Genomic DNA, 57,671 nt, shown 5'->3' on the forward strand with positions numbered 1-57,671 from the left:
AAAAATCCCGCGAAATACCATAAGGACTTCGCAGGATATTCATGATTTGAAAACGCGGCTTGCGGTTTCCCGCATGCGATTAGCGTTTGGTACGCTTCACCTTCGCGCCACCCTGACGCACTTTGTAGCGCGGGTTACTTTTACAAATGACGTAAATTCGCCCGCGACGACGGACCACTTGACAGTCGGGGTGACGGTACTTTAACGCACCAATTGACGATACAACCTTCATTTCTGCTCCTCATGCCTAGCCGACTTCATTCAACCGGCATATTTGACAACATTCGAACCTCGGAACTATAGCTTTCCTAGGCCACTGTTCGGAAAATCGATTAGGGCGAGTATCATAGCAACTGAGTTCTATTCCACAATGCCAAAACGCAAAGGTTTATTTCGGCATGCGTATCGCCTATTTTGACTGTTTTAGCGGAGCCAGCGGAGACATGGTCCTGGGAGGACTGCTGGACGCCGGTGCCAGCTTGAAGAATGTCCAGGAGGGCATTCAATCGCTGGGCCTGCCCAACTTGCAAATCGGCTGCAAAAATGTGCTGAAGAATGGATTCCGAGCGAACTATATTTCGATCACGCACCCGCCAGAGCACGCGCACAGGCACCTTTCGGACATCACAGAAATGATCAGCAACGCGGCCATCAGCGATAACGCCAAACAGTTGGCCATCGCGATCTTCACGCGAATTGCGGTGGCAGAAGCCAAGGTCCACGGCAGCGATCTGAACGAAGTCCATTTTCATGAAGTTGGAGCCATCGATTCCATCGCTGACATTGTTGGAACCGCGATTGCCTGGGAAGAGATCGGTGCGCAAGCCGCTTACGCCTCTGCGATTCCGGTCGGCAATGGCCAAGTGAACATCGCTCACGGTTTGGTTTCACTGCCCGCTCCCGCGACGGCCGAAATACTCAAAGGAATTCCGATCGCGCCAACCAACATCGCGGCCGAACTGACCACGCCCACCGGGGCTGCGATTCTTGCGGAACTTGTCCGCGGATTTGGTCCCCTGCCCTCCATGCAAATCGAACGCATCGGTTACGGCGCTGGCACGCGTGACCTACCCCAACGGCCGAATCTGCTCCGCGTCATCGTAGGGGATGCCTTGCGCGTTCGCAGTCGCAATGACCAACGCGACGATGATAACGTCGCTGTGCTTGAAACAAATCTGGACGATGTATCCGGCGAGCAGATAGGTTTCACGATCGAAAGGCTTTGGAAGGCCGGCGCGCTGGACGTGTTTACAACGCCAGTGCAAATGAAGAAAGGACGCCCCGGAGTTCTGCTGACCGTGCTGGCACAACCCAGTGATCGCTCCAGGCTGGAACGCATTCTATTCGAAGAATCGGGCACCCTGGGGGTTCGCTACCGCGAGCAGCAACGCACCATAGCCAAACGTTCGATCGTTCGCGTGGACACTAGATTCGGAAGCGTGCGAGGTAAGGTATCGCACTTGCCCAGCGGCGAAGTCGATTTCTCGCCAGAATACGACGATTGCAAAGCGCTCGCTGAACGTCATGAAGTTCGACTGAGTATCGTGGTGGATGAAGCTAGGTTGGCCTTCTCGGGGCCTTCCGTGTTCGCCCAAAGCGACAAGCAAACCGGCTTGAATGCCGCTCTGCCCCCTGCGCCGCCAGCCATCGACCCTTCGCACAGTCATTCGCATGATCACAGTCATTCGCATGATCACAGTCATTCGCATGATCACGGCCATGGGAGCGAGCAGATGCAGCCAGAACGCTTGAGTGGAAGGCTGCAAGAGGACGAACCCCAGGACACGCTGCGGGCCTTCTATCCGATGAACGATGCGCCCAGCAGCGGGATCTTGGCCGATGAATACATTGGCCCGCAGACGCCGATCCCCGATGAATGGACCGGAGCGTCATTGTCCATCGAGCCGAAGCTACATCAGCCGCCCACGGTGGATCATGATGCGATTGACCAAGCGGAAGATCTCAATGTAACGCACGATGAATTCGAGCAGCATATTCCGCGATCTCATTCGTACCATTCCCCTTCGCATATACGCCGACCGCACTTCTTGGACCGTCCCGGCGACGAAGGTCATGAAGAAACCAAGAAGCAATAGAACAGGCAGTGAGGGTGTCGATGGATCGCAAAAACGTTTTCAATGGTCGACAGTTAATCGGTAGTTTGCGAGATGCTACGCGAGCTTGTGTCATTATGGATGTTCAAGGCAGTGTCGTGTTTGCCAATGACGCTGCTGCGCGATTGATCGGAGTTGAGTTAGATGAACTGCTTGGCTATCAACTGCAACCGGTAAACGCTGTCGAAAATGCATCGGCCAGTCAGGAAGTGCCGTCGCCTTTCATCAGCGAAGTACAGGCTTGGTATGACAGTGATTCGGTTTTGCATGGTGCGGCCAGCGGTTTGATTCGAAGTGCACGGCAGCCGCATCTGTTCTGGCTGGCCACAAGTCTACCGGATCAGCGACAGCGGCGTTTGGTTCAATTGCTTGCGTTGCATCAAGACGAACCTTTGATGCAGTATTTACGATTGCCTAAGGCGTGGCGTTTGGAGCAATCGACGCGGGATTACATCACCGAGCTAAATTCCCAGCAGTATGCTTTGCGACGTTTGCTGTGCCTGGCTGGGCCCGAACCTGCAACCAAGCTGGCGTTGCAACAAACTCAATTGGCTATTGAAAATCGAGTGCCTGTCTTAATCGAAGGGCCGAATGGTGCGGGGAAGCGAAAGCTGGCCGAGGCGATCTTGTTTCAACGTACTCGTAGCGACAAGAATGCTGAACCACCGACGGTCATCAGTTGCCAAGTGGTTGATTTGAGTTTGCTGCGCGAGCTGGCCGAGCTGATTGACCAACGCATCCATTTTGCTAAGCAAAATCAATTGCCAGCCCCAGCGGTGTTATTGGACCAGATCGACGCGCTGCCTGCCGAATGCATGGAAGAAACAATGCGTTTATTGAAACGAGTTCCGGAGGCTATGTTTCTGGCCACCGCCAATACTCCAAATCACCCTGCTAGCGGGCCATGGCATTGCAACGACTTATTCAAAGCGCTCAGCGTGATTCATATCCAGCTATGTCCCATGCGACAACGAGCGGCTGACCATACGGTGTTGATTCGCCAAATCTTGTTGCAAGTGTGCGCGGAGTTAAAGATGGAGACGCCACCGACTGTCAGCGAGACCGTCAAGCAGTGCCTCCTTGCGTATCGGTGGCCGGGGAACCTCGCGGAGTTTGTGACAAGCCTCCGGCATGCCGTCAAGGCAAGTCAGGGAGGCGAAATTGAAATCGAACATCTACCTCTGTGCATTCGGACTTATCCTTCTGCAGCTACGCCAAGCGCCGACCCAGAGCCGATCCAATTGGAAAAAGTGCTGATGGATGTGGAACGACGCTTGATCGAGCAGGCGTTAAGGCAGTTTCCAAGAAACAGGACTGCTGTTGCGAAGCATTTAGGTATCTCGCGAGCGAAGCTATTGCGACGGCTGGAGTTCTTCGGAATCGATATGCCAGTGGACGTGGACACGAAGGACTCGCAAGGAAGTGAACTAGCCGTATCCGATCAACCAAGTCACGAACCGGTGCAGACGCTTGTTCTGGAAGACAGCCGTCCGTCTCGCGGCAAATCGCCGGAGTCCAAAGCAGCCGCGATCCGCCGAAAGCAGGCCCTGACCGACGATCAGTTGGTGGATTTGGCGATGGACGAAGCGGACGAAATGCCCGTCTTCCGCGAAATCATCGAGGACGAATAGGGCCGCAAGCGTATTGCTCGCACGGGGCACGTGCTCCGAAAAAGTGGGGGCCGTTTAAAACACGTAAAAAGCGGATTGTTTTATTGAGGTTTACGGCGAGGCAAATAATCTCGCTCGACCCATTTGGTGTCCACACTGCCATCGATGAATTCTGGTTGGCTCAAGATCTCGCGGTGGAAGTCCGTGGTGGTTCGAATCCCTTCGATACGAAGTTCTGCCAAAGCACGCTGCATCGCAGCAATCGCTTCGGTACGCGTGTTGCGATGCACAATCAATTTACCGATCATCGAATCGTAATAAGGTGGCACGGTATAGCCGGCATGAGCGTGCGAATCGAACCGAATGCCAGGACCACCTGGGACGAACATCTGTTGAATCTTGCCAGGACTTGGTTGGAAATTTTTGTTGGGATCTTCCGCGTTGATACGGCATTCGATCGAAGCGCCTTGGAACTGAATGTCGTCTTGTGTGAATGGTAGTTTCTCACCAGCGGCCACTAAAATTTGCGTCTTAATCAAATCGATTCCGCTGACCTCTTCGGAGACGGGGTGTTCCACTTGGATGCGAGCGTTAACTTCGATGAAGTAAAAGTTTTCATCTTTATCGACGATGAATTCAACAGTCGCAGCGTTGTAGTAGTCTGCGTTGCGAATCATCCGTACGGCCGCTTCGCAGATTCGTTCACGCGTCTTGGCGCTCAGCGTTGAAGAAGGGCTTTCCTCGATCAATTTTTGGTGACGGCGTTGTACGGAGCAATCGCGTTCGCCCAGGTGAACGACGTTGCCATGTTTATCGGCAATGACTTGGACTTCGATATGTCGTGGACGATCGATAAATTTTTCCAGGTAGACGCCTGCGTTGCCGAACGCCGCTTTGGCTTCAGCTTGAGCTTGTTGTAAACCAACTTTCAAAGAAGAATCGTCGGTGGCTACTCGCATGCCTTTACCACCGCCGCCGGCAGTTGCCTTGATCAGCACGGGGTAACCGATTTTGTTGGCGTATTCGACGGCTGCAAGTTCGCTTTCAATCAAGCCATCGCTGCCGGGCACAACCGGGACTTTGGCTGCGATTGCCATGGATCGAGCGGTGCTCTTGTCGCCCAGGCGTTCCATGGCATCGGGAGTTGGTCCGATGAATTCAATATTGCACGAGCGGCAGACTTCGTTGAAATGCGAGTTTTCCGCCAGGAAGCCATAGCCAGGATGGATCGCATCGGCGTTGCCAATTTCGGCTGCAGAGATCAAGCGGTCTATGCGCAGGTAACTGTCGGCGCTTTTGACCGTCCCGATGCAGATGGCTTGGTCAGCCAGTTTGAGATAATGGCAGTCGCGATCAGCCTCGCTATAAACCGCGACACTTTGGATGCCTAAGTCTTTGCAGGCGCGGATGACGCGAAGTGCGATTTCACCGCGATTTGCTATCAGGATACGTTGGAACATTCACAAACCATTCGAGTTCTATTGCATTGAAGCTTGGACGCCAGCCGAGAGTTAGGCTCGCGTATCAACCTTGAACAGCGGTTTCCCGAATTCAACAGATTCCTCGTTTTGGACAAGGATGGCAACAACGCGACCACGAACTTCCGCCGGGATTTCATTGAAAACTTTCATAGCCTCGATAATGCACACGACCGAATCGGCCTGAATCGACGATCCGACCTCAACGAAATTTTTGGCATTTGGGTTGGGACGCGAGTAAAACGTGCCCACCATCGGCGATTTGATAGTGATAATATTAGGGTTGTTGTCGTCGTTGGGCGGCGCTGCGATTGCGGGGGCTGGTGCAGCCATTGCGGGAGCCGCTTGAACGGGAATCGGGGCCTGTGCAATAGTTACCGGAGTGGCGACCGCACGAGCCAATCGAATTTGCTGGGCGTCTTGCCGCAAGTCGATTTCCGTTAAATCGTGTTCCTTCATCAGGTCAATCAGAGACCGAATTCGCTCAACGGAGAACACATCACCTTCGCTAGATTGACCTTCGGCCATCGATTTCCCACCTTCTTTTGTGCATTAAATCCAAGCTACGCAATTATCATCTAGATTCGTCGGCAATTTGGAAAGTACCCGACAGCCATCTTTCGTAACCAAACAGTCATCTTCAATCCGAATTCCGCCCCAACCCGGGATATAAATGCCAGGTTCGACCGTCACGACCATCCCCGGCTCCAATGGCCGAGTCTGACCCTTTGCCAAACGCACCGATTCGTGGACTCGCAAACCGAATCCATGTCCGAGTGAATGCGTGAATCGCTTTCCAAACCCAGCCTCTTCGATGACGCTGCGAGCAATTCGGTCTACTTCTTCCATCGCTACTCCTGGCGCAATCGCTTCGATCGCGGCCTTTTGAGCCCGTTGGACGACCTTGTAAATCTTGGCAAATTTGGCGGGTATCCTATCGACGGACAAAACGCGGGTCAAGTCGCTGACATACCCACCGACCTTGGCTCCCCAGTCAATCAGCAAGAAAGATTCGTCGCCGATCTTCTTTTGGCTAGGGATTCCATGCGGCAAAGCGGCTCTAGGGCCTGCGCCGACGATCGCTTTGAAGCTCGATTCGCTAGCCCCCAGCTTTCGCATCGCATATTCCAAATCGTCAGCTACTTCCTTTTCGCTCATGGAACGCCGCAAACTTGCCTTGACCGAGAGAAACGCGTTTTCAGCGACCAGAATCGCTTGCTCAATCAGCTCAATTTCCAGCGGATCTTTCTTTTCACGCAAGGCTTCCACCAGTCCAGGGGCTGACCATATGGTCTTGGATTTCAAGCTCTCTTCGATTTGCTTGTAGGCTACATGCGTCAGGGAATGCCCTTCCACCGCAATCGAGGCATAGTATTGCTTGTTCAAAAACATCGATGCCGAAGCTGGCAGTGTTTTGGCCATGGGCCGCAAGAATAATTCGATGTCCGGACACTCCTGCTCGATCTGTTCGGAGTATCGTCCATCGCTAAGCAGAGCAGCTTTCCCCGTATCGTCCATGTAAAGGTAGGAATCGCCACCGGTGAAGCCAGTCAGGTAAGTGACGTTCGCTTCATCGCAGATCAGCATCGCCGACGCATCCGCGTCCCACATTCGCTTTAATAGCTTGGCGCGTCGCCCAGGATAGTCAAAGGTCTTCAATGTACATCAAGCTCTTAGGGTGAGAGGCTGGGAAGATAAATAGGGTTTCAGAGTTTGAAGCGATTGTAATTGGATTCGCGATGATCGTTGCGGTATTGAGTTCTATTTTACTAAACAGTTGTTGCCTGCTTGTGGTTTGTACATAGACTTTATCTATCGTGGATCGAAATACAAAGTCGAGTTTGGAGCACAACCGTGAGTTTTATCAAAGAGTTTAAAGAGTTTGCCATGCGTGGCAACGTGGTCGATTTGGCTGTCGGGGTGGTCATCGGAGGGGCGTTTGGGAAAATCGTCAGTTCCTTCGTGAGCAACATTGTCATGCCGCCATTGAACCTTATCACCGCCAAGTACGGAGTAAACTTTTCCGAGCTGGCACTGAGAATTACGACCGAAGCACCTAATGTACTACCCGACGGCAGCAAGGAATTAGCAGCAGATGGTTCGCCGATTATGAAACTGCAAGAGTATCCAATTCTAAATTATGGTCCGTTTATCCAGACCATCGTCGATTTCTTGCTAGTTGCCATTTCGATCTTTTTTGCGATCAAGGTTTTGAACCGCATGAAGAAAAAAGAAGTACCGGCACCGGTGGTTCCAGCGTCTCCGACCGAAGACGTTCTGCTGCTGCGAGAAATCCGCGATTCATTAGCCCGCTCTACGCCGCGCCGCATTGAAGAGTAATCGGGTTCACGCTCGCTGCTGAAAGGGTCCGCACTTTTCATGGAGCGCCCTGACCAACGCTACTCCGCTGGTCTGGGCGTTCTCACCTTCTGAAGTACCGATTATGCAAGACGCCGTTTTGAGCTACAATCAGCCTGAAAGTTTTTGCACCCTCGACTAGGTTTTCGGTACATGGCACATACGGCTGAAATTGTCCAACGCTTGCATCGTGTTTGGCGTCAGCGGACAGATCTTGAATCGCAGCTAGCCCGCGGTCCCAAGCAACTGGCTCACGCACAATCGCAATTGAGCGCCGCTGCCCAGTCGCTGAAGCAACATCGCGATCTGATTAAGAGCAAGCGGATGGAGGCCGACCGAAAACAACTGGAGATGCGCGAGCGGGAAGCCAAACTGTATGACTTGGAAGTCAAAATGAACATGTCCAAGGGGGATCGCGAATACCAAGCGCTGAAGTCTCAGATCGCTGCCGATCAACAAGCCAACAGTGTGCTGGCCGACGAAATCCTCGAGACCCTCGAAGAAATCGACCGCCTGGAAGGCCAAACGCAAGAGTTCTTGGATCGAGAAGCCAAAAGCCAGTTGGATTTGAGCCAAGTTGACTCCAAGGTGGCGGAATCGAAGGCTCGTCTGGAATCGGACCTTCAGCAAGTCATGGCGGAACTGGCCGTGGCCGAAAAAGCTTTGCAGGGCGAACTGCGGACAACCTATGATCGCTTGGTCATCACCATGCGTGACGATGCTCTCGCGGCGTTGGAAGACGGTTCTTCGTGTGGCGGTTGCTACACCCAACTCTCGCCACGTTTTTTAGACCAGTTGCATATGCGTGAAGCAGTCCGCTGCACCAGTTGCGGACGGTTGGTCTACCAAGCCATCTAGCGGTCCGCTGGTCGATAGCTCGAACACTATTTACGTTGCGGGCTAGAAATCTGTGCGTTAAGCCGTCGGCAAGTCGCATTTTGCTAGTTATGATGGCAACCGCTGGCCCTCTCCGGACAAAGCTCCTCTCCCTAGCCCTTTGTACGATGCCAATCCAATTTCTTCTATGAACTCTAGGTGAGAACCGCGTATGCAAGACAAGAAGTACCAGTGGGCAGCCCTTGGTGACATCAACGCTTTTTTTGGTCTACTGCTGGATAACGTTGCCGGATTGTTTTTGATTCTGTCGCTGCTCAACGGCGTCTTTCAAATCCCAGCCGATTTCATTATTAAACATATGATCCCCGGCACCGCCATTGGTGTCTTTATCGGAGACATTTGGTTCTTCTTTATGGCTTTTCGTTTGGCCAAGCGGACCGGCAAGACAACCGTAACCGCAATGCCACTGGGCCTGGATACGCCCAGCGTTTTTGGCATTACGTTTCTGGTGCTCGGGCCAGCTTTCGTGGCGGCCAAAGCTGCCGGACTAAGCGAAACGGAAGCGGCCACCCAAGCGTGGCACGTAGGCATCCTGTGCATGGTGGCCAGCGGTTTTTTCAAGCTGGTGTGTTCATTCTTTTCCGAATGGGTGCGCAGTATCGTGCCTCGAGCAGGCTTGTTGGGTTCATTGACCGCGATCGCGCTGGTCGTCATCAGCTTCCTGCCTTTGCTGGACATCATGTTGGTTCCAGCGGTCGGCATGGTCGCGCTTTCGATCGTCTTGGTTTCGCTGCTTGGCCACATCCCAATGCCGTGGAAGATTCCAGGGTCGGTAGTCGCGCTGGTCGTCAGCGGCTTTATTTACTATGTGATGAAGTGGACTAACTTACTACCCGTCGCGCCACCGCCGCCGACGGAACTGGCATTAGCATCGACCGAGTGGCTTTCAGCCCTGTCATTCCAGTGGCTTAACGATTGGAAGATCGCAGTCAACTATTTGCCGGTCGCATTGCCTTTTGCCTTGGCGACCGTTGTCGGAGGCATTGATTGCACCGAAAGTGCGGCAGCCGTTGGAGATGAATACAAAACCAATCACGTTATTGGAGTCGAAGCGTTCGCTACGATCGCGGCAGGCTGTCTAGGCGGCGTGATCCAAACCACACCGTACATCGGACATCCAGCTTACAAGGCGATGGGTGGTCGAGCGGCCTATTCGCTGGCGACTGCCATCTGCATGATTGTAATTGGCTTGTTAGGTCTGTTCACTTTGTTTTACACGTACATACCCAAAGCTGCTGTGTATCCCCTGTTGGTCTTCGTTGGATTAGAAATTACATCGCAAAGCTTCTTGGCGACGCCGAAGCGTCATTACCCAGCGGTTGCATTTGCGTGTGTCCCCGCGTTGGCTTTCTTGTCGGTCCACTTTGTCAAACAAATGTTGGGGCATCCGCTGCTGGTGGAAGCGGGCGTCACACCCGAGACGTTAGGCGGGGAACTGGGGCACAATATCACAACCGCGATTCTGCTGTCTAATGGCTTTATTATGGTGTCGTTGGTGTGGGCCTCGGGGCTCGCGTTCGCGATTGACCGACGACTGCAAGCTGCGGCGATCGCTTTTGGGATTGGGGCGGTACTCACGCTCTTTGGTGTGATCCATTCACCGCGAGCCGATTCGGGGCTCTTTCTGCCGACGACCAATGCTTCCATTTCTGAATCATGGCGGTTGTCCGCTGAAACCGCCAAGTACATGTGGGGGTTGTTCGCTGGTTACAGTTTAACTGCTGTGGCGTTTCTGGTATGGTCTGTGTTTACCAAGCCGGAAGCTTTGCCCGATGACGGGAATGTTCATGAGCACCCGGCCGAGCCGCTGGGCAGTTAAGTTTCGTGTTGTTCGATAAATCAAAACCCGCTCTCCAGTCTCCTTGGGAACCCTTGCGCAACAAGCTGTTTGCGTCGTTCTGGGTGGCAGGTGGTGTTTCGAACTTAGGCACTTGGATTCACGAGTCGGCCGCCGGCATGCTGATGACTCATCTAGAACCCTCGCCGTTGTGGGTAGCGTCGGTTCGAACCGCTATGTCGCTGCCGATCTTTTGCTGTGCGCTATGGGCAGGGACTCTGGCTGATCGCATGGATCGACGCAGGATGTTGCTGGCGACGCAGATGTACTTGTGCTTTGTCACCGCGATGATGTGCATCCTGACGGCTACTAATTTGATGACCCCCGTGTTGCTATTGGTGTGTACGTTTTGTATTGGACTGGGGATGTGTTTTCATGTCCCAGTTTGGCAGTCCGTCATTCCTGAGATTGTGCCACGCAACCAGATTCCGGCGGCGGTGGGGCTTGGCAGTTTGAGTTTTAATCTTGGACGTTGCTTAGGCCCGGCGGTCAGCGGGCTGGTGATTGGTTTGATTGGTTTCGCGATCGCATTTGGGCTCAATGCGTTGTCCTTTGTGGGAGTGATGCTGGTCCTGTTGACTTGGAAGCGAACCAAGCTGACACATGAGGCAAAGCGGCCCACAGTGAAGGTGTCGCGCTCGATCGTGGAAGGCTTGTACTACCTGCTAGGGCAAAGCGTTTTGAGGAACGTTTATCTGCGATTGATCTTGTTTCTCTTGCCAGCATCAGTTGTTTGGTCATTGATTTATCTGATCGCCAAACAGCAGTATGGGCTGGATACCTTTGGCCAAGGCATGTTGATATCCGCCTTTGGGTTGGGAGCGGTCGTCGGAGCGTTCATTCTTCCATCGCTGCGAGCGCGGTTTAGTTCCAACGCGATCATCACATTTCTTTCGTTGGCTTATGGAGTGGCCTGTGTGGCTATCGCGCAGAGCACCAATGTGTATTTGGCGGCGGTGGCGATGTTCGCGATGGGATTAGGTTGGATGGGCGTTTTAACGACGCTCAACGCCACGATCCAGTTGAACTTGCAGGACAGCTATCGGGCACGTGGCATGAGCTTGTATTTGACGACGATGTCGTTGGGGATCGCCATTGGAGCGGTCGTGTGGGGGTTGGTCGCCAAGCAGTTTGGGACGCCGGCCGCATTTGTGATCGCTGGCATCGCCACACCGATCATCAACGCCGCCACCAGCGGCATTCGACTGAGCAAGCTGGACGACAGCCAATAGTGCAATCGCCGAATTAAAGTGTTATGATGGTAGGCATCTTACTAGAGGTTACTGAATGACGTTTGCGATTGTGGGCGGGAATGCGGTTCGCATTTGGGTTGCCCAGGTTGATCCCGGTGCAGTGCGTGCGACCAATGATGTCGACGTGCTCATTCGCCCCGAGGATTTAGAAAACGTCAAACACGTGATGTCAGAGCATGGCTTTCATTATCGCAAGGCGGCTGGGCTGGATATGTTCCTGGAGGGCGAAGCGGATTCGGTTCGCTATGCTATTCATATTGTTCTGGCAAACCGCATGGTGAAAGTCGACGACTTTGAAGCAAATCCTGACATTGATCCAATTGCATATGGCGATGGTATTCGGACCCTTCCTTTAGAACGTTTGGTGCGAATGAAGCTCAATTCGTTTCGGCTCAAAGATCGTGTGCATATCTTAGACATGATTCACGTTGGCTTGATTGACGAAAGCTGGCTCACGAAGTTTCCCGAACCGCTATCCGAACGGCTCAAGTCGTTGATTGAAAATCCAGAACAGTAACGAAGTCTAATAAGCCGAGACTATGATTTGCCGGCATTGTTCACGCAGAGGCGTCGGGCCAGCGAATAAACTGCTTACGGCTCTACAGCATCAGGTACTCATTCATTCTTCGTTACCGGCGTTGCGCCATCCATTCTCTGTTCACCAATGAAGTACTTGAGTGGAATTCGGCGTTTCTTTGCTAGTGGATCGATGTACCACTGGTAATCTCCATTTTCGGAAGCAAATAGGTAATCCTTGTTTTCCTTCAACCACGTATCCCACACCCCCCTGTCCCAGCTATCGGAAGGTCCGCACGCTACGTATTGCGCAAGAAAATGCTTTGCGTTTGCTACCTCTTGGGAATCGGGAGCGTCAAGTCTTTCAATCCAGTATTCAACTGTTGCAATATCGGAAAACTCCCTTTCAAGGTTCATCAACACCCTGTCTACCTGAATCACATTGCCTTCAGCCTTGCTAAAGTAACGTTTATGATTTTGTATCCAGGTAAGTTTGTCGCTCTTGGTCGGAAGCGAGTTTATGTCCGCTAAGTCGGCTGAATGCAATACAAGCTCAAGCTGCGATGAGGAGCTTTCAACTAGCTGCGATAATTCAAATGCGCTGACCTCGCGACAGTGGACAATGCGCTGTTTGAAGACACTCGGGGTGTGAGCTATTGGGCGATCCTCGGTGAACTGGGAAACATAGCGTATCGAATTGACGAGGAGTTCAATGCCTAGATCGTTTAGTTGATTAGGCAGTTCCGCGAAGCTGAAATGCATCAGATTGCCCTGCCGCCAAATGGCCGCAGATCTGGCTTGTTTGTCATTGATGCCACCTGAAAAAACTTCTACCTCTGGATAATCGTCAAATGTAAGCGAATAGGAACACCATCCTAGACTTGACGAGTCATCGCTGTTGGAGATTCGCAAGCTGGTTGGATTCAGATCGGTTAATTCTTCTTTGTCATCTTCCAGCCTTGAGGTTTGAGCTTTGCTAGTGACTTGTTGAAAGATCGGGTGTTCGGCATCCCAGTTGATGAGGACGGGATGAAGGCATGTGCAGCCGACGCCTCCTAGGGTCTGCCAATCCTTGGCGACATTGAGTCCCGCGCTCCCCAACAGGAGCATCGGTTTGGTCCATTCAGCGCGGGGGCCAAGAAAATTGGAAAAGCGTTGGTAGTCTCTCTGTTGCCAATCTAGGACGACGACATCAAATGCATCGGAAACAGGAACTTTAAATTCGCTGACCCTTTGGGTCGTGACGGACTCAGCGCCGTGTCTTTTGACGCATTCTTCGATTTGCGTTGTGCGAGAAGGATCTTCGCCGATGAGCAATAAGGTCAGACCTTCGAGTTGACTTTGTGCGAAGGTTGTTGAAGCAAGCGAAATCCAGAGGCTGAATGAAGTTATGCATCGAAGGCACAGCTTGTTCATGGGGCTCATTCCTCGTCTGACTTACCTTCGCAGAATTTTTTTAATTCCAGCAAGCTTTGCGTCATCTTTTTGATTTGGTCGGCTGACGGTCGCTGGAACTCTTCTGGATTACATTGAACCCACTTGAGCGTGGTGTTGTTGAAGGTTTCGGTAAACAGAAAATCCTTGCCGTTTGGCAAAAGCGTTTTATCATTCAGCCGGTGTTGCTTGATGCTGATGGGTACCACCAATCCGTTGATGATTCGATGCTCATATTGCGTGTCGATAATGTGTTCACGTTTGCCTCCGTCGACGAGGTAAACTTTTCGACGGGTGGTATGGTTAGTGACTTTATCGATCCAAGACTCTTGATGAAGAATGGACGATTCCGGCTCGTACGTCTGAAGTCGTGTTCCGTCCGCCAATTTTCGAAGTTTGGCGACCTTCTGTGAGTCGACTACTTTGTCGAGATACACTTCCAGTGGCTCACGGGGTCTCGGATTGTCGACACCCCCGTTAAACTGTGTCGCTTCCACTGCTGGGACGTTCGAGTTGATGAGGAAATCCTCAAAACTGTCCGCCTTCTTTATATATCGTTGATGTCCCGCCGACACATCTTGTATCCAGTGATCTGCATTATCTGCGTAATAAGTCAACTCGCCTCTGACTTCGGGCGATGCAAACTGCTGATAGGCCTTGCCGTTCCATTCGAGGATCTTGTACGAACCATATACACAAAAATTTGCAGGCTTATCGACGTACAAGTGGAAATAAGAATCGACATTGCTATTCAAATACCGATCATCTGGTTGCTTTGGCGACTGCACAAAATGATGATATCCAATGACCTCAAACCTTTCTGCTGCCAATATATTAGCTCGCTGAAGTTCCAGCAGGCTGCGATACTCTAAATCCTCTTGGGCCTCAACGCTCTCCAAACAAGCACCAACTCCAAAAAGGAAAAAAATTGCTAGTATTCGCACGGCTTTACCACCTTTCGCTAAACAGGAGCACCAATTCTGTCTGAGCTACCAACAGGTTGACATGAATTTCGAATCCTTTAACCACCATAACCTCCACCATACCCCCCGCCTCCATAACCGCTTTGTGGGCCATGGCATTCTTGGCCTTGGATTCCGAAATCCGCCTCGAATTCTATCGGGAACGAGGGCGGATTTGCTACCGTCTGGCAACTACCGGGCGGAGAGGCACCCTCGGCGTAAAAACAGAAACACTTGTTGTACGATCCGCAATGGATCTTATCCTCGGGCGGAAGATTATAATAATTGTTGATATTATATGGCGTATCAAGTCCACTTTCCGTCGGTGCGATCAGGACTGGTCGTGAAATCCAATTATTATTCCCGATGAAATTTTCAACAACACCGCATCGATGTCCGCTGTTTGCTGCAGCATTGCAATTTGTTCCGTAGCCAGGCGGATTGGACTTGTAGCCCGATGGGTTGGAACTACAAGTTGCGGCTTCAAAGGTATGGCATGCGCCCCCTTTCATCTTGTAACAAAACTCCGCGCCATATTGTTGTCCATCTGCGTAGGGCGTTAATCCAAGAACTACCAATAAACTGATTGCGATTCGATAAACCATAGTGAACGACCCTCAAAAGATTAGAACTGAACAGAACGCGAAAAAGTGTATGACTGTCCTAATACAACGACATCAAAGTTAAGCTTTAATCGACTTGAATTAGTTGATTCCTTCGCATCGGCCTTGGCGGTTTGCTGAGCCAGAAACCAAGGCTGGAAATCACCGCTCAGATTGATGCGGTAAATTCCACTGCCCAATCTTTGAAGTTCGGGTTTGATCTTAAGATCGGACTGACCTGGAATGCTCAGCGTCACCGTGGGGACGGCTTCAGAGATGTCGGAGTCCTTCACAGCCGCTTTCTTAGATTTGGACAGTCCACGAAAGTTAAGTATCACAAATCCAGTCCACTCATTGACGGTGGCCTGCGTCATCTGCACTGTTTCAGGCACTAGCTTGACTGGGCTATCCCGCGAAATCACAACCATCGTATAAGACTTTGTCGTCTCAGGCTCATCAAACGACAGGCATAGTTCCCCAGTTAGTCCGTCGGCGTCGCCCACAAACGTTTCGCAGACCGCAAAGAAACGATCGCCTTGCTTTTCGATTCGATAGTCACCCGTCGCCAGTTCACCGCTGGCTTCAAGCTTCAGTTTTTTAACATCGACATCCTGGCTGATCAGCAATGGGATTCGATACGTGATGTTCTCTTCCGATTCCCCAATGGTTTCATAGACCGTCCGTGGTTTGATGGTGGCCATGCCCTCCAGTTCGCCAACCAACTGCACAGCAATTCGCTGGTTGTCAGTGGTCGTGACAGAGAAGTGCTGGACATAATCTTTGTCTTCAGCGCGGAGGACATTGACTCGTACGACCGATTTGATTTCGCCGCCATCAGGGAACGGCCCTCGCGGTACCAATGCATCGACACAGTCGCAAGATGATTCAACGGCGACCAAGTCAAGCGTTTTGCCAATTTGATTCCGTAATGTAATCTCGAATTGGTATTTCGCGCCCGCTTTGACTTTTCCGATATACGCCAGATTTCCGGCTGAATACGGAGAAGCGACGGTGGTTACGTCAACGAAGATCTTGCGAATTTGAACTTCATCGGAGGATTCAGCCCGCAGTATGCTGAAACATGAAAGTACGGTCATCGCAACGATACAAACGCGTGCCATAAGGGCCTCCTACAGATGGAAGACTTGTCGATGAGCACGAAATTGTACACCTGTTTTTTTTTTTTGACAATGGCGGTGTCGGAATTACCGAAGAATTTCTTTAACGTGGCTTTAAGTGCCTTCGCTGGGGGGTGTCCATCACCTCACACCTCACACCTTACACCTTACACCTTACACCTTACACCTTACACCTTACACCTTACACCTTACACCTTACACCTTACACCTTACACCTTACACCTTACTTGCCGCGATGTCGCAAGCGATCCAGCGCCACAGCAGCTACGATGATCGCGCCGGTGACAATCTCTTGTACCCAATTGTCCAAGCCTAACTTAGTGCACCCATTATCTACCACGGTCATGATCAAGGCACCTAAGATCGTGCCCAAGATGGTGCCTTCGCCACCCGATAACGACGCACCACCAATGACTACCGATGCAATGACCTTTAATTCATAACCTTCCGCCGTCGTTGGGTCACCTGTTCCATTGATATAAGCGAATTGCAACACCGCCGCTACGGCCGCGAGCGCAGACGCCAGCCCATACACCAGCAACTTCGTTCGCTCCACATGAACGCCGCACAGTCGAGCGGTCTCTTGATTGGATCCCACTGCATACACGTGCCGACCAAACTGCGTGTATCGCAAGACACCGGCAACGATTACAGCTAGCAGCAGCATGAGCCACGCGCCCGGCGCTAAGATTTGAAACAGGCCTTCATTGCCGGTTCGCATGAGGTCGGTGATCCATGTTTGAGCTGGATAGATCGGTTGGTTATCTCCCAACCCCTTCGCAACTCCACGCAGCGCGCCCCATAAGCCTAGCGTGACAATGAACGGAGACAATTCAATCTTGGGGGAAAATCGATAAGCCAATATCCCTAATGCGATGGCTGAACCCAGGCCTACTAAAACTGCCACGGGAAATGGTACGCGGGTTAAGATTGCATATCCTAAAAAAACTCCCGCCCCAACCGATGCAACAGTCAATACCCGGCCTGTGATCATGGCTCCGATAGCAAGCCCGATGGCAAAGCCTGTCATAATACTCAGCAATACTGCCAGCACTGCGGGCACGCCGGCCTGCAGCAACAAAGCCAAGACCATTGTGCCGCAGGCTATTGCCGATCCAACCGACAGATCGATACCGCCGGCAATAATGACTAAGGTCCCGCCGATCGCTGCGGTAGCGACCACCGCCGTTTGCAACAGCATCAGCCGATGGTTGGACCAAGCTGTAAAACCGCTGCCTTTGAGCGCGGCGAACAAGCACCATACTGCGATTAAGCCGATCGCTGGGCCTAGCTTGCTGATCCAGTGTATCGCTGTGTTTTGACGTTTCATTTGCGAAGCTGGCTGTGGCATATTCAAATCGTGACTCCAGTGGCTTCCAGCATGATTTCGTGTTCGTTTCGTTGCGAGGCGGGTTTGGCGAGCATCAATGTGCCACGCTGCATGACGGCAATACGATCGCAGGTTCCCAGTAATTCGGGTAGGTAACTGCTGACCATCAGTACTGCTTTCTTCTTTCCGTCCTTGCCGGGCGTGGTCACCAGTTGGTCGATCAGTCGATAGATGGTCGCTTTCGAACCGACATCGATACCGCGTGTGGGTTCGTCCAGCAACCAGACGTCTACATCGGCATGAAGCAATCTGGCCAGCGCGACCTTTTGTTGATTGCCGCCCGATAAATCGTTGACGCACTGGTCAACCGAACGGCATTTGACGGCTAGTTGCTGGACGATAGGTGAGCAAACCTTGCGTCGACGGCTGGGTAACACCAAGCCTATTGGCCCAAGTCCGGACAGTTTAGGCAGGGTGATGTTCTCAGCAATCGATAGATTCAGCGCTAGCCCTTCACGCTTACGATCTTCACTGACCATACCCACTCCCCTGCCCCACATTTGATTGGGCGAGCGGGCGGTCGATGTCCCAATTCGGACAACTCCATTTTGAACGGGCTCCAATCCAAAGAGTGCTCGCAGCAACTCGGTTCGTCCCGAACCAATCAAACCCGCAATGCCTAATACTTCACCACGCCGAAGTTGAAGGCTAGCATCTTGTGGCAAATGCGAGCCGTTGACGTTCTCTAACTCCAGCAGAAGCTCCCCCGGCTCACGCGGCGAACGATGGTAAAGTTCGTCAATCTGGCGGCCTACCATTTTGGATACAATCTCTGGCGGCGTGGTTTGTTGCGTTTGTCCTGACGCAATGGATTGGCCATCGCGCAGCACGGTGTACTGGTCGCTGATTTCCATGATCTCTTCGAGAAAGTGAGAGATATACACAATCGCGATCCCCTGATCTCGCAAGCGGCGAATCAAAGCGAACAGGTTTTCGACATCGCGCGCGGTCACACTGCTCGTTGGTTCGTCCAGCACCAGGACTTTGCAACCTGTCGCGACACTCCGCGCGACTTCAACCAATTGTTGATCCGCGATACTCAACTGGTCCACGCGCTGGTTGGGGGCAATATCCGGTCGACCCACTTGGACGAGAGCTTCGCGAGATCGCTGCAGCATCTCGCGACGATTGACCAGCGGACCAAGCTTCGGTTCATTACCTAGAAAAATGTTTTCAGCCACCGAGAGATGCGGAGCCAAGGCAAGTTCTTGATAGATCATCGCAATGCCGCTGCGACGACCTTGGCTGGGGCTGGTTGGTTGATAAGGTTTGCCGTCCAGGGTGATCGAGCCTGCATCGGGCCTGATGGCGCCTGACAAGATCTTCATGAGCGTGCTTTTGCCGGCTCCATTTTCGCCGATCAAAGCGTGGATCTCGCCAGCGCGAACATCCAAGTCGACGCCATCAAGCGCTTGGGTGGCACCGTACGCCTTTCGAATGTTGCGCATTTGCAAGATGACAGAGTTCATGTCTTTCCAGCAGTTGTTTCATTTCTGAATCGATGGATTGCCAACATGTTCGGATTCGATTCCCAATTCACGTAGGTGGGCAACTGCCGAACGTGCAATTCCTTGGTCCAGCAAAAACTTTATCATGAGCTATGAAGTTCGAGGACTTTGTCGTCTAGATGAGCAGCAGCATATGCCAAAGCCTGACGAATATCCTCTTCTTCAAGCTCTGGGTATTCTTTCGCTAGCTCTAGACGGTCAGGATAGAGAGCAAGTGTCTCAAGCACTCGACGAACAGTCAGACGCATTCCGCGAATGCATGGTTGTCCGTTCATTTGGTTGGGGTTGATCGTAATTCGGTCGAACGGAGTCATGATGATAGAATCAAAGTATGGAGCAAAGGATTTATAACCGCATTGTACCCTTCCGTGACTTAAACTGCATCAGCATGTTGTTGCGTTGCATCGCCAGCTTCTCCAGAAACTGTAACCGTCACTTCTATTTCAGCAAATCTTGAATCTCAGGGGAATCCAGATTTTCTTTCGTGATGACCACGACACCGGTATCGACGGTGGCTTCAAAACTTTCGCCGCGCATCGCTGCCACTGCATTCTTGACTCCCATGTAGCCCATCTTGGTTGGATTCTGAGCGACCAGGGCATCGATCTCGCCGTTTCGCAGCGCGTCAATCAACGGCGGCGAGGAATCAAAGCCGACGAATTTCACTTTGCCAATCAAGCCTTCTTTGCGCAGCGCTTGGAGCATGCCATCGGTGGATGATTCATTTGGAGTAAAGATCCCATCGGCTTGCTTTAAAGTGTCGATCATATTGAGTGCCTTGGTTTGAGCTTCACTGGACGTCGTGCCCGAGTATTGTGAATCGGAAATGATTTCGATATCTGCTGCTTGTTTGACGACTGATTGAAAGCCTTCTTCGCGTTCCATCGTGGCGGCCGACCCGACCATGTAGCGCATCATCACGATCTTGCCTTTGCCGCCCAATGCGTCCACGAGCGCTTGACCACCCAACTCGCCTCCTTTGCGATTGTCGGTGGCTACATAGCTTGCATAGTCGGTGCCGATGGTGCCTTCCAATCCGCTATCGATGATCACGACAGGGACGCCCGCTTGAGTTGCTTCTTGGACGGGGATTACCAAAGCTTTCGAGTCCAGCGGTGCGATGACGACGGCTTGAACGTTATCGGCTACCATCTGTTGGACCAATTGGATTTGAGCGGCTCGGTCGCTTTCTTTGGTCGGCGCTTTCCAGACAATTTCGACGTCCAGTTCCTTGGCCGCTTGTTCGGCTCCGGCTTTGACCGAGTTCCAGAAGATATGCGCCGTTGTTTTAGGGATAACGGCAATGCGAGCTCTGGCCGGAGCGGTCGTGGAAGTGGACGATGAGTTCGAAGGGGAACAGCCAGCTAGGAACGTGACAAGTGCGATAGCAACCGTCATGAGGGCACGTTGGCTAGGTGTTGCTTGGTAAGGTTTTTGACAATGCATGGCGAATTCGATTGGTAAGGCAAGGAGAGGGGCAAGGAAAGTGAGCTGGCTTCGAACTGCCAGTCAAGTGATTGGCCAGTGATCTGCCCAAGGCGTTATTTTAGCGAGAAAACGCTTGCCCGAGATTTGCGTTGAAAACTTTGCGGCAAGAGGTTGCAAGAAAGCGGTGCATTCTTTATTATCATCGGGCTAGATGCCCTTGTAGCTCAGTCGGTAGAGCAGCTGACTCTTAATCAGCGGGTCCAAGGTTCGAGTCCTTGCGGGGGCACTTCAAAGAAAAATCCGGGAATTTTGGTTCCCGGGTTTTTTTATGCACTGAATGGACTAGTGCGGGTATTCCCGATTAAGAACTTGCTTCGCATTGACTACATCCTGCGGAGAAGCGGCGAGGCCTTGATCTTGGTCACTTGAGCTTCGGTGAGCTTAGGAGTTGCGGCTCGTGCAAAATCTACGGGGTGCATCAAGTTTGCATTGTCATTGATGTGGACTGGTGCAAAGCTGGATGTAAGCAGCACATGGCAAACTTCATGGGCCGTGCACCAATTCGTGCCAGCTTTGGCAACAATGCAAGCGGGGCGATTGACCAGATGCCCACCGCAACCGTTGAGCGATTCTGAAAATCTATCTACAAAGTAAATCAGCACATCGCTGGTAGATACCGGGCTACCCAATCGTTGTAATTCTGCGTATTCACCATCGGTCACCTTCCATTTACATTGACCGTCTACTTGTTCAAATTTCGCACGTTCGGCGGGAGTTAACAGCAGTGATTCACCCGATCCGAATTCCACGCGTATCCCATATGGAGCATAAACAGCTTGCGTGCTGGAGAGAATGGACTCAAATGGGACGTCGATTGAATGGTTGTCGAGCCAACGCGACATATGTTGCTAGGAATCGCCAAAAGTAACTCGTGCTACGTGATTGATCGTAGCAGTCTGGATTGTCCAATCGACAGCAATGTGGTCAACAGCACCAGCGCAATCGCGATGGCCTCCAGGTTCACGCGGCTAGCAATGCCCGTAATCAAGCCCGGCAGAACGGCGATTCCGATAGCCGCCGAACTCACCTGAAATCCGATCGCTTGGGAAGCATACTGGGCCGGAACGCTTTGAGGGGTAAGCCCAATCCACGTTGGAAACACGGGCGCAATAAAGACTCCCAACAAGGCAACGGCCACCAAATCGATATGCGCCAGGGGTGGGAATGCAATCATCGTCGCAAGCAGCGGCGTAATGACACCGGAGATCAGCAAGATGCGCTTGCCCGACCAATGGATACTCAACTGTCCAATGGCAAAGCGACCTGCAGTGAATGCGACCCAGTAGCCGGTGACGGCAAGGCCCGCTACTCCGTCGCTAACGCCCCGCCCTTCCGTAAATAATGTGAACAATAGCTGCCCCACGGTTGACTCAACTCCCGTGTAAATAAAGAACAGCCAACATTGGCCAAGGACTTGTGGATGCAGCAGGACGGTCTTCAGTGACGATAACGGATGTTTGTCATGGTCATCTTCATCGGCGTAAGCCCACTGTTTGCGCGTGCTGGCCAGCAGGATGGTTGTGCACCCCAATACGGTCGCTACGAACGCGTAGCCCCAACGCCAGGAGTAACCTTGCACCAAAATAAAGGTCATCACCAATGGACCACAAAACGCGCCGATACCCCAACAACCATGCAACCAGTTGACCATGCGCATCGAAAATCGATGGGCGGTGAAGCTGTTCAAACTGGCATCGATGGCACCGCCACCAAAGCCCCCGCAAAAACCTAAGATGACAAGCCATAGAAACTCTTGGCTGATCGCAAAGCCTGTGACAACGAGCGTCATGGTGCCACTGCTAAGCACCAGCAGCCAGCCTATGCCAACGCTTCTCGCTAATCGGTGTGCAAGTGAACTGGAGATAAGGTAGCCAGCAAACGTTGACGCTAGGAGAAAGCCGAGATAATCCAGAGGAATGTTGAGGTCACGGCGAAGACCCGGCCAAGCAATTCCTAGCATGGCATCGGGTAAACCTAAGCTGATGTAGGCCAAAGCTGCTATCAGCTTTACAAAAAACATCTTCAATCAGATCCTAACCAATGCGTGCATCGGAGCTGGCCGCCAAAATGAGGTGGCATTCTGGCACAGTTTGTCATGCATCACAAGTCGAACGCTAACGGTCCGCTTTCATTGTCCCACAAACTCCTCTCGAGTCAGCATTTGATCGCCGTTCTTGTCGAACTTGCCAAATCGTCCTTTGGCTTGTTCTGGATCTGGCTGGCCAGTCATGAATTCTTCGAAGGTCAGCAGGCCGTCGTTATTGCGGTCCCGTCGCGTAAACATCGCGTTGCGATCCGGCTTTACCGCGGGAGTTGGCTGAGTTGCGGTTTCGATCTTTAATTGCGGTTTGGCTTCGGGATGTTGTGCTAAAATCGCTTGCAGTTGTTTCAGGACGGCAGAGTTTTCACTAGCGATGTTTTTGGTTTCCAGTGGATCATTCAAGTAATCGTATAACTCATACTCTGCGGTTTCTGCAGGTTGATTGATAACCTTCCACTGGACCAACCGGTATTGCGGAGTGCGAATGGCTCGTCCCAATCGGTTTCCGCGAGGGTAAACGTGAATCACGCTGTCCCGGGTCAACTTGGTTGGTGACTCCACAACCTTCGCGAAACTGATGCCATCTACATTGATAGGAGCAGGCAGGCCCGCAAGCTCTGCCAGCGTTGGATAAATATCAACCGTTTCGATCATCGATTGAGTGGCCTTGTTGGAAGCTAGGCCAGGGGCAGAAACGATCAATGGGATTCTGGCGGCTTGTTCGTAATTAGTGTGTTTGCACCATTGACCATGGTCGCCTAGATGCCAGCCGTGGTCGCCCCACAAGACAACGATCGTATTGTTTTTCGCTGGGCTAGCATCCAATGCATCCAATACTTTGCCGACTTGAGCATCGGTAAAGCTGGTGGCTGCGTAATAACCGTGGATCAGTTGTCGTGTCAGTGTTTCATCCACTGGCCCGTTTTCCGGCACTCCCGAATACGTTCTCAATTCTCCCGAGTTGGTCGCTGCGTAGTCTGGCGCTAGTGCGGGGGCTTGTGTGACCTGCGGCATCGGAATCTGGTTTGCCTGATACAAGTCCCAGTACTTCTTAGGAGCCGTGAATGGCAGATGCGGACGAACGAAGCCCACTGCGATGAAGAAAGGAGTTGACTCTGCGGCGGCCGCTTCGATTCGACGACAAGCTTCCATCGCAACATCGCCATCAATGTACACTTCGTCGGCGACATCGGCGCTTTCGATTGCGGCACCTTTGGGGTTGGCTTCATCCTTTGATTTCCACTGGGTAGCTTCGGCGTAGGTCTTCGCTTTCGAACGATAGAGTGGTTTATCCCAAGAAGCCACATCATCGGTATTGCCATGTCCGACGTGAAAGATCTTGCCAAGAGCCTGGGCGCTGTAACCCGAATTACGAAAGTGTTGAGCGAGTGTAACGGCGTTGGGCGCAGACTTGCGGAAGTTTGTTGGCAAATCATAAATGCCTAATGTCTGTGGTCTTAGGCTGGTCATCAAAGCGTTTCGTGACGGCGAACACACCGCTTGGTTGCAGTACGCAAAGTCAAATCGTAGTCCCCTGGCGGCTAAGCGATCGATATGCGGCGTTTTTGCAAATGAGTCGCCGTAACATCCCAGCGTAGGCTTTAAATCGTCCACACAGATCAACAAGACATTGGGTTTGTTGTGCATTGGCGCTTCCTGCGCCATAGCTGTCGCCGTGGTGCAAGCAGCGAGACAGAGAACCAGAGCCGACAGTGAGAGGCAACGTGGCATGATGGGGGCCTTGTGGGAGGGATTGGAGCGATTGCTACCGGGGATTTTTAACGATTCTCCGGTCGCAATGGCGACGGTCAAGTGCGGAATGGGATGATAGCGTTTGGTCGATCAGCAGCCCATTATAACAGACGCTATCACACGCTGGGGAATATGTCCTCCGTCGCACCATCTGCTCCCGCAAGCGGCTCAATGCCCCGTTCACGAAGCAGACCATCTACAGAGGCTGTTGACGTAAGCCCACGAGCCATCGCGAACCCAGCCATCTAGTTGAGCAATGTCTTTCAGTTGTTGCCCGCGTTGGATCGGTACCGCAAAGAAGCGGCTTTCGATATCCGGGAGGCTGGTCATATCACCCCATAACTTTTCAAACTGGGCCACGGGATAGATGTCCTCTTGGGCTTGTCCCCAACGCTTCTTCACATCCTTGATCGTGATGTAAGTTGGCAGCCGCGAAGCCATGCGACGCACTGCCGTCCGAACCGCGTCGCTGTCTTGCAGTGAGTCTCGATTTAAACCAAACGCTTGAAGTAAGCCATCGATGTGAATCCAGGTTGTCATCGAGTTGTAGTAAGTCAGCTTAAACTCGTCTCGTTCATCGGGCATCGCGAGGCCTTCCAGTAGGCGTGGTTGACCGTTGACCAACGCCAAGCCACCGCCACGGTCTTCGATACGACGAGAGATCACTTCAAAACTTAATGTCGCTCCACTGTCAATGTGTGCTCCTAATACGCTAGGATCGATCGATGCTCCTAAAGTGTCGATGTTGTGCAGCAGCAGATACCTGAGCTGCGGCTGTTGTTGTAGCAGGTTGGTGAACGTGCCATTGAGCAGCATATTGGGGACTTCGTACCAGTGGCCGACCGGATGCATGCACTGCAACGGAACATTGTCGGTGTAGTCATTGGCTGGCCCCATCGATTCAGCCCATTGCAACAAAGCTGACTGAGCGCTTTGTCGAACCTTCTGTTGCTGTTCGTCCAGCATTTGTTGCGGCATCTCTTCCCATAGAAAGCGTAAGTCACGCGGCGTTGGGATGAGTCTCAATCCGACCGACATGCCCTTGGATAGATACACATGTTGGTGTTGCTGGCGGCTGAGATGCTGGTTCAAGTAGGCTTGGATCGGTTCGTGCGTCAAATAGCCTGTGGTGAACACGTGTGGGATACGCGTCACATACTGTTGGCTGACCGCCTGCGTCTTTGCAAGATGAACTTCAATAAAGTTGCGATGTTGTCCATCGAACTGGCAGAAAGGGTGCAACCCCTTTACCACGCCTGCGCCACCTGTCCAGCGACTGCCAGCGCCTGCCGCCAAAGTTACGACTGCGATTTGCCCATCGACGATTGCGCGTTGGCCTAATTCGCGGAACGATGAAATAGAGGAGGCGTCGCGCAAATCCAAAATGTGTTCGCTCGATACGTCTTCAATTGTGGTTTGCGGTGGCAGACGGTTTTGTGCTAGCCCAATACGACCACTCAGCATCGCATCACGCAACTCTTGGTGGGCTATGGAATCAAATCCATTCTCTCGGAGCAGTTTCTTCAATTCCTGCGGTGTCCCCGATGCGGAACTCAAACTGGGTAAAACTCGGTCAAGCATCCATTGCGAAGCCTGAGCATCTTCCCGCATCCGTTTGCTCAATCGCATCCACTCGCGTTGGCTTTGCGGCGAGAGATCTCTCAAGTTTGACTTCATCCATTTGGGTACGCAGATACCATAGTACGACTGTGGCAGCATGGCTGCGTCGTTCTCGAGCAAAGTGGCTGCGGTACCTTGGTCGTTAATGGCAAACTTAAAGACGACAGGATCCATCGCGAACGGTAGTTCTTTTTCCATCTCTCGCTTGGTGGCGACCAGCGTGGATTGCAGCCACGTTTGAGCTTCATCACGCACCTCCGGATCAAACAGGAAACCCATGCCCCCCCCGGACATGCCACCCAACATCCAGAATCCCCAAAAGCGATCTTGGTATCGCGTGCGGCAATGGGCGATCATACGATTGGTAAAGCTGTTGGTACACCAAGGGATGATGGTTTGCAAAGCGTCAGTGAAGTTCTTCGTTGTCAGTTCCCCAACGCGGCGGATGTCCCCTTGGCTGAGCGCACTGACGATTTCATCCAAGATCGTGATGGCTAGTTGCCTGGCCTTCCATTCTTTCTCTGATCGCAGCAGGTACTTCTCGGTCACCATTTCCAGGATCGGCCCCACGTTTTGAGCCATACCGCCGTAAATCAAAACTAAGCTTGCTTCCAGTTTGCGTCTAGCATCAGCGGAAATACGATCCTCGCTTAGAATTTCATGATGCGGCAACAGACGTCCGCGGCTGATGCCGTATTCCGTATCATGCTGGCTAGCAACGGCACCGCATATCAGTTTGATTCCCGGCCAGATGCCTCCGGAATCCTGCCAACCGCCACCGGAGCCGCCGAGCCATTCGCCCAAGATTGCACGAGCCGTGATCAAACGGCGTTCATCGGTGGTAAGTGGTGCTGTGAAGCCTGCTACTTGTCCGGTCGCTCGCATGAGCGCCGCGATCAGGGAGCCCAAAAGGTTCGTGGAAACTGCAAGTCGCGATCCTTTGGGAATGTTGTTCACAATGGAAACGACTTCCAATCCCAAGTTGGGCGCACCTGTGAGCTGTTGCAGCAGCTCCGACATATCACGATGACAGCCTTCCATGCCGGGGGGGATTACGCCCGACGCGATGACGGCGGCTTTTAGCAATCCCAAGTAGTCTTTGGCGAAATCGAACACGTCATCAATTTTGGTCAGTTCTACTTCGGCTTGTAAATCGACGCTGACCAAACGGAGCACAGGGCGATCGATGACCCGAACAAACGCCTGCACCGGAGGCTGAGGTGTCGCATCGCGGCCTTCGACTGCTAGATCGATCGAAGCATTAACCACGCGAGCGCCTTCGGGGAAATCCATGCCCAAAAAGAAAATGTCACTCCAGCCCGAATGCGAAAAGTCCATGCGGACGCTGGTTTGTTCATGTAACAGCGGATAGGCTGCTTGCTCGTCAGCTCGCTTTAAAAGGCGTTTGTCTAGACGCAGTGGGTAGTCGGCGGGGTGACCAATGCGAAACATCCATTGGTTGCCGCGTACAGTCTTGACGCTTCGACGGACTTGGTCGGCCAAACGTTGAAATGCGAGCTGATGGTACGCCTTCGAAAGGCTACTGGAGAGAAGATGCGATGGCCCTTGGTTGGCTTGTTCCTCCAACAGACGATCAATCGCTTCGCCGCTATGACGCTGCAGGATCTTTTCATAGGCATCGTAGGGTAAATGGGAGGTCCGCGATTCGCTTAGTTTGCTGGGCAGTTGGTAACGATACAAAGCGGTCAAGTAGAAGATCGCGCGGACTTGATGATACAAGTTTCCTGTGCTGCGTCGGAAGGAATCAAGCCCAGCGGCTACGGACAATAGGTCGTCGGCTGATAAGTTACTGCACAGCGATTCAAAGGATTGGTCACGCAGGCTTGATTCTTCGGCCGTAATTGTGCTGATGAATCGTTCCGCTTGATTGGGTTTTGTGATCACCACCAGGTGAACTCCTCAGTGTGGCTATGAAATTCGATCGGGAATGTTGTTGTAGCACTCGTTTGCGTAGTTGGCACGACTGCAATTCAAGGCGTTTAGGCAATGTTGGCCGCTGGGTTGGCCGCTGGCGGTTGCGTCGCCATGACTTCGACCACTTCTCGCAGGATCACGTCGCGGTCAACGCCCGAAAGGCCCAGAGCAAGTTGTGTTTGCAGCAAGCCATACTTCATACCAATGTTATGTCGATGGCCGTCGATTTGAAGCGCAAGGTAACGTTCACGCGATGCGATCAGATTTAAAGCGTTGGCTAAGGGGACTGGTTGGTCGGCTTTTTCGGCAAGTTCTTCGAGGGCAGCATACACCCCCGGAGTTAGTACGTGCATACCGAAGAAGCACAAGTAGGTCCCGCTGCGAAAGCCTGCGTTGGTCAGGTACTGTTCGGCTTGCGTTGGCGTAGGTTTCTCCATCACGATTTTGACTTCGAACAAGTCGTCGAAGCTGGGCAAGCGTTGTCCTGCCACGGCACCAAAATAAGGCAACATGGTTTCGCGTGTGGGCTGTACGGCTGAAACGCAGCATCCTTCCAGGCGAGCGATGTCCAAAAGCTGCTGTGCGCAGCGACGCTGAGAGTAGCTGAGAAAGATATGATCGCCGACTAAATGGAGAACATTTTCGCCGCCAGTAAAACGTCGGCTACACAAGATCGCGTCGCCATAGCCCCGCGGTTCGTGTTGAATCAAGAATTCCAGTTGGTCGACCGCTTTGCCGGCGGCGCTTTTGTACGCATCTTGATCACCGTCGCGGATAACAATTCCAATTCGGTCGATACCAGCCGCCGCGACTTCTTCGATGATTAATTCGAGAGCCGATTTTTCGACGCCGTCACGGTCGACTAAGCGTTGTAATGGGAGTGTGTTTTGGCCGGGACCGGCCGCGGTGATAACGGCTTTTTGGATTGCGATGGGCATAGAGTCGGAATAAAAACGAAGGATGATGGCCGGTCGAGCGGAATTCGGTTGTGTCCATCTTAGTCGATAAACCACAACAACCAATTATTCCGGCGTCGCTGAAGAAGTAAACTTTATCGACAAGTTCTAATCGTAGGGGCCAAAGCAGCCCAGGATAGCTGAGAAGCCAAATCTATTGACTCTTGTGTGCGGGATCTGCTAATCAAAGCGTCAGAAATCCCCGGTTTTTCAGAAAGCAATGTCATGAAGACGCAACCCGTACCCCGCAGTCGTGAAGATCTCAAACGTCTAGAGTTTGACAACGAGCTCGATGGCTTGCTGGAAACGGAAAGCGGCCGGAAGCAGGCGAAAGGGTATTTCGAACAACTCAGCGGCGAAGATTCCAAAATTGCGCTGCTGGAGTCTACCCTGCATTTGCCTGGCGACGTCATTGAGTGCGGTGTTTTTCGCGGCATGTCGCTGCGACGCCTTGGGTTGACATTGGCCGCCAAAGCCCCCGCAAAGTCACTCTACGGGCTCGACAGTTTCGAAGGCTTTCCTCGCGATCGCATAGGCCGCGTGGATCTAGGCTTCTTGCGATTCATGCCGCTGGTGCAGCGCAAGTTTCAGATGTGTAATGACACGCCCGAGCGGCTGCAGCGGTTTTTCGCAGCTTTTGGTATTCGAGGGCAAACCGTAAAAGGCTACTTCCAAGATACCCTGCCCCAATTTTCCGAACATTCTTTTTGCTTTATCCACTTGGACTGCGACATTTACGAATCCTATCGCGAGTGCTTGTCAGTACTTTACAACCGTCTAGTACCAGGCGGAGTGGTCGTTTTCGACGATTATAGTTCATCCAAATGGCCTGGAGCCGCCAAAGCCGTCGATGAGTTTTTTGCTGAGAAAAGCGATATCGTTCAGTATTGCACCCAGCGCCAGCGCGGCAGTTGGTTCGTGCGTAAAGACTCTGCGTCCCAAATCCGCGAAATCGCGTAACACGCGGTTTGCTGCTACCATCGCAAGGCTCACAATGCTATAATTGCGTGAAACTTGTGAAGGTTTCCTCGGTTAAAGTCTGATAAGACCAAGGAAACCTTAATCCCTGCCTTTCCTTACCCCACCATGCCGATGCACTCGCCAGAGTGCGATCTAGTCGGATTACGAGGAATTTTATGAATACTGCAAAGCTAATATCTCGGCGGACTCTATTGCGGGGCGCTGGCGTTGCAATGGGCCTTCCCATGTTGGAAGTCATGGCACCCGCGACCAAAGTACTCGCTGCAAGTGCGGCTGCCGCCGAATCGAAACCAGTGCGACTGGCGTGGGTATTCTTTCCCAACGGCACCAACGCCGAACAATGGTTGCCAAAGAAATCAGACGACAAAAACTGGACTGTGACGCCCAGCTTGGAACCGCTAGCCCGCCACCATCAGCATCTGACAGCTTTCCGCGGATTGGCTCAAATGAACGGCTTTGCATTAGGCGATGGACCAGGCGATCACGCTCGCAGTGCCGCTACGTTCCTAACCGGCGTGCATCCTCTGAAAACTGCTGGCAGTCAAATCAAAGTTGGCCGCAGCGTTGATCAAGTCTTAGCCGACTCGTACGGACAAGCCACTCGATTACCCTCGATTGAACTTGGAACCGAGGAAGGTCGCCAAGCTGGCGATTGCGATTCGGGGTACTCATGTGCTTATTCGAACAACATCTCCTGGCGTTCCGAAAGCCAGCCCATGTCCAAGGAAGTCAAGCCACATAGTGCGTTCAAGCGATTGTTTGGTGGACATGATGCCGAAACTGGTACGATTCGCCGCAGCGTTATCGATAGCGTTTTGGACTCCCAGAAACGACTCATGCGAACGGTCAGTATCAGCGACCGGCAAAAACTGGATCAATACTTCACCAGCATCCGTGAAATCGAAAAGCGAATGGATCGATTGGCTCAACCCGTGGATCTCCGCGGCATTGACGTCAATGAGCCACCTGAGCAATTTGCCGACTGCACCGAACAGATTCGCTTAATGTACGACTTGATGGTGTTGGCCTTCCGCACCGACACGACTCGGTTGGCCACATTCATGTTGGCTAACGAAGGCAGCAATCGAACGTTCCCAATGATTGAGGTGAAGGAAGGTCATCACCAGTTGTCCCACCACCAAAATGATCAAGACAGCATTTCCAAGATTCGCAAAATTGACCGCTACTACAGCGAACAATTCGCTTATTTCTTGGACCGGATGAGCGAAACTCCTGACGGGGAATCAGGCAGCTTGCTGGACAATTCTTTGATTGTCTATGGCGGCTCGATCAGCGACGGGAATCGTCATGACCACAACAACTTGCCGATCATGTTAGCTGGCCATGGCGGCGGCAAAGTCAGCGGCGGCCGAATCGTCGAAACTGGCGAGAACACCCCGCTGAACAATTTGTTCTTAAGTATGGCAGAAATGGCTGGGGCTCCCATTAAAGAAATCGGCGATAGCACCGGCCCACTGCCTATTGGCTAAGTCGCTCGGCCATCGGTTGACCGCCGCCGGCGCCCAAGACAAGCGTGCAAAGCACCGCGATCAGCGTTGCTCGCACTGTAGCGAAATTAAGAATCTGCTCCATCAAAAAAAGCCGTGTCATCAAACGATGACACGGCTTTTTTTGTTATCAACGGGAATTCAGCAGCAAGTTTGTAGACCGTGGCAGATTCTATCAGCCAACGTGACGAAGCTTGGTGCTGGCTGCATTAACCAAGGATTTCATATCCACAGTCACTTTGCTCTTCTTTCCAGAGCTTTCTGTGCCAGCGGAAACCGAGACGGCTAAATCGCCGAAATCTGCGGGAGTTAAATCCAATTCCCCTCGAACCACTTTTACGTTTCTGGGCGCTTCGATTCCGATTGTCACTCGGTTGCCAGAAATCTTGCTGATGACCAAGGTCACGTTTTCGCCAATGGAAACTCGTTCACCTTCTTTGCGACTTAATACCAACATCATAACCTCCGTGAATTCCGTGCTCTTGCTGAGCGATAATGCTGTGATTTCAATTGTGCCAAAAATTGCAAAGGAACCTAAATGCAAACTTGATGCCAAGTTTATCCGCAATCTTGAGCCCAATTTCGAAAAAAACAAAAACGTCTTATCCTGTTATCTTCGCTACTTCGTTAAGGACGCTAAAAATATTGGTGTTGTTCAATTGAAAATTGAAGTTTTTATCAAGTTCCTTGAGGTATTTACCGGTCACCGTTGACATGCGAAGCACAGCGCGCTTCGTCTTCGCACACCTAAGTGCCATTTTGGCTCGTTGAACTTGTCACACTTTATTACTGATAACGCCTGAACGCTGTGCTAGCATTCTAGGAAACAATGGTCAGAACTTACAATAGCGGTTTCAAAGTTTGCAAAATGAATCATTGAAAATTCATTCTGCGACGTTCACCGCCGCTGCCGCATGCTTGACTAACATATTAAACGGCAGGTGTTTGACACGTCTGGTCACGCACGAAAAGAAATTGTTGGAGCTGTCAGAAAATAAACAATCTTATGCTAGCTCAGTAGGAAAGCACATGGTCTCGCGGATGGTCGCTAGCCCCGCGTCCAGTGCCAGAATGCGATCTATTCCCATCGCGCAGCCGCTCATGGCAGGTAAACCCGAGCGGACTGCCTCAAGCAAACGCATGGGCATAGGCAATAGAGCTTTGCCATCTTGAGCACGTTTCCGATTCTCTTCTTCGCAGCGCTGTTCCAACTCGTCCGCGTCCAGTAGTTCGCAATAGCCGTTGGCCAATTCGACACCGCTGTAGAAGACTTCGAAACGCTCGGCAGTCCGCGGGTCTGCGTCGCATTTTTTGGCCAACGCAGCTTGAGAGGCGGGAAAGTGCGTGACCGACGTAAGGCAATTGTGTCCCAGTTTCGGTTGTAGAACTTGCGAGAAGATCAGATTGACCCAGTCATCCCAGTCCGAAGAAAAACTGCGATCAACGCCAAGGTCAAAATCGGTGGCGATTTTAGCAAAGGTTTCAAGGTCCGCGGCAAACAAATCATACCCGGTGTGCTGCTGGAAAGCATCGGCAAATCGCACTCGTGTTACATAGCTTACGCCCACCATGATCTGCAATAAGTATTCTTGGAACTTGCAAGCGCTCTCGAGCGTATCCCCAACGCGATACCACTCGGCCATCGTGAACTCAGGGTTGTGCAGCGGGCCTGATTCATCCATCCGGAACACGGGGCCAATGGAGTAGATGCGTTCCAGCCCCGTGCTGGCCATGACGCGTTTCATGGCCGCCTCCGGTGAGCTTTGCAGATAGAAAACTGCTTCTTCGCGAGTTTCCGGATGGGGCATGCGAACGGAAATTGGGTCAATATGCCGATCGATTACGAATTCGGCAGAAAGCACCGGCGGTTGAACTTCGATAAAATCGTAGCGATCAAAAATACCACGTACCGCGCGTAGCATGGCCGAACGCCTTTGCAGCGTTTCGGCATTCGCGGTACTGTGAAAGCTAGTCATTCGAATGTGAATGCTTCGTTAAAGGTATCAAGCGATCCCACGCATGGCCATTTGTTGTTTCATAAACGCGTAAGCTTCACGAGCCAACTGCATTTCGTCCTGAAACATCTTCCGCCAAATCTTAGTAGCCGCTGCAATCTCCGGCAGTGCCAGTCCAAAGGCTTCCACCACTAGCCAACCGTCGTATCCGATGTCACGAATGGCGTCGAATGTTTGCTTCCAGTTCACGCCACCGTACCCTGGTGTGCTGCGGTCGTTTTCGCTGATGTGGATATGACACAGCATGTCCTTTACCGCGTGCAATGCCTGCGAGATGCTCTTCTCTTCAATATTGGCATGGAAGGTATCGTACATCATACGGCAATTGGGGTGGTTGATTTCACGGCAGAACTTCGCTGCATCGGCTTGGGCGTTGAGGAAATAAACTTCAAACCGATTGAGGGGTTCCAGCCCGAGCATGACACCGACTTGGCCCGCATGCTCAGCGGTTGCTCGAATGCTCTCAAGGCCCCACTTCCATTCGTCGGTGGTTGTCATGTTGCCCGAGAAATGTCCAATGGCGGAATGATAGGGGCCAACCAGTGTTTGAGCTCCCATCGCCGCGCAACAGTCCAGCGTTTTCTTATTGAGGTCAACGCCCTTGGCACGCACTGCGGCATCGGGTGAAATGGGATTATCTTCCAAGTTGCGAACGGTGACCGCAGTGCGTTCCAAGCCCAAGTTATCGAGCTGCTTCCCCAGTTTGTCGTAGTCCAAACCTAGGTTGAATACGGGAATCTCAACCCCGTCAAAGCCAATCTTCTTTAGTTGCTCTAGAGTCGGCAGCATCGCTTCGGTGATTTCGCCGGACCAAAGCAATAAATTCATTCCATATTTCATATTGTAAACCTTTACTTAAATGTTTTTCCACTGACCCGTTTTCGCACTGGCCAACACTGCGTCGCAAACCTTTTGCGTTTCTAAAGCATCGCGGAAAGTCGGCGGGCATGGATTGCCCTCAGAGATCGCTTGCAAGAAATCGGCGACTTGATGCACAAAGGAATGCTCATAACCAATTTGCAGACCAGGCACCCACCAGTGTTTCATATAAGGCTGATCACTGTCGGAGACGTGAATGCTCTTCCAAGCACGCAGTTTACCTTCATCGCGGTGGTCGAACCAACGCAAGCGGTGAAGGTCGTGCAAGTCCCACGAAATTGAAGCGTGTTCGCCGTTAATCTCCAGCGTATACAGAGCTTTATGTCCACGTGCATAACGTGTTGACTCAAAAGTCGCTAAGGATCCATTTTCAAATCGGGCCAGAAAGGCTGCCGCGTCGTCAATTCCGACCGCTTGTTTTTTACCGGTCTCCGCATGGACGCGTTCTTTCACGAACGTTTCGGTCATCGCTGAAACGTCTTTGATGCTGCCATTGAGCCAAATGGCGGTATCGATGCAATGAGCCAACAGGTCTCCAGTAACTCCAGAGCCAGCGGCCTCAACATCCAACCGCCAGGTTGCTGCCCCCCCCTGAGGTACATCCGCATTGATCGTCCAGTCTTGCAGGAAAAGGGCGCGATAGTGGAAGATCCGTCCCAAGCGTCCTTCATCGATTAATTGTTTGGCCATCGTGACGGCCGGGATTCGGCGGTAGTTATACCAAACGGTATTTGCGACTCCGGCCTTCTCAACCGCTTCGCACATCTCTTCGCCTTCCGCAACATCCATGGCCAGCGGTTTCTCGCACAAGATCATTTTGCCTGCCTTGGCTGCTTCGATAGCGATCTCTTTGTGCAGGTTGTTCGGTGTGCAAATATCGACCGCATCAATATCGGAGCGTTGCAGAAGTTTACGCCAATCCGTTTCAATGCTTTGGTAGCCCCACTGATCCGCAAATGCTTGGACCTTTTCCGCATTCCTAGCACAAACCGCTTGCAGAACCGGTTGGTACTCCAGGTCAAAAAAGTGATTCACTTTCGAGTAAGCATTGGAATGGGTGCGGCCCATAAAGCCGTAGCCAATCATGCCAATACGGAGAGGTTTCTTCTTGCTCATAAGTAATGTTCGCGTGAGAAATGAAATGGAGTGAACGGTGAAAGTAACAATGTGAGTCGACGTCGAGTCTCTACACGGCCTTTGAAACGTCGATCATTTTCGCCAAGATCGTTTTCCATGTATTAGGATCTTCTAATGTGGCGTTCGGAAACATGCATCCGTCCCAGCAGATATGCTCGATCCCTCGCTGGGCATAGTCTTGCAGCCAATATTTGGAACATCGGACGATATCAAGCTTGCCGTTGGGGTCATCTGCCCGGCAATGCTTACCGGTCTTGTCATGAGCCCCAGCACCATGGACTTCGCCATCGTTTTGCGCCACATGGAAATCGATTGTCCAAGGTCGAAGCTTATCTGTCATCTGCTTGTAGGCAGCATAGAATTCTTCTTCGCTGTAGTTGGGTTGCAGCAACGCATGCTCGGGCGAGTTGTATCCCAACAAGTACAGGTAGGTGTGAGCAAGATCGGCTTGGAAGCCAAAAGTCTTGGGCATGCCGACCCCTTCAAGGATATCGAGGACGTCCTTCCATGAGTGGATGCCAGCCCAGCAAATCTCGCCTTCGGCCGCCAACCGCTCGCCGTGGTCCTCTGCAATTTTGGCCGCCTTTTGAAACGTGTCGACAATTCGAGCCGTATTGGCTTTGGCATCGGTTCGCCATTTCTCGATTCCGAATTCCGCTGAATCCAACCGGATGACTCCATACTTACGCACACCATGCTCATTAAAAATCTTGGCAATACGGCAGCCAACCTTGATCGCATCCAGGAACTTGGCTTGCGCGGCGTCGTCGCCCATGGCCGAATCGCCGACAGTCCCCGGCCAAATCGGAGCCACTAGGGAGCCGACGCTGAAACCAAAGCTCTGGATCTGGTCGGCTATTTTGCGTAGGTCATCATCGCTGGCGTTGGGGTCGGTATGTGGGTGAAATAGGAAGTAATCGATTCCATCAAACTTCCGGCCGTCGACTTCAGCCGCAGCGGTCAATTCGAGCATCCGCTGGAGCGAAATAGGTGGCTCTTGATCGGGGCCGTCGCCTTTTCCTACCAATCCGGGCCACATTGCATTATGGAGTTTCAGGCTCATCGCTTATCCTCGTTGTTTGTTGGAATTTATAAGAGTGCTGTTGGGGGACGATGCGCGAAAGAACTTCAACGCATCTATTTAGATACTTCCACTGACGTTTGGTGCGAGCTAGCGCTGATTTTGCCAGGCACCATTGGCGGGCATGTCGCTGTGAACATCTGGGCCAAAGTATCGCAAGCCGACCAATGGTTCGCTGCCGGTGTTTTCGATTTCAACGCCCGCAGTTGCCGCTTCAAAGCTAATGAAGACTTCGTCTTGGGTCTCTTGTCCGAATCGAATCATAGCAGGCGTTTGCAAGGCCAATTGACCGATGCGACCTTTGCCTTGGACGGTAATCCAACTGCTCGCACCTGCATCCTTCAAAATGCATTTCGCGCCGGGTTCAATCGTGAGTTCCTTGGCACTGAATAACTGTTGCCCATCAATGCTGCCGTAGACAATCCAGCGGTCGGTGTAGCCAGCACCGCTGCGTGCCTTGTCTACGATCGGTTCGATGTAGTTGTTGTCTTTGAAATGGGTATCGATGTTCTTTTCCCAGTCCAATTGCCCAATGATAAAATCCAAATCCTGGTGTTTGTCGGCAGGCATGTCTTTCACTAGCAGCGACCAAGGCACATAACGCCCTTCGACAATCGATTGGAACATCCCAAAAACATCGCTGCCCCACTGTGGCTCGTACGTGCACAAGGAACCGGGAGCGTGCAGAACACCGGGCGGAATCAGCCAGCCGGTGCCACGCTTTAATCGGTAAGCTTTCGACAGGTCAAGAATTCCGTTGTCACCACGATTCCAGTTCTCCAAGCACTTTCGCAATTGGTCTTTCGTCGTGCCTGGCTCCAGCCCCATGAACGTATAGCAAAAGTTATTGTCGACGTTGTTGTACTGCGGCGGGAAGTAATAACTCTCGGGCTTGCCTTCTTGTCCCACCAGCGCCGCGTCTTCGGCTCGCTGATGCATGTGGTGAGGGATAGGCCCCATGTTGTCAAAGAATTTGGAGTAGACGGGCCAGCGGTTGTACTTGCTGAACATCGGTTTGCCGATCAAGCGATCGCCGAGTTCTTGCATCGCATCGCGGAGCAAAAAATGTTTACCTTCAAAGCTACAGAAGCTTAAGCCTTCGTGCCAAACCCGCCCCTCATTAGCCGCTTCTGTCGTCGAACCAAACCAACGTTCGTCAATCCCTCCGCGATCAGCTCCGAACGCATACAGGTCGTCGGGATGCAGTTTAATGCGCCGTCCAGGATGCAAAAAGCTGCGAGGAACCCAGGTGGGGGTCAGTCGCAGCAACCCTTGGCCAGCATCGAACGCTCGGTCGAGGATCGCGGCAACGCTGTCGCCTTTGACAAGTTTGGAATCAAGTTTGGTGGTCGTCATGGCAAGGATGGTTAGATTGAGAGGTTTCGATGGAAAGAAAGCAGGCGGGGCGAAGTGCTTCCAGAGCTTTGCCGGAATGGTTCGCTGAAACTATTGCATTGTTGTAGCTGGCCCAATAGTTCCGTTCAAGCATACTAATCGCCAAGAATGCAGCGAGTGAGAGCTCCTCTGGCCAGCGACGCTCCGCGCTGGAGACGCGAGATTCTACTCAGGCGCGGGCATCGATTTTTGCTTCTCAAGAATGCGGACTTCAAGTTCCCGCACGTTGCCGCTGCCCTGAAGGTATTTTTGAAGGCTTTTGCGGGTATCATCGAACATTTTGTCGATGCGTTTCTGTGCTCCGCGAGGAATGGAGGTCCCAGACGTCAAAATTCGGCTCTGGATCGAATTCAAATCTTCCGAGAAGGATTCATAGTCTTTGGTGAACCTGAGTTGCTTGAGCAGTTCCTGAGCTTCTTGCAATTTCTGCGGCGTGTTCGCTTCAATCGCCATCTCAATCTTCTGAGCCAGGATCATACGCAGTGCCACAATGTCGAAAATCCGACCTTCCAGCCCTTTGACAAACGCTTCGGCCTCAAGACGCTTGCTATCGTCGGGAAGGTCCGCGATCTGCGTCATCTCGTCACCGGTCACGATAGGCAATTTTGCTAATAAGCTATTGCCGCTTTTGACAAAGTAAAAGTAAAGTGGCGCGTTGGCTTGAATCTTTTCCTTGGGCGGTTCCTCGGCCGCAGCGGCAGTTTTAGCGGGCGTTGCCGAAGTGGTGTTCCCACTAGAAGCGGTCGCCACCTTGTCCGCTTCCGGCGTCGCGTTGGCAGGAGCAGGAGCGTCCGTTGCTGCGGGTGTTGTATCGGCAGCGACTGCTGGTTGAGCTTCCGATGGCTGGTCTTTGGCTGCAGTCGGCGTTGGTGTCGAGCGTTCAAAGATTACTTCAGGATTGGTTTGCTCTCGGATCTCAATGATCCCACGCCAATCGGAGCGACCCACTAGTTCCAAATCGTCACCACCAGGAGTTCGGCGATAAATACTGCTGCCAGGAACGATGCGAGTTGGCGAATTGGCCACGCGCAGTTTTAGGTCGGTCGAACTGTGGGTAGGTTTGACCAAGGTGGCCATGCGGAAAAGTCGTCGGTTCGGGCGTCCCAAAAGCGCTCCGCGGACACCTGAATAGATCGCGCATTCCAGATTCGCTTCGTTTTGCTCAAAAGCGACCAGATAAGTCCAAGGGACGGTCTGTATCAACGTCGGTTCGCCGCTTAACGCATCGCGGCGGATCGTCGGTCGCAGCACGTCTCCTTTGCCGATGAAACAAGGATTCTTGGTCATGTTATCTTTCGGAATCAGCTCTCCGCCGCGGACACGGACTTTGGCGACCTTGTCATCCGCCGATTCCATGCGGACGTACGGAATAAACGCTTCCGCTGACAGCGATGCCACATGTTCGGCAATTTCGTTTTCGCTGATCGCCATGTAGCTCAACAAAGGCCCTACCGTTCGGAACAAGCAATCAATCTCGCGGACTTCAATACCGATGCCATAGTCCAAACGGCGAAGATTGATCGTGTGGATTTTGTCATGCACGGCCAGTTCGCTTTGCAAGTGCCACGGATAGACCAGCGGCAACGGACGGACGTCCTTAGCGTTTGCTTTGGCAAATGAACGCGTCACAAAAGCGATCCCGATTTCGCCTTTGGCAAGGGCGACAGCCACAGGATCGTTGCCATCGGTGTCGGTGGAGGGACCTTGAGCAACCTGCAGTCGCTTCAGCAATTCATCGCCGCCTTCGAAATCGGGATGAGCTGTCAGAGCGCTTCGCACTCGATCGGCATATGCCGGATTGATCGCCACGGTATCAAATTTCTCCATGGCCGAAACGAACGTACGAGCTTCTTTTCCTTCAGGATGGACTCGTGAAGTGGCGACGATTAATTCGCGTCCCAAAAGTGCCGGGATACTCAGCGCATCGGGTGAGTACAGGACATCACCCTCGAAGGTCATAGGAACTGGTTCCGCAGATACCGTTACCACCGGACCAAATTTGGATTCGATCGAATCGATGATTGCTTCTTGAACGGCCTTTCGACGTTCTGCGCCCCAATTGAGCGCAGGATCCACACCCAACCAGCAGTGGACCTCATAGGGTTTGAACTCCCACGGCAGGACATTGCGTTCAGGCGTTTGCGCGTGCAGCTTAGGAGCCAGCATCAGGCAGATGAAAGCCACAAGCCCCACTGCCCCAGCGCCGCTAGCGGCTGAACTTCTTCTCCAGAGATTGTGGCCATCGTGGTCAACTCGCCAAAGCGCATCTGCGGCAATGCAAGCCCGCTGGCAGCCTATCGCAGCCATCGCGCGGCGCAGCCATCGCACCGAACGACCCGCGGTCGTGCTCTGGACAGATGGAAGCTTGGGTGGGTAGAGCGTGTTAATTTCCTGCATTACTCGTCAATCGCCAACGATGGATGTTTTGGTAGAGCGTAACTGGCCGCCTGGGAACGCCGCTAATGGTCGAGCGGTAAGCGAACGCTTCGCCGATTTGATAAAGAGGCATAATCGGAAGGTGAGCGTCGACCAATTCGTGAATGTCTTGGCATGCCGCACGGACTTGTCGCCAGTTGCGGGCTAAACGCAAACTGGTCAGCGCTTGTACGATGAAAGGATTGTCGGACTGAGCGACTCCGCCCTCGCCCATCAATCGCACGGCGTCGACGGCTGGTTCCCAAACGGCTGCGGACACATAAAGAAGGTCAACTTTCTCATCCGCATTTTCGTCGGTAATCACGACCACTTTGGCCGGTACGCCGATTCTCGCCCATTGTTGAACAAACTCTTCCCCTGCGACCTTAGCCGCTTCAAAATTGGGCACACCCAAGATCAGTTCCGTGAGTTCCGGCACCGGCTCCTTGGTCTTTTCCGACATCATTTCAAAGCTTCGTTTCGTGCTTTCCACTAGCAGTTTGGCTAAATTCAAATCGTAGGGCAGCAGATTCACCTTTTCATTGTATGCATAAGAAAGTGGATCGTTGGTGTCGGCTCCTACAGGAAACGGACCGCTGATAGGCCGGCTTTCTGGCGTAATGGGGCCACCCAATAATGGTCCTTGCAGGATGCCAACTCTATCGATCGCATACAACAATCCGCGGCGGAAAGTGATCGAAGCGAGGTACTTGTTATCGCTCTTGGGTACCAGCATGTGGACGATAGGCAGCGCATAGGGCTCCACGCGAATTCGCTTATCTTTGGCCAGCAGTTTGGCATCAGAAGGGAACACGCGATCAATCACATCGATGCGAGCGCTCAGCAAATCAGCAATCGCGTCATAGGGCTTTTCATATTGCTGTTCAATGACATCGATGGGTTGGCGATCGGCAGGCGGGTTATCTTGATTCCACACGAAGATCTTCTGAGGTCGTGACGTTTCTTCCCCCGCTTGGAGACCAAATCGATAAGTTCCTTTGGCAACCAACTCGGCGCTAGTGGATTTGGCGTCGTCGATCGGCCATTGAAGGAAAGCCACTGGCAGCACGTGGCTCTGTCGCAACTGTACTCGCAAAAAGTCACGTCCATCCACTTCGACGCGGCGGAAAATAGCTCCCCAGCCAGCATCATAAGCTGAGTTCTGTGGTGACGCTTTGCGCAGCATCCACTGGGCGACTTCAAAAGCATCCGGCAAGCTGGAATCTGCCACCGCTTCTTTTTTCAATTGCAGCATGACTTCCGTTTGATCGGCACTGGTTTCATAGCTGCCGAGCAGGAAGTCATACTTTCCACCTTCGGGGCCAGTATTTTGGAATTCGAACAGCGAACGCGTCACCAGCGAACCGATACGCCTAGCTGGCCAATCGGTCAGAGAAGTGGGAGCAGGCTTTTGTGTAGTTTGGAATACTCCAACCCGCAGTGTCGGATGGGACATCTCGATTCGATCTAGCAAGCCGATTCCATCGGGCATCGTCGGATCGACCTCCAGCATCTTGAGGGCTGCTTCGCGCGCCTCACGGAAATTCTTTTGTGCTAGTAGAGATTCAGCTTGTTGCCGATACTGCAAAGCCAGTTCGCGAAACCGTCGTTCCCATTCCGCGACCGCGGCGATCTGTGTGCCATAGTCTCTCTTTAATCGTGTCACCATCTGCTGAGCGATCTGTAGTTCGCCATTGTTGTAGTAGGTCTCCAGCATCTGGGTCGCAACACGCGAGATCGCTGAGGCGACTTGTTGAGGTTTGAGTCCTGGTTCCGAACGGCGAATCTCTTCGAGAACGGCCAGCGATTGGGCAAGTTTCTGTTTGCGAAATAAACCCATCGCGCTTTCCATCAGGAAGTCTTGCCGTGTGGCGTTAAGCATCGGCGTTCGTGGGTAGTTGACGATTAAGTAGTTCAGGTGTTCAAAAGCGTTGGCATAATCTTCCTTAGCCATGTAGTCTTTCGCCGCATCCAAAATCATCAGCTCGTAAGTTTTCACTTCGGCAATGTCACGCCAGAAAACGCGGTACTTGCGGTCCGGATAGATCGTCAAGGTGACTTCCAGTTCGCTGTCTCCCGGTGGGTTCTTGGGCACCACGCGGTCTGGAAATTCAATCGGGTAAACTCGAACCGATTCCCCGCCAGCTTCCTGAGTGAGCACTACCAAATCAAATGCATCAACATCCAGAAGCGATTGGCCTTCAGGCAGGGCACCCGTCTGCGCTTGGGCTGGCAAAGATACCAACATCATGGTTAACGCGCAGACAAGACAAACCAGCCATTGCGGGATGCGGATTCCAAAAAGCGATCCACTGTGGAGTGAAAGCTCTTGGCGAACAATAGTATCGGAAGTGCAATTTGACATAAGGATAACGTGAGTTCAAAACAACTTGCTGGAGGAAGCTGTTCTGCTAATTGCTTTCGGCCGCTTGGTAAGGTTGGAAATCGACGACATTCAAGACCATGATGTTTCCTTCATCTCCAGGAACCAGCATGCCTTTGCCCACAAATAGCGGGTTGGTGCTAATCGGTTCGCCGACGTTCAAGACGCCTTCGATATTGCCGCTGGCTGGGTCAAGTTTGTAGATCTCGCCAGTTGCCGACGATACCAAAAGCTTTCCATCTTGCAGTTGCGGCGATCCTATCGGGGCAATTCGCGGGACCTTGGTCGTCCAGCGACGCTGGCCATCGGACCCGATGGCGACTAGGCCTTCGACGTTGCTATAAAGCAGCACGAAGTCATCCACCGCATAAGTTCCCCAAGGAATACGACCTTCAATGGCAAGCGTATTCTTGCGTGACAAGTCGGTGCCATTATACAGCTCGACGAAACTAGACTGCTCGCCGGCCGTTGGAACATAGACCACATCGCCAATCGATGCCAAGCGACCAGCGACTTTGTTAGCAGTGGCTACTTCGTTGATTTTGCTGAATTGCTTGCCGGTCGATACGCGAATCAACAAGTTATCCGAATTGGCAGCCAACAAGGTTCTACCATCTTGCAGCAGTGTTGGCGTTGCCCACGAAACCTTTTGCCCCGGCTGCAGCGGTGGTTGAATGGGGGAGCCGATGGTCGATCCTGTGCCCGGATCGATCGCCATCAGTTGGCCGTTATTCAGAGGCACCGCAATGCCGTCTTCCAGCCAGACAGGATCGCCGCTGGGTTGAGCGTCACCGCCAGCGGTTGAAAGGATGGTTAGCATACGATCGGGAGCAGCCGATGGATTGTAGTAAGCCGTCTGGCTGCCACGCTGACTGTTGACTGCCGCAAAGCCACCTTTGTCGTTGCGTGCGACGCGGTCGAACATCAATTGACGTTGATTGCGTCCCGGATTAGAGGTTGCGCCTTCCAGCCGTCCGCTGGCTAAGTTCTCGCGGCCGATAACGTACAGGGCTGCTTGAGACGTGATCGCATGGAACGATTGGCCTTGTTGGATCAAACCCACCACAGGCACGCCGACGTTGGTTTCCCAGATCGGCTCGCCATTGCTTTTGCTCATGGCCGTAATACGGACACCTTCCGTTCCGCGGACATTGCGAACATGCACGACGGAATCTTCCAAGCTTAATGGCCTGCCCAAAAAGATATCTTCATCATCGCGTACCCATTCTCGAATCACTTGCTGCCGTGAAGCTTGGATTTGGTACTTGGTAAGCTGCGTGGCCGCAACCCAAAGGTCATTGGCGACCAGTAGAGGCCAAGCGGTTTTGGGACGTTGCTCGCTGGCAACCAAAGTCGCCATCTTGACCAATTCCGCGTTTCCATTGACCGTCTCAATCTCGAATACAGAGATCTCGCCCAAGTTCGTTACGACGACGATTCGCCGCCCTTCGACTTGAGGAGCGACAACCACATGGCCTTTCAAACGCAAAGGGTCTTGGGAGTTTTTGACAGAGTTCTCATCGTCACTGACGGCCAGCACGCGGATTTGGGAGTAGCCAGGCCCTACGTTTTCAAAGACCAATAAACGACCAAGCAAAGCGACCGGGGCTACGGCAATCGTTCCTGGCTCGTGTCCCAAGTAAAATACCGATGAACAATTCCCATCGCGTTTAGAAAGCGTGTAAAGATTTGCGTTTTCGCCAACTGCAAAAATGGATTGACGCAACGTTCCAGTACTCACGCCGCTGGTAAGTGGCTGTGGAATCTTTTGGCTCCAGCGGACGGCACCGGTTTCGGTATCCACGCAGCTCACGCCGCCGCTTTTGTCGGTGACGAATAAGACATTGCGATCCAAAAACGGATCGAATACCGGGCTGCCGAATTCAAGAGACCACACGGGTTCACCGGTCTCTGCCGCCAGTCGCGATACGCGTCCAATGGAAGGTTCGGTCAATATGCAATCCGACTGTGCATCACCCACTACTGCGGAATCACTAACATAAACAACCTCGCTCTGGTCGCGTCCTTCTACATACTTTCGCCATTTGACTTTCCCCGTCGAACCGTCGACGCCATACAACCCATTCTTGGCTCGGATAAACAGCGTCCTGTTTTCCGACAATGTCACCGCAGATCCTGAGTTGCTGGACAACAACACGCGTTTCACATCACTGTTGGCAGCGGGGGCTTCGTAAGGACGCGGGGGCTGGGCGGACGGTTTGACCGAGTTTTGTACAATCGTGGATGCTCCCAACAGCAATTCCGAAAGCTGCGGGTCGGCTTGTAACTGCGGATAGCGGCGTACCAAAACTTGTCGAACTTGGTAGGCGGTTACGGCGTCGGCGTTATCCAGTGCAGATTTCATGTCGACAAGAGCTTTAGCATGGTCCTCGCTGCGTTGAATGTCTCGCAGCAATCGCTGGCGAGATTCTTCCAGGGCGTTGATCTTTGGTTCGTTTTGTCGTCGCTCTTGGCTGGCGATATATTGAGGGTTTTGGATGATTTCCAGTTGAGCAGTCAGTCCATCAACGAAGCTCTTTCGTTCTTCCAGGGTTTTCGCTTGCTCGGCCCTTTTGACCAGTTTGTCCCCAATGTTGACCAGTGCGCCAGCCAAGTCCGCTCGTTCCGACGAAAGTCCTGACTCGTCCATAATGTTTGGCAGGATCTCTTTGGCTGTTTTCGTGCCAGCAAAGGGGTCGGCCGAGTTCTCGGTCGCTTGTCGAATCTTCGCGATACCGATTCGACTGCGAGCAAAGCTTACTTTTTCATGCGCCGCATTGGACGAAATGAACTGTTCGTAGAGCTTCACGGATTTGACATAGTCGCGATTTTCATAGGCTGACTTGGCTGCTTCTAGCTGCTCTTCCGCGCTGCCCTTCATGACCCAGATGACCAAGAACACAAACATGACCAGGACCGACAACAGGATCCCGAATGCCCCGATGGTTCGGAACGTTTCCCAACGACTAGGCGGCTCGATGGCGGTTTCCGTCGTCACTCGGACGGGACGTTTGAGTGCCGAGGCGGCAGCAGGTCGGTCGTCTTCCACGACGCTAGCCACAATGACCTCCGGTTCATCCTCGATAATCTCAACGGCTTCGGCGGAATCATCGTCTACGATGACAGCCACGCTGGGGATGTTGCGATGACGTGGCGAAACATCGTCCGCAGTTTCGTCATCTTCATCCACGCTCGCGATGGTCAGGTCGTCATCCTCGGAGGCATCTGTGACGGGTGAGACGGTCGGCGGATTCGGATTTCGGCCGCTCTTGAGTTGCGACACCAAACGAGTTGCTTGGAACTTGGTCAGTTGCTCGTTGTCCACCAGCAGTTTGGCCAAAGTCTCCACGGGCAAGCGATTGCCAGACTGGGCAACTTGTCTACGCAGCTCCTCAATCATCTCTGGATCGAGTAGCTTTTCTGCTTCCAATAAGTCTATGAATTTATTCGCGAGCATGCTTTTATGCTGTTCCCATCTTCCGTCACAATTAGTCAAACGTTTCTACAACTTTTACTTGAAAGTTTGCTAAACCTTCGGTTCGGCAAGCGTCGAGGGCAGCCACCAGGGCCGCATGGATGCTTTCTTCGTGAGCTTCTACTTTGACGTTTTCCACGTCATCTAAAAGGCCTTCTTTTCGAGCATCACTCAAGGCGATTAGCAAGTCTTGTTTATTGGACGCATCAATTTCGGATTGATCAGGCATGATTACCAAGTAGGTATTCAAGTCATCGATACGAACCGTCAGCGTATCCACCACCTCGACCACCGGCGAACTGGAAGCGTCCTTTTTAGCCGTCTTCTGCTGGATGACTTTTTCACTAGCAAAGGACGCGGTAACCATGAAGAAAATCAGCAGCAGGAAAGTGACATCGACCATCGGCGTCATGTCCATCTCATTTTCCATCGGCAGTCGGTCCCCCAAGCTAACTTGCTCTGGAGCTTCCTCATCCTCATCATTACTTCGGCTGTAGTCGGCGGTAGGTTCGTCTTGGGGAGAATAGTCCGCATGGTGAGCGGTGTCGCTTGTCCTGGCACCGGTCGCATCTTCTTCCGCCCAAGCGGAAGCGATTTTGCGACTGGAGAGAGGCTGAGTGGCCGGATCGAGCGGGACCACACTGATCACCGGAATGGGCGCTTCTGGCTCCGGAATGGTGATCATGTTATCGCAATCGGGACAACGAATGGTGCGTCCCACCATGCGAGCGTTAGCGGTTCGCTGGCTTTTGCAATTTGGACATTGGAAGCGAATTCCTGCCATGACTACTCTGCCTACACCCGGTGACTACGAAAATCGAAAATGAAGTTGGATTATTGTTCTTGAGTGACGGAAATGTTGATCATCGCGCCTTCTTCCAGCACCTCGGAAACGGCTTCTTTCACACGATTGATTTCACCGTTTCGCACATCGCCTTCGGCTCGCAGGAGTATGTCCGTTTTCCCTTGTTCGAGAGCCGCGGTCACATACTCAATAATTTCTGCCGTCTGCAGTTCAACATCGTCGGAAAAGCTGCGGCCTTCTTCCGTCGTGACGCGAGCTGTTTCGCCATTGCCGCGGGTAATGATCAGCGGAACGGAACTCTGCACATTGGTCGGTAATCCATTTTTCGCTGCCGGTACCTTCGGAGCTTGCTCGGCCGTCATTTTGGAGCAGACCACGAAAAAGATCAGCAACAAAAATACGATGTCGATCATCGGCGTGATATCCATCTCGCCGTCGGCTAAATTTTTCTTTTCGAAGGCAACTGGCTCTTCCTGCAGTTGTTCGTCGAAATTGCTAACCACTGTGCTCATTGGATTCTAGGCTTAAGTTTGCCCTGTTGTGAAGGCTTTGGCTACAACTAGTTCAATTGCCGCAATCGGACCTAGCCGCGAGGCTAAGCAGCAAAGCTATCGCTGACGGTTCAGGCCAATTTTGTAAGCTTCAAAAAAGCGATTGAGCCCTGCGGTGACTAAGTCTTGCATTTGTCGAATGCGATTGTTGATCAACGCCATGCACATCGTCAACGGAATAGCAATCGCCAATCCAATCGACGTCGTTTCCAAAGCGACCCGAATATCTTGGGCAAGTGCCGAGGGTTCAACGGAAGTTGACGAGGCCAATTTGCCGAACGCACCCATCATCCCCATTACCGTACCGAACAAGCCCAACATCGGAGCGGTCTTGATCGCGGTCACTACCCATGCGATTTTTTCATCGAGGTCAGCCAGCACGTCTCGAGAAAAGCGATCTAAAGCGATCTGCTTGGATTTCGCGAGGCCCAAATGTCGATTCGCAATCGCGAGGTTCGCCATTTTGGCCAGCGCTCGGTTGTCTCCGCTGCAAGCTTCTTGCACACTTTCAAAATCGCCTTCGGCCAAGGCCGGTTCAATTGCATCCAAGAAATCATCTTGGGCCGCTTCGCTCTTAAAGCGGTTGCTAGCCACTCGCTGGAGCACCAAAATCACAAAATAAGCTCCAAGCAACGCGACCGCAGCCAACGCAAAATAACTTAGGAAGCCGACCCAATTAAAGACTTTTTCTAGACTCATACGCTAAAGATAGGTGAGGAGGACAAAGAGTGTAGCCCGTGTACGAGCACGTTATAGCATAATTTGAATTTTGCGAGCACGGGAGCAAACGCCAGAAACTTTAGAGGATTCATTTTCAAAGACGACTCAGTTGGAATGATTTCAAGTCACGCAGCGCTGCCGTACTGACGAACGCTGTTCCCGACCTGCGATCTCAAAAAACAACTGGCCGATTCCTCAAAACGTGTCTGCAATTGTCGAAAACGGTCGTGCGAAAATCATCTAACAAGTTCGAACGGAACGTTCTCGATTGTACTAACCCACGAAAACGGATTTGCTACCGCTGCGGTTGTCTTGGGTTTTCGATATCTTTGGTCGATGACGACCCATTGATACCCTTTATTGCCGACGACTTGGCATTCGTAAATCGTTTTGGCAATCTCCAGCACCGTGACGTTCGCGCCTTTGTTTTTCTTGGCATAGTCCAGTTCGAGCTTCTGCATCTGGGCCTGCAGTTCAGGGGGCAAGAATTTGAGGATGGATCTGCCATCGGTCTTGATGCCCGCCTTCTTCAGCAGTTGGCGGTCATACTGCAGCAGCGGACCTTCGTTGCGATACATGAAGTAGAGCCGTTGTTCTTGATCGCCAGAGGCCTTACGCGTCTTGGGAGTGCCGCTAAACTCCGCTGCATATTCCACCAGTGGTTCTCCGCCGCCAACGGCCGCCAGTTCAATTTTAAAGAAATCCAAAGTTCGCGAATAACCGTTCAAATCTCGCGCAGAGAACTTCAACTCCCAACGCTCGTAGGGAGGGATCACATCAACACCTTCGCCGGGGGGCCCTGGTTTCCTATAATCGCCCTGCCCCGCTTTGCGTCCGCCGACATCCAAGGCTGCGGAAATAAAGTCCTCGATGTTGGATAGCGTTTCGTCCAATGTCTGCTCGGTCAAATCTTCAATCTGCTCTTCCAGCGGTTCAGGATCCATTTCCAACCCTGGCGGGTTCTCAGTAGCTGCTGGCGTCGGTTCGATGATCAAGACAGAATTATCCGGACTGCGAGGCATTTTCATGATGAACAGCGCGCCCAGCATGACGACGCCAAGTCCAAAAAACACGATCAAGGCAAACATAAAGCTGGAGGATTTATCCCGCTTGGATGTCCTCAGCGACGATAGCGAACCGACTGGAGCTTCCAAATTTACTTGGCTCATAAGGGCACCTAAAACCGACAAGTGACGAGGAGAGGGTTAGTTGTTCTGAAGAAAGATGTAATCAGGCCGAACGCTTAAATACCAGTTCTTCCAATATGCTTGGGCATCCAAGCGGACGCCAAGAGGAAATTCCAGCGAATTGTCAGGCAACTCTTTCGGGATCTTATATGTCCCCATTTGCCGGCTGAGTACCCGCAACGAATTTTCGGCGTTCATGTTCGTGATGCCATCGGGATCAGTCAAAGCGTAAATAAGGTGTGGCACCATTTCTAAGTTGTCGCCGCGACAGAGGATCTTGGCGGCCACGCGACGAGAAATGGCGCTGTCGCTGCGCAACAATCGGGCAAAGCGGTCCAACTGCTGGTTGCGTTTCTCAGGATCTGGGTCCAGGCGAATTCGTTTGGCCAAATCGCTGGAAACATCCTTGTCGAACTTTTCGTTCTCAAGCATCTGCAATGCCGCTTCGATGTCGGTCAATTGCTTTTTGTCCTCGACCTTACCGCTGCTGAAGTCGACCGAACTCATGTCGGCTTTTAGGCCAAAACCGCCGGTCGCGACCGCTTCGCTCAGTTCACCAATCGATTTTTGTGTGGTTCGCAGCAGGACCAGAATTGCGAAAGCCGTGCAGGATTCAGCCGATCCCGCGTCAGGGTCCTTTCGGCCCCACGCGCCCTCGTCGGATTGTGTTCTGGCAAGTTGTTCTACAATTTCGTTATACCAAGCCGGACTTTTCTCGCGTCGCCCTTTCATCGCTTCGCGGAATGCTTGATACCGTTCGATGCTGTACAGCCAGTAGTAATGCCAGCCGAAGGAAGGTTGACGTTGATAAGCTCGAGCTGCGATCCAGCGATCCGCCTTATCGGCGCTAGAAGCGACGGTTCCTTGGTTCACTTTCGATTTCAATTTTGCGGCCGGGTCCTCGACCACGCGTCGAAAGGCCACCGGAACACCGAAATCTTGGTTGCTTTCTGAATCATTGAGCGCTGCGACGGCTGACCCGCCCCCTTGTCGCAAGACTTGCAAGATGTCCCCTGCGATCATAACTGCCGACATTCCAACGGCTGTCATGACGTGATTGGGAGGATACGAGTTGGAGGGGGCTTGGTAGCCAAAACCGCCATCGGAGTATTGAGTTGTACGCAGCCAGTTAAATGCCTTTTCCACCATCTCGGTAGGCACCTTGACCTGCGCATGGTCCAACGACCAAAGTCCCAAAAGCGCGTACTGAGTTTGCGAAGTGTCGCCCGTGTTTGCATACGACTCTTTATATTTGTAGCCATAGGCCCCATCGCTGCGCTGTCGATCTTGCAGATATTTGAGCATGGTTTGCAATTGCGGAGCGTACTTCACCGGATCTACCGCGGCCATCAACTGAATTGATACGCTGACTGCGTATACATATTCGTCATATTGTTCAATGTCTTTTCCAACCGGCGTGGCGGCAACTTTCTCCGCGTACAGTAGCGCTTTCTTTACCCAACGATGTTCCGGGTCGTCGGTCGCCTTGAAGACTGCGTAGCCGACCAGCACTTCGTAACCTACGCCGTAGGTTGCGGTGTACCGCGATTCTAAGAACTCGACCCCACGAGCCACCATTTGTTTTACTTTAGGCGAGTCAGGGGTGTAATCTTCAGCCTGCACAACCGATGGCAAAAAAGCCTGTGTGGCACTGGCCAGCGCCAGAGTGGCAATGCCCAGCTTGCGACGCATGCGGCCAGTCGCGATTGCGGCAACGTGATAAGAGGTTGTCATAAGTTTGCCTGCTGCGAAAAAATTCGAACGGAAAAGTTCAGGTCTACTAAGTTCAGGTCTACCAAATGGATCTAAGCTGACTTACACAGAGATTGGGAAATTGGATGAGTCTGAGTTCTTTACCAGTTCAGGGTAAGGAAAAGTAATTGAATGATCGATGGGAAAAAGGAAGGTCAATTGACAACAAGGAAGCAATCGCCTAGAAACTAGCATTCTAAGCGAAAGCGATTGCTTTTCCCACAACCCGGGCAGAAAAAAGCAATCTCGCGCACTCGCCACTTCTACATGCATAATTATTGCTTGAGGAAAGATGGCCAGGTAGCTCAGTAGGTAGAGCAACGGACTGAAAATCCGTGTGTCGCCGGTTCGATCCCGGCCCTGGCCACTTCTTTCTATTCCCCGTCGGACGCATTTTCGTCTGCTCGGACGCCATGATGCTCTCCGCTTCTCTCGGTGAAATCGAATAACCTGCTGCATAGATTATTACGCTGGCATGGGATTTTGGGTTGAATCAGGATCTGTTAGTCGGCTCCGGTCAAGCTGGACTGCTCAATTCAACGTCAACCAACCTGGAGCTTCACGGTCCTGACTTTCGTTGGCGAATTTCAGCGGTTTGCCGTTGGGCAGCGGGTTGCGAACTCGCATCAGGATCTTGCTGGCTGGCTTCAACGGTTCGGACGGCAGCAGCACACTTAATACGGTTGGCTGGTCGGCCGGCAGAATACCCTTTAGCGTCCAATCCGTTTTCAACGCCGGGCCAATCGCGCCCGCTGGATCCATAACAGCCAATTCCACGGGCCAGTCTCGGTAAAAAGGTGCCACGCCTTGGTTGACGATCGCGACGGAAAGTTTGGTTTGGCCGTCGTCAGCCGGCTCGATTGTTGATGCCTGAACCCAGAAATCATAGCCCATCAAACGAACGAACTTCATTGCATTTTGCTGACGCTGCTCGCTTTGCCGGCGGTTGAACATGCCTGAATCCATTAGCCAGGTCACATGTGTTTGTCGTACGCACTGCTCAAAGTCCTGAGCGTTGGGGTGCTTGGGTTGGTCGTCGAAAATCTCGCCCCAGATCTCTGGCCGGATTTCTCCACCAATCGGTTGTGCCTTCCACTTGTCCAGCGCGGAGCGTCCCGCCTGCTTTAACGCAGTCATGTAGTACCAGTAGTCTCCCGCCCGATCGGTGCTGAGCGTGGCCCAAGCAAACGAGTCATCGTGATAACCGAAAGGCAATTCGGAATTGTCGACATGTTGCTTGTGAGCTTTGCCGGCCGGATATCGCAGCAACACCGGCACGTTGTGAAAGGCTGCGGTATAGGCGTTCAATACACGAGCTTGCGTCTTCTTGGAAGCGAACAGTTCATCGCGAGGCCAGTTGTGCCATTCGCCCCACTCCCCAAGGATTCCGGCCGTGATAAAACCCAAGCGAGGGTCGTTGTCATAGCGGCGTCCAAATTCGGCAATGAAGCTCTCAATCGCACTTACCAAGCGTTCATCCTCATAGTCCGGCGTGAACTGGCTTTTGGGCGGATTCTCTTGCTCATTGACCCATTGGGTTACTTTCACGCCTTGGTCTCGCAAGAAAGTTGGCAGTCCCGATTCTTGGCCAGGATACTCAATCCAAATTCGCAAGACGGCTTGGCAACCACGGTCCGCAACCTTGTTTAGCTCCCTTTCCAATGGCTCCCAGCTATATTCATTGGGACCGACCATCAAGTCGCGAAGGGGCACGTAGAAAAATTCAACGCTATGCGGAAATCGCTCGACATTCGCGGCCGAATACGGCACTAAACCCTTGAGTGGATTGTCCACTGGGCTTAGGCCTGGCGCGAGCGTGGTAGTCTGCCCATGCGCTGCGGGCGACCCCAAGGCGACTGTGCTGAGGAGGCAAACGATTGCCAGAAGCAGTTGTTGGGCCCCCAGGTTCCTTAAGCGACACATGTTCGATTTCACTTGTGCTGAATTCATGGGAAAGTAAGCTGACGGCATTCTATCGCCTGCAAGCTTCGGGGTTATGGCCATTGTTTTGGGATCTATGAACTACTACGCACCGCTTCGTCAAATCCGTAATTGGATCATCGTTGGCTGGATCGCGACGGTCGCAAGTGCTCTGGTGTGCAGTTATCTTTGGACTCGGCCCATTGCTTCTGGACGGTTATTGCGAAGCCAAATTCGGCTGCACGACGGGGCGACGATCGGTTTGTTGCTGGTGCTGGGTGTGGTGGGAGTTGTTGCGCTGTTTGCATTCTACCATTTTTTTCAGCGACGCATTGTGCTGGATTTACGCAAATATGTTCTCTGGGCCGAAGAGATCTCGAAACGCCGCGGCACACAGCCGATTCCAAAATTAGGTTCGATCAGCGGGGGAGCGGCAACGCAAAACCGCTCGATAGATGGCTTGCACGAGAAACTGACCAAGGGCATCCACCAGCTTGAATTTCGCTATCAACAGTTATTGGACGAGCGATTAAGGACTGCCGATGCGCTGCGTGGGATGCGTGAAGGCATCATCGCTTTGGATTCGGATCTGGAGTTGCTGTTGATCAACGATGCCGCTCGGGAACTGCTGGATGTCAACGGTCCTGTGCGTTTGGGAAAGCCTTTAGTGGAACTGATTCGTCAGCCGCAAGTGCTGGAATTGGTTCAGTCGGCGCATGCCAGCAAGAAAGCGGCCGAGTCGGTACTGCCGATGGGGACCGGGCAAGGTCGGTTGCTGCGTCTACGCGTTTCGCCGCTGGCGGATCCAAAATCTCAAGGCGATGCGGCGGATGATTGCGGCGTCATGGTACTGGTCAGTGACGTGACGCGGTTGACGAAGCTGGAGTCGATGCGCCGTGACTTTACCGCCAACGTGTCGCATGAACTGAAAACGCCGCTGGCAGCCATTCAAGCTTATGCCGAAACGCTTTTGGATGGCGATGCCATCGATGATCCAGAAGCGAATCGAAGGTTTGTGGAGGGGATTGCCAAGCAGGCCGACCGGTTGAGCGCTTTGATTCATGACCTGCTGCAATTAGCCAAATTGGACGCCGAACCGGAGCATGTGCTGCTGGGGAAAGTTGATTTGATTCAAATCGTTGACGAAGTGTTGGCTGAGCATCTGCCAATCGCAACCGCCCGCGAGATTGATTTGCAGTGGTCGCCGACGGTGGAGTCGGCGTTTGTTTTTGGCACCGAGGAAGGCCTGCGCGCTATTGCGAATAACTTGGTAAGCAACGCAATTCGCTACAACACCAAACGCGGGTTTGTTCGCGTCGAAATCACGGTGTCCGCCGATCGGATTTTGCTTTCGGTCATCGACAATGGCGTCGGTATCGCCCCCGATCTTCACGACCGAGTTTTCGAACGCTTTTACCGTGTGGACAAGGCGAGGAGCATCGATGCTGGCGGGACTGGTTTAGGGCTGGCGATCGTCAAGCATTTGGTGTTGCAGATGGGCGGCACGATTCAATTGGCCAGCAAGCTGGGGGAAGGCTCCCGTTTCGACGTGACGCTCCGAACATTCCAAGGTCCACAGGCTGGCACCGCGCACGCGGCTGGCCTAGCCGTCTTGGACGAGCGATAAAGAGCTAGCCTTTTTGAACCTTAACATTTTCTTAACGGTTTCTTAACACGTTATGATTACAGTGTCGGCTCGTTTTGAGCCATCTTATGAACTTCGTTTGCATGGCCGCTTTCGGCAGGTGCAAGGCACGCGGGAGCTTGGCTCAGGAGAATAATACAAAGTGGCAGGTCATTTCCAAAAAGATTTACAAAACGCTTATCTGCAACTGATCCAATTGTCGGGATCGGTTGAGCAGATGATTGATCAAGCCGTCCTAGCGCTGATGAGCAAAGACCGAGCAAAGGCAGATCAAGTGATTGCAAGCGACTCGCATGTAGATCGTCGCGAGGTTCAGATCGAGGAAAACTGCTTGACCATGTTGGCATTGCATCAACCGGTGGCCGCGGACTTGCGACGCATCACCATGATGATGAAGATCAATAACGAATTAGAGCAAATGGCCGATCTTGCTTGCAACGTGGCCCAGCGAACGCGATCGCTGGAGTTGCAATCGGGATTTGAAATTCCAGAAGACGTGGCACCAATGGCCGAACTAGTGCGAGGCATGGTGAAAGAGAGCTTAAATGCTTTCATCAACTCGGACGCTGCACTGGCGTACCACGTGTTAGCGACCGACGACCGCGTCGACCAGCTCAATGTCAAAGTCATCCACGCGATCGAGGAAGCGATTCAACGATCGAATCAAAAAGTCTCTGAAGCCCTGCATTGTTTTTCCGCATCACGACACCTTGAACAGATTGCAGATCATGCCACCAGCATTGCTGAAGATGTGATCTACATGACCGATGGTGATATCGTGCGGCACCGTCGAACCCTGTCTGAAGAATCATTGAATGCCCAAGAGTAGAGTCTTAATCGTTGAAGATGATCGTTCGCTAGCGGAGATCTTGGAATACAATCTTCGCAAGTCGGGATACGAGATCACGCGAGCTAGCGATGGTGGTGATGGGTTGGACCAAGCCAAGCTCAAGCTGCCCGATATTATTCTCTTGGATGTGATGTTGCCTGTCATCGACGGGCTAGAGGTTTGTCGACGGTTGCGATCCAATCCCGATACGGCCAAAGCGATCATCATTATGCTAACTGCCAAATCGGAAGAGGCGGACCAGTTGGTCGGTTACTCCGTTGGCGCTGATGACTACGTGGTAAAACCGTTCAGCGTCAAAGTTCTGCTAGAACGCCTCAAGGCCTTGGAACGCCGTCGCAGCGACGATGCCGATACCAATCCTGACGTGGTAGCCCGTGGGCCGATCACTGTCGATCGACGTCGTTATCGTGCGATGGTCAACGGCGAAAACCTCGATCTCACCAAAAGCGAATTTCGATTGCTGGATACCTTGATGCGGCAACCAGGCCGGGCGTTTGACCGCACGGAGCTGATCGACTCAGCACTTGGCGAGGATACATTCGTATTAGAACGAACCATCGACGTCCACATTCGCGCGCTGAGGCGCAAGTTGGACGCTTACGCAGATCTAATTGAAACCGTTCGTGGAGTGGGCTACCGGTTCAAAGAAGCGTTGGAAAGTGAAGCTTCCGAAAGATAAACATCGTCCCATTGAGCTGTAGCTGACGAAAACAGGACTTCAGGTTATCCTTAAGACCGTCGCGCCGATCCGGCGAAATAGGGTTTTGTCAAAGCGAGTCAAGTGATGGTTTGGAAGCTAGAAGATCAATTTGCGAAGTTTACCGTAGAAGGCTTTGGCGGGACGCTCCAGCTTGAATCTCCCGAATTAGGCCTGACCATCCATAGCGATGAATTTCAAGGTTCGATCCGCCCGCTCTTGGGCGTGACTTTCGCTGATTCGAACCGTGTTCGTTTGCAAGATTGCTACGAACGTATCGACGATCTGATTGTCATTTATCCGCAAACATCACATCGCCCATTCAATGTCCAATTGCAGTACCGCGTGTTCGGCGGCGGTGAATTGGAGTCGACCTTACCAGTCTTCGCTCAACATGACCAACAAACGCGGGTGTTGCTGGTAGAACAGTGGATCAGCAATTACACATTTACCCTCGACAGCCATCCCCAGTTGGACGTGGAATTGTTTCCCATCTTCCACGACTCGGTCGATGCGATTCAAGTCTGGCAGGATTTGGACCAGCAGCTTGTGCCTTTGGCGACGGCTGAATCCGACGGAGCAAGTATTGCCGCGGTTGTCGCGCAGCCAACGCAGATCCAGCCTGCGATTGCCGTTTTGGTTCATCCGCTGGATCAAAGCGACAGTGACTTCAGCATTCGTGGAAGTGACCAAGCGGATGTGACCGGGGTCGCAATCTTAAGGCTGTTTGATCGCTTTATGGAAAAAGGGGTCATCCGCCGCGCTCGCTTGCGTCTGCTGGTATGTTCGCAACCAATCAGCGATGATCTGCTGCATCAGCATTACCAGTTATTTGCTGCTAGCCCACTGCCTCTAACGACTTAGTTTGCCGCTAGCGACTTCATGGTCGGGCGATTGGGAGCGGGTAGGCCGATCATTCGGCTTCCCCAGTCGTCGGTGGATCGCGACGAAAGACGGCCACGACATCTTCTACAGGGATAACGAACAATTGGTTGTCTTGTTCCAAATCGACCGGGATGGCGTTCTTGGGGTGGAACAAAATTTTGTCGTACTGACGCAGCGGCATATCTTCGTCGTGTTCGACTTTTTTGCTGATCGTCACGATGCGTCCGGTGATCGTGGGGATTTCCGCAGCGTCGGGCAAAGCGATTCCACCTTTGGTTTCGCGTTTGGGTTCGTCTTTTAAAACCAAAACACGTGGGCCGATCGGTTCGACATATTCAAAGGTTTTGGACTTTTTGGCTGCCATTGATGAAAACTGTGGGCCTGCGGATTGGGAACAAAAGGAAGCTTAGTCTAAGTGTTACGAAAACTGCTGGCTATCGCAGAGTTTGCCATTTTTAAGAATCGCTTGCCAATTTCAAGCCCGACTTGCACGTGCGACG

46 protein-coding genes and 2 tRNA genes (1 of these 48 cut by a window edge) are annotated in these 57,671 nt (G+C 52.4%); 15 read left to right on the top strand and 33 right to left on the bottom strand.

The window, feature by feature from the left end; genetic code table 11:
- Positions 1-43, bottom strand: partial view of a YceI family protein gene (locus tag SH302x_RS03960; RefSeq protein ID WP_479367448.1) — the 5' portion only. The gene continues 746 nt to the left of window position 1, outside the view; only the first 43 of its 789 coding nucleotides appear in the window; its start codon is at positions 41-43; the stop codon falls past the left edge of the window.
- A 36-nt stretch (positions 44-79) separates the two neighbouring features.
- The gene (ykgO, locus tag SH302x_RS03965) at positions 80-232 is read right to left on the bottom strand and encodes a type B 50S ribosomal protein L36 (protein WP_479367449.1); all 153 of its coding nucleotides are present in this window, start codon (positions 230-232) and stop codon (positions 80-82) included.
- A 166-nt stretch (positions 233-398) separates the two neighbouring features.
- Here ykgO and larC point away from each other — a divergent pair, with 166 nt between their 5' ends.
- Together larC and SH302x_RS03975 are read left to right on the top strand one after the other, a co-directional pair.
- Positions 399-2,096 (top strand): nickel pincer cofactor biosynthesis protein LarC, encoded by a 1,698-nt coding sequence (larC, locus tag SH302x_RS03970; RefSeq protein ID WP_479367450.1) that lies wholly within the window; start codon positions 399-401, stop codon positions 2,094-2,096.
- Between the two features lie 20 nt (positions 2,097-2,116).
- Complete coding sequence (locus tag SH302x_RS03975) at positions 2,117-3,745, top strand: AAA-type ATPase lid domain-containing protein (RefSeq protein ID WP_479367451.1); 1,629 nt, start codon at positions 2,117-2,119, stop codon at positions 3,743-3,745.
- 80 nt (positions 3,746-3,825) lie between these two features.
- Here SH302x_RS03975 and accC read toward each other — a convergent pair whose 3' ends face one another.
- Genes accC through SH302x_RS03990 form a run of 3 tightly spaced genes read right to left on the bottom strand, consistent with a single transcriptional unit; the run spans position 3,826 to position 6,861 of the window.
- Positions 3,826-5,184, bottom strand: a complete 1,359-nt coding sequence (accC, locus tag SH302x_RS03980; protein ID WP_479367452.1) for an acetyl-CoA carboxylase biotin carboxylase subunit — start codon at positions 5,182-5,184, stop codon at positions 3,826-3,828.
- Between the two features lie 51 nt (positions 5,185-5,235).
- Positions 5,236-5,730 carry an acetyl-CoA carboxylase biotin carboxyl carrier protein gene (gene accB, locus SH302x_RS03985; RefSeq protein ID WP_479367453.1) on the bottom strand — a complete coding sequence of 165 codons (495 nt, stop codon included), beginning with the start codon at positions 5,728-5,730 and terminating at the stop codon, positions 5,236-5,238.
- Positions 5,731-5,754: 24 nt separating this feature from the next.
- A complete protein-coding gene (locus SH302x_RS03990; protein ID WP_479367454.1) occupies positions 5,755-6,861 on the bottom strand; it encodes a M24 family metallopeptidase in 1,107 nt (368 codons plus the stop codon).
- A 195-nt stretch (positions 6,862-7,056) separates the two neighbouring features.
- On the opposite strand from SH302x_RS03990, the gene mscL reads away from it, so the two are divergent.
- The 5 genes from mscL (at position 7,057) to SH302x_RS04015 (ending at position 12,064) form a co-directional block, all read left to right on the top strand.
- A complete protein-coding gene (mscL, locus tag SH302x_RS03995) occupies positions 7,057-7,542 on the top strand; it encodes a large-conductance mechanosensitive channel protein MscL (protein ID WP_479367455.1) in 486 nt (161 codons plus the stop codon).
- Positions 7,543-7,713: 171 nt separating this feature from the next.
- The gene (locus tag SH302x_RS04000; protein ID WP_479367456.1) at positions 7,714-8,418 is read left to right on the top strand and encodes a zinc ribbon domain-containing protein; all 705 of its coding nucleotides are present in this window, start codon (positions 7,714-7,716) and stop codon (positions 8,416-8,418) included.
- A gap of 190 nt (positions 8,419-8,608) precedes the next feature.
- Entirely contained in the window at positions 8,609-10,276 is a 1,668-nt protein-coding gene (locus SH302x_RS04005; protein WP_479367457.1) for a permease, read from the top strand.
- A 5-nt stretch (positions 10,277-10,281) separates the two neighbouring features.
- Complete coding sequence (locus tag SH302x_RS04010; RefSeq protein ID WP_479367458.1) at positions 10,282-11,526, top strand: MFS transporter; 1,245 nt, start codon at positions 10,282-10,284, stop codon at positions 11,524-11,526.
- A gap of 55 nt (positions 11,527-11,581) precedes the next feature.
- Positions 11,582-12,064, top strand: coding sequence for a nucleotidyltransferase family protein (locus tag SH302x_RS04015; protein ID WP_479367459.1), 483 nt, complete (start codon positions 11,582-11,584; stop codon positions 12,062-12,064).
- A gap of 98 nt (positions 12,065-12,162) precedes the next feature.
- Here the strand turns inward: SH302x_RS04015 and SH302x_RS04020 are convergent, their stop codons facing one another.
- The 7 genes from SH302x_RS04020 to SH302x_RS04050 all read right to left on the bottom strand — a co-directional run bounded on the left by SH302x_RS04020 (position 12,163) and on the right by SH302x_RS04050 (position 20,544).
- Entirely contained in the window at positions 12,163-13,479 is a 1,317-nt protein-coding gene (locus SH302x_RS04020) for a hypothetical protein (RefSeq protein WP_479367460.1), read from the bottom strand.
- 5 nt (positions 13,480-13,484) lie between these two features.
- Positions 13,485-14,441 (bottom strand): hypothetical protein, encoded by a 957-nt coding sequence (locus SH302x_RS04025; RefSeq protein ID WP_479367461.1) that lies wholly within the window; start codon positions 14,439-14,441, stop codon positions 13,485-13,487.
- A gap of 643 nt (positions 14,442-15,084) precedes the next feature.
- The gene (locus SH302x_RS04030) at positions 15,085-16,182 is read right to left on the bottom strand and encodes a DUF1573 domain-containing protein (protein ID WP_479367462.1); all 1,098 of its coding nucleotides are present in this window, start codon (positions 16,180-16,182) and stop codon (positions 15,085-15,087) included.
- Positions 16,183-16,423: 241 nt separating this feature from the next.
- On the bottom strand, positions 16,424-17,530 hold the full coding sequence (locus tag SH302x_RS04035; protein ID WP_479367463.1) for an ABC transporter permease: 1,107 nt from the start codon (positions 17,528-17,530) through the stop codon (positions 16,424-16,426).
- A 23-nt stretch (positions 17,531-17,553) separates the two neighbouring features.
- Positions 17,554-19,059, bottom strand: a complete 1,506-nt coding sequence (locus tag SH302x_RS04040) for a sugar ABC transporter ATP-binding protein (protein WP_479367464.1) — start codon at positions 19,057-19,059, stop codon at positions 17,554-17,556.
- Between the two features lie 122 nt (positions 19,060-19,181).
- Positions 19,182-19,412 carry a DUF433 domain-containing protein gene (locus SH302x_RS04045; protein ID WP_479367465.1) on the bottom strand — a complete coding sequence of 77 codons (231 nt, stop codon included), beginning with the start codon at positions 19,410-19,412 and terminating at the stop codon, positions 19,182-19,184.
- Positions 19,413-19,536: 124 nt separating this feature from the next.
- On the bottom strand, positions 19,537-20,544 hold the full coding sequence (locus tag SH302x_RS04050; RefSeq protein WP_479367466.1) for an ABC transporter substrate-binding protein: 1,008 nt from the start codon (positions 20,542-20,544) through the stop codon (positions 19,537-19,539).
- A gap of 195 nt (positions 20,545-20,739) precedes the next feature.
- On the opposite strand from SH302x_RS04050, the gene SH302x_RS04055 reads away from it, so the two are divergent.
- Positions 20,740-20,812, top strand: a tRNA-Lys gene (locus SH302x_RS04055).
- A 97-nt stretch (positions 20,813-20,909) separates the two neighbouring features.
- Here SH302x_RS04055 and SH302x_RS04060 read toward each other — a convergent pair.
- From SH302x_RS04060 to SH302x_RS04080, 5 genes are all read right to left on the bottom strand, one after another.
- Complete coding sequence (locus SH302x_RS04060; protein ID WP_479367467.1) at positions 20,910-21,428, bottom strand: hypothetical protein; 519 nt, start codon at positions 21,426-21,428, stop codon at positions 20,910-20,912.
- A 32-nt stretch (positions 21,429-21,460) separates the two neighbouring features.
- Positions 21,461-22,606 (bottom strand): MFS transporter, encoded by a 1,146-nt coding sequence (locus SH302x_RS04065; protein WP_479367468.1) that lies wholly within the window; start codon positions 22,604-22,606, stop codon positions 21,461-21,463.
- A 108-nt stretch (positions 22,607-22,714) separates the two neighbouring features.
- Positions 22,715-24,274: a sulfatase-like hydrolase/transferase gene (locus SH302x_RS04070; RefSeq protein ID WP_479367469.1), complete on the bottom strand. Its 1,560-nt coding sequence runs from the start codon at positions 24,272-24,274 to the stop codon at positions 22,715-22,717.
- Positions 24,275-24,559: 285 nt separating this feature from the next.
- Complete coding sequence (locus tag SH302x_RS04075; RefSeq protein WP_479367470.1) at positions 24,560-27,907, bottom strand: UTP--glucose-1-phosphate uridylyltransferase; 3,348 nt, start codon at positions 27,905-27,907, stop codon at positions 24,560-24,562.
- 92 nt (positions 27,908-27,999) lie between these two features.
- Positions 28,000-28,872 (bottom strand): sugar phosphate nucleotidyltransferase, encoded by an 873-nt coding sequence (locus SH302x_RS04080; RefSeq protein WP_479367471.1) that lies wholly within the window; start codon positions 28,870-28,872, stop codon positions 28,000-28,002.
- Positions 28,873-29,115: 243 nt separating this feature from the next.
- Between SH302x_RS04080 and SH302x_RS04085 the strand changes: the two genes are divergently transcribed.
- On the top strand, positions 29,116-29,850 hold the full coding sequence (locus tag SH302x_RS04085) for a TylF/MycF/NovP-related O-methyltransferase (protein ID WP_479367472.1): 735 nt from the start codon (positions 29,116-29,118) through the stop codon (positions 29,848-29,850).
- A 176-nt stretch (positions 29,851-30,026) separates the two neighbouring features.
- The gene (locus SH302x_RS04090) at positions 30,027-31,361 is read left to right on the top strand and encodes a DUF1552 domain-containing protein (RefSeq protein ID WP_479367473.1); all 1,335 of its coding nucleotides are present in this window, start codon (positions 30,027-30,029) and stop codon (positions 31,359-31,361) included.
- A 193-nt stretch (positions 31,362-31,554) separates the two neighbouring features.
- Here the strand turns inward: SH302x_RS04090 and SH302x_RS04095 are convergent, their stop codons facing one another.
- The 14 genes from SH302x_RS04095 to SH302x_RS04160 all read right to left on the bottom strand — a co-directional run bounded on the left by SH302x_RS04095 (position 31,555) and on the right by SH302x_RS04160 (position 51,156).
- Positions 31,555-31,839: a carbon storage regulator gene (locus SH302x_RS04095; RefSeq protein WP_479369237.1), complete on the bottom strand. Its 285-nt coding sequence runs from the start codon at positions 31,837-31,839 to the stop codon at positions 31,555-31,557.
- Between the two features lie 544 nt (positions 31,840-32,383).
- The gene (gene epmA, locus SH302x_RS04100; RefSeq protein WP_479367474.1) at positions 32,384-33,355 is read right to left on the bottom strand and encodes an EF-P lysine aminoacylase EpmA; all 972 of its coding nucleotides are present in this window, start codon (positions 33,353-33,355) and stop codon (positions 32,384-32,386) included.
- A gap of 27 nt (positions 33,356-33,382) precedes the next feature.
- Positions 33,383-34,234, bottom strand: a complete 852-nt coding sequence (locus SH302x_RS04105) for a sugar phosphate isomerase/epimerase family protein (protein ID WP_479367475.1) — start codon at positions 34,232-34,234, stop codon at positions 33,383-33,385.
- A 15-nt stretch (positions 34,235-34,249) separates the two neighbouring features.
- Positions 34,250-35,389 carry a Gfo/Idh/MocA family protein gene (locus SH302x_RS04110; RefSeq protein WP_479367476.1) on the bottom strand — a complete coding sequence of 380 codons (1,140 nt, stop codon included), beginning with the start codon at positions 35,387-35,389 and terminating at the stop codon, positions 34,250-34,252.
- Positions 35,390-35,459: 70 nt separating this feature from the next.
- Positions 35,460-36,473, bottom strand: coding sequence for a sugar phosphate isomerase/epimerase family protein (locus tag SH302x_RS04115; protein ID WP_479367477.1), 1,014 nt, complete (start codon positions 36,471-36,473; stop codon positions 35,460-35,462).
- A gap of 108 nt (positions 36,474-36,581) precedes the next feature.
- Entirely contained in the window at positions 36,582-37,847 is a 1,266-nt protein-coding gene (locus SH302x_RS04120) for a hypothetical protein (RefSeq protein WP_479367478.1), read from the bottom strand.
- A 204-nt stretch (positions 37,848-38,051) separates the two neighbouring features.
- Positions 38,052-40,283 carry a hypothetical protein gene (locus tag SH302x_RS04125; RefSeq protein WP_479367479.1) on the bottom strand — a complete coding sequence of 744 codons (2,232 nt, stop codon included), beginning with the start codon at positions 40,281-40,283 and terminating at the stop codon, positions 38,052-38,054.
- The gene (locus SH302x_RS04130; RefSeq protein WP_479367480.1) at positions 40,270-42,666 is read right to left on the bottom strand and encodes an ABC transporter substrate-binding protein; all 2,397 of its coding nucleotides are present in this window, start codon (positions 42,664-42,666) and stop codon (positions 40,270-40,272) included. The genes SH302x_RS04125 and SH302x_RS04130 overlap by 14 nt, the downstream gene beginning before the upstream one ends.
- A 46-nt stretch (positions 42,667-42,712) precedes the next feature.
- Complete coding sequence (locus SH302x_RS04135; protein WP_479367481.1) at positions 42,713-46,141, bottom strand: outer membrane protein assembly factor BamB family protein; 3,429 nt, start codon at positions 46,139-46,141, stop codon at positions 42,713-42,715.
- Positions 46,142-46,172: 31 nt separating this feature from the next.
- Positions 46,173-46,943 carry a biopolymer transporter ExbD gene (locus tag SH302x_RS04140; protein WP_479367482.1) on the bottom strand — a complete coding sequence of 257 codons (771 nt, stop codon included), beginning with the start codon at positions 46,941-46,943 and terminating at the stop codon, positions 46,173-46,175.
- Positions 46,944-46,993: 50 nt separating this feature from the next.
- On the bottom strand, positions 46,994-47,476 hold the full coding sequence (locus SH302x_RS04145; RefSeq protein WP_479367483.1) for an ExbD/TolR family protein: 483 nt from the start codon (positions 47,474-47,476) through the stop codon (positions 46,994-46,996).
- Positions 47,477-47,572: 96 nt separating this feature from the next.
- Positions 47,573-48,214 (bottom strand): MotA/TolQ/ExbB proton channel family protein, encoded by a 642-nt coding sequence (locus SH302x_RS04150; protein ID WP_479367484.1) that lies wholly within the window; start codon positions 48,212-48,214, stop codon positions 47,573-47,575.
- 257 nt (positions 48,215-48,471) lie between these two features.
- Positions 48,472-49,404, bottom strand: coding sequence for a hypothetical protein (locus SH302x_RS04155; RefSeq protein ID WP_479367485.1), 933 nt, complete (start codon positions 49,402-49,404; stop codon positions 48,472-48,474).
- A 36-nt stretch (positions 49,405-49,440) separates the two neighbouring features.
- On the bottom strand, positions 49,441-51,156 hold the full coding sequence (locus tag SH302x_RS04160; RefSeq protein ID WP_479367486.1) for a prenyltransferase/squalene oxidase repeat-containing protein: 1,716 nt from the start codon (positions 51,154-51,156) through the stop codon (positions 49,441-49,443).
- A 312-nt stretch (positions 51,157-51,468) separates the two neighbouring features.
- Between SH302x_RS04160 and SH302x_RS04165 the strand changes: the two genes are divergently transcribed.
- Positions 51,469-51,541, top strand: a tRNA-Phe gene (locus tag SH302x_RS04165).
- A 164-nt stretch (positions 51,542-51,705) separates the two neighbouring features.
- Here SH302x_RS04165 and SH302x_RS04170 read toward each other — a convergent pair.
- Entirely contained in the window at positions 51,706-53,124 is a 1,419-nt protein-coding gene (locus SH302x_RS04170) for a DUF4832 domain-containing protein (RefSeq protein WP_479367487.1), read from the bottom strand.
- 67 nt (positions 53,125-53,191) lie between these two features.
- On the opposite strand from SH302x_RS04170, the gene SH302x_RS04175 reads away from it, so the two are divergent.
- From SH302x_RS04175 to SH302x_RS04190, 4 genes are all read left to right on the top strand, one after another.
- Positions 53,192-54,721, top strand: a complete 1,530-nt coding sequence (locus tag SH302x_RS04175) for an ATP-binding protein (protein ID WP_479367488.1) — start codon at positions 53,192-53,194, stop codon at positions 54,719-54,721.
- A 160-nt stretch (positions 54,722-54,881) separates the two neighbouring features.
- The gene (gene phoU, locus SH302x_RS04180; RefSeq protein WP_479367489.1) at positions 54,882-55,568 is read left to right on the top strand and encodes a phosphate signaling complex protein PhoU; all 687 of its coding nucleotides are present in this window, start codon (positions 54,882-54,884) and stop codon (positions 55,566-55,568) included.
- Positions 55,555-56,268, top strand: coding sequence for a response regulator (locus SH302x_RS04185; protein WP_479367490.1), 714 nt, complete (start codon positions 55,555-55,557; stop codon positions 56,266-56,268). Before phoU ends, SH302x_RS04185 begins: the two co-directional genes overlap by 14 nt.
- A gap of 105 nt (positions 56,269-56,373) precedes the next feature.
- Entirely contained in the window at positions 56,374-57,150 is a 777-nt protein-coding gene (locus SH302x_RS04190; protein WP_479367491.1) for a hypothetical protein, read from the top strand.
- Positions 57,151-57,199: 49 nt separating this feature from the next.
- Here SH302x_RS04190 and SH302x_RS04195 read toward each other — a convergent pair whose 3' ends face one another.
- Positions 57,200-57,535 carry a co-chaperone GroES gene (locus tag SH302x_RS04195; RefSeq protein WP_479367492.1) on the bottom strand — a complete coding sequence of 112 codons (336 nt, stop codon included), beginning with the start codon at positions 57,533-57,535 and terminating at the stop codon, positions 57,200-57,202.
- Between the last annotated feature and the right edge of the window lie 136 nt (positions 57,536-57,671).

Source organism: Njordella calcicola (assembly GCF_056494125.1).

Bases quoted from the DNA above. Each gene is read 5' to 3' on its own strand.
- accC (WP_479367452.1), bottom strand. From the start codon at position 5,184: ATGTTCCAACGTATCCTGATAGCAAATCGCGGTGAAATCGCACTTCGC.
- SH302x_RS04035 (WP_479367463.1), bottom strand. From the start codon at position 17,530: ATGAAACGTCAAAACACAGCGATACACTGGATCAGCAAGCTAGGCCCA.
- SH302x_RS04140 (WP_479367482.1), bottom strand. From the start codon at position 46,943: ATGGCAGGAATTCGCTTCCAATGTCCAAATTGCAAAAGCCAGCGAACC.
- SH302x_RS04120 (WP_479367478.1), bottom strand. From the start codon at position 37,847: ATGACGACCACCAAACTTGATTCCAAACTTGTCAAAGGCGACAGCGTT.
- SH302x_RS04065 (WP_479367468.1), bottom strand. From the start codon at position 22,606: ATGTTTTTTGTAAAGCTGATAGCAGCTTTGGCCTACATCAGCTTAGGT.
- SH302x_RS04060 (WP_479367467.1), bottom strand. From the start codon at position 21,428: ATGTCGCGTTGGCTCGACAACCATTCAATCGACGTCCCATTTGAGTCC.
- SH302x_RS04105 (WP_479367475.1), bottom strand. From the start codon at position 34,234: ATGAAATATGGAATGAATTTATTGCTTTGGTCCGGCGAAATCACCGAA.
- SH302x_RS04005 (WP_479367457.1), top strand. From the start codon at position 8,609: ATGCAAGACAAGAAGTACCAGTGGGCAGCCCTTGGTGACATCAACGCT.
- SH302x_RS04030 (WP_479367462.1), bottom strand. From the start codon at position 16,182: ATGGCACGCGTTTGTATCGTTGCGATGACCGTACTTTCATGTTTCAGC.
- larC (WP_479367450.1), top strand. From the start codon at position 399: ATGCGTATCGCCTATTTTGACTGTTTTAGCGGAGCCAGCGGAGACATG.
- SH302x_RS04195 (WP_479367492.1), bottom strand. From the start codon at position 57,535: ATGGCAGCCAAAAAGTCCAAAACCTTTGAATATGTCGAACCGATCGGC.
- SH302x_RS04015 (WP_479367459.1), top strand. From the start codon at position 11,582: ATGACGTTTGCGATTGTGGGCGGGAATGCGGTTCGCATTTGGGTTGCC.
- epmA (WP_479367474.1), bottom strand. From the start codon at position 33,355: ATGACTAGCTTTCACAGTACCGCGAATGCCGAAACGCTGCAAAGGCGT.
- SH302x_RS04000 (WP_479367456.1), top strand. From the start codon at position 7,714: ATGGCACATACGGCTGAAATTGTCCAACGCTTGCATCGTGTTTGGCGT.
- SH302x_RS04190 (WP_479367491.1), top strand. From the start codon at position 56,374: ATGGTTTGGAAGCTAGAAGATCAATTTGCGAAGTTTACCGTAGAAGGC.
- SH302x_RS04080 (WP_479367471.1), bottom strand. From the start codon at position 28,872: ATGCCCATCGCAATCCAAAAAGCCGTTATCACCGCGGCCGGTCCCGGC.
- SH302x_RS04175 (WP_479367488.1), top strand. From the start codon at position 53,192: ATGAACTACTACGCACCGCTTCGTCAAATCCGTAATTGGATCATCGTT.
- SH302x_RS04155 (WP_479367485.1), bottom strand. From the start codon at position 49,404: ATGAGCCAAGTAAATTTGGAAGCTCCAGTCGGTTCGCTATCGTCGCTG.
- SH302x_RS04085 (WP_479367472.1), top strand. From the start codon at position 29,116: ATGAAGACGCAACCCGTACCCCGCAGTCGTGAAGATCTCAAACGTCTA.
- SH302x_RS04185 (WP_479367490.1), top strand. From the start codon at position 55,555: ATGCCCAAGAGTAGAGTCTTAATCGTTGAAGATGATCGTTCGCTAGCG.
- ykgO (WP_479367449.1), bottom strand. From the start codon at position 232: ATGAAGGTTGTATCGTCAATTGGTGCGTTAAAGTACCGTCACCCCGAC.
- SH302x_RS04045 (WP_479367465.1), bottom strand. From the start codon at position 19,412: ATGACTCCGTTCGACCGAATTACGATCAACCCCAACCAAATGAACGGA.
- SH302x_RS04135 (WP_479367481.1), bottom strand. From the start codon at position 46,141: ATGCTCGCGAATAAATTCATAGACTTATTGGAAGCAGAAAAGCTACTC.
- accB (WP_479367453.1), bottom strand. From the start codon at position 5,730: ATGGCCGAAGGTCAATCTAGCGAAGGTGATGTGTTCTCCGTTGAGCGA.
- SH302x_RS04070 (WP_479367469.1), bottom strand. From the start codon at position 24,274: ATGCACAACAAACCCAATGTCTTGTTGATCTGTGTGGACGATTTAAAG.
- SH302x_RS04125 (WP_479367479.1), bottom strand. From the start codon at position 40,283: ATGCAGGAAATTAACACGCTCTACCCACCCAAGCTTCCATCTGTCCAG.
- SH302x_RS04110 (WP_479367476.1), bottom strand. From the start codon at position 35,389: ATGAGCAAGAAGAAACCTCTCCGTATTGGCATGATTGGCTACGGCTTT.
- SH302x_RS04160 (WP_479367486.1), bottom strand. From the start codon at position 51,156: ATGACAACCTCTTATCACGTTGCCGCAATCGCGACTGGCCGCATGCGT.
- SH302x_RS04130 (WP_479367480.1), bottom strand. From the start codon at position 42,666: ATGTCAAATTGCACTTCCGATACTATTGTTCGCCAAGAGCTTTCACTC.
- SH302x_RS04145 (WP_479367483.1), bottom strand. From the start codon at position 47,476: ATGAGCACAGTGGTTAGCAATTTCGACGAACAACTGCAGGAAGAGCCA.
- SH302x_RS04040 (WP_479367464.1), bottom strand. From the start codon at position 19,059: ATGAACTCTGTCATCTTGCAAATGCGCAACATTCGAAAGGCGTACGGT.
- SH302x_RS04170 (WP_479367487.1), bottom strand. From the start codon at position 53,124: ATGAATTCAGCACAAGTGAAATCGAACATGTGTCGCTTAAGGAACCTG.
- SH302x_RS04050 (WP_479367466.1), bottom strand. From the start codon at position 20,544: ATGCATTGTCAAAAACCTTACCAAGCAACACCTAGCCAACGTGCCCTC.
- SH302x_RS04020 (WP_479367460.1), bottom strand. From the start codon at position 13,479: ATGAACAAGCTGTGCCTTCGATGCATAACTTCATTCAGCCTCTGGATT.
- SH302x_RS04115 (WP_479367477.1), bottom strand. From the start codon at position 36,473: ATGAGCCTGAAACTCCATAATGCAATGTGGCCCGGATTGGTAGGAAAA.
- SH302x_RS04090 (WP_479367473.1), top strand. From the start codon at position 30,027: ATGAATACTGCAAAGCTAATATCTCGGCGGACTCTATTGCGGGGCGCT.
- SH302x_RS04095 (WP_479369237.1), bottom strand. From the start codon at position 31,839: ATGATGTTGGTATTAAGTCGCAAAGAAGGTGAACGAGTTTCCATTGGC.
- SH302x_RS04150 (WP_479367484.1), bottom strand. From the start codon at position 48,214: ATGAGTCTAGAAAAAGTCTTTAATTGGGTCGGCTTCCTAAGTTATTTT.
- SH302x_RS03975 (WP_479367451.1), top strand. From the start codon at position 2,117: ATGGATCGCAAAAACGTTTTCAATGGTCGACAGTTAATCGGTAGTTTG.